Consider the following 57,671-nt stretch of genomic DNA (forward strand, 5'->3'; position numbering starts at 1 on the left):
AAAGGCAACCAGGTATCCGAGGGAAACTTCGTTATCCTTTTCCTCGTAATGCGGCGGTTCGCTAATATCGACAATGTGATGCGGATAGAGTGTGGTGAAGGCCCTGATATTCGCCTGCCGCACTTTTTCCGCCCACTCAACAAGATCAGCGAACGTTACGCTGCCTACCGGCTTTCCGAGTTTCTCGTAAAACCATGTCGGCATCTCATGTTTCTTTTGATAACCGAACACTCTCTGCGCCAACGATGCAAAGATGTTCTCCGTTAATAACAGGGTACTCATAACCCTCCTCCTTCAAAATGAAAATAAAAAAAGAACCAGTGAAAGGCTCCTTAGACTAATTCCTTTATGGCAGAATGTCTTACCGCGTCCAAAATGGTTTTCCACCAATCCGGCAACGTAGAACGTTCTGTTGGAGTAAATACTTGGTCGATCATTCGCAGTCCCTTTAGGATCTGCAAATACGTCAACTCATTGCTTGGCTCACCACGAAAAGCGAATTCCTTCTCTGCGGTGAACAAGCATCCTTTACGCTCCTCTAGCGATCTCCAAAAGGCTAAGCGTGCGGCTTGGAACACTTCCGCAACCCCTTCTCGATCCCCCATGCCCATACAGAGAACTAAGATATCAAGATCCCCTGCAAAGCAAAACTCGTTATACAACCGCTCGAAGGTTTCGTTGGTAAGAGTCGGACGAAAGCTTTTATACTCCTCCTGAGCCTCTACCAACTCGTCTTCCAGTACCACAACGATCTGCTCAAGCAAATCATGCGGCAAACTGGAGCACTGGCAAGTGCTGTAGATGAGTTGGATGCAATTGGGCAGGAGAGAAGATGTGCTCTTATCCCACTTCGCCAAATCATACGTCAGCACTTTTTGCACCGTGTTGCGGTGATATAAGTGCCGATTCCGATTGTAAAACTGAGCGAAATGCCCCTTCCGAAACCGCTCTACAAACACCTTGATGAACGCCCAGAGCTCGTGTTCAGGATCGAGCCCCTCTTGTTCAGCGCCATGACGTAGTAACTGCTTAACCTTTTCGCTGTTGTGCCAATAGAGGGAACAAGCCGTCTGTTGGAACACCTCGTCTTCAAGTAACCCCGATGCGGTGAACACGCTCATGCCTACACCCCCTGCGCAACACGTACAGGAAGCATGAAAGCTGTCTTATGCAGCTCGTCATTGCCACCGACAGGTTGAAGCGAAAGCACTTCCAGCGGAGACTTAAAACGAATCGTCGTTTTCTCGTAATCCGTGAAGCATTTCAGCGCACTTATCATCTTGGAAGCATCAAGCCCCAATCTGATTTCCCCGCTGCTGTCGCTCAGTTCTACCGCTTCTTCCGACTTTCCAATCGCAGAAGAAACGTTAACGAGCAGAACGCCGTTTTTGAGCGAAACAATAGCTGGGTTTGTGGATGCGCCTTTTGCGCTTTGGTACAACAATGTGCGAGAGAGCATCTCAATCATTTCCTTCGTATCCACGACAGCATTAGCGGCAAATTCCTCGAATGTCATCTTCGACAGGTCGGGATACTTTGCATCCAGGAAGCTGCAGATCAAAGACTTGCCATCGCCGTTAATCGTCAGAGACGATTCGCCAACCACGACCGCGATCTTCGTGTCCTTCTTGTCAAACGTGGAGCAAATACGGTTGACCGTATCCTTTACGATGGTGATGTCCACATTTTCGGCAGCACCTTGCAGCAGCTCTCTGTACCCTTGCGTTCTGTCGCACGATTCGATGAGCAAGCCCTTTGGTGTGCCCATAATATGAACACCCTGTAGAGCACCGCTATTTTTCGGATCGACGAAAGTGATCGCATTTTTGAGCGCCGCACAAAACTCCTTTGACGATATGACAAAAGGTTTTGCTTGCTCGGGTTTTGGCTGCGGGAATTGCTCTGTCGCCGTCAATACCAGCTCGTAAGAGGAACGACCAGACTGAATGTTCAATCGATCGTTGGAGAATTCCAGCTTAAGCGATTGCTTGGCCGGCAACTTTGCGACAAGATCCGCAAAAGCCTTCGGCAACATCGTCTCCAGCTCTCCGGTAGCTTCGATAACCGACGACTGACCTTCCTCGGTGGCAATACCCTGAGCAATGGTGTGGGTACCGTCATTTGCAATCAAGAACAGCGCATTCCCAGGTACTTTGACCATGCCCTCCGCAGTCCGTTTAGGCACTTCTTTCTTGATCTGAAAGAAGATGTTCTGCAACACGGGAACATTGTCAGTCTTGGCCGTAAAATCCGCTGCCGTTTCAATCATTTTCAAAAACCGGTCACGATCTACAATAGTGACCTCCACATTCTTTTGCTCTACTGCCGGCTGACTTGCAATAAGATTATCGATTTGCATACTTGTCGCTCGTATAAAACGAGCACACCTCCTTAAAATGAAATACCATCGTTTCGATGGGGCAGACTAAAAATTCGATATCGCCAGTATCGAATTGGGGTTGAAAAACACAAAAAAAGCCCCAGTCAGCCAGTAATCTTTCTAAGAGCGCACAAAAAGAATGCACTCTTGGAAAAATACCGCCAACTAGGGCTTCGTTCTTGAAGAAAATTTGTGTTAATCAACTGTAATCTACTATACCATATTTTTCATTTAGGGTTCAATCAGTAAACCCGCTCCGCTATGAAAATGCTTAAATTTTCTAGTGCATATGTTAGAATGGCAGTATACAGTAAAGGGGGATCGCAATGGGAGAAGATATAAAGGTTATTAGCTTTGAAAAGTATCAAGCGAAAAAGAAGCTGGAGCGGGAAGTCCGCTTAAATATAAAGCAATATGAGGAAAAACCAGAAGATGAACTCGTCCGGATGCACGACCACGCTAAGCGTCTGCAGATGATTTGGGAAAAAGCGTACCACATCGGACAGATCGGATTTATCGTGCTGTTAGGTACGCTTTTAGTGCTAATCGCCTTAGGCTTCACACAACTCCAACTCGTAATACCGATGCTCATCTTAAGCATCGGCTTCCTCTCCTGTGCGTTCGTGTCCATACCGAACAAAAGGAAGCATCGTCTAGCCGCAGCGCACGCTCAACTGGAATTAACTGCCCGCCGGGGAATCGTGTAACCCTTCCCGCTTCCCTAAAAGGAAAAGCCCAACCGCCAAGAGGAAGGCGTCTCCTAACAGGATACGCCTAGCCAATGACTGGTCGGGCAAGGGAAGGTTCCCCTGTTTCCCCAATGGTCCCCTCTAACCGGTAACAGATACCCCAAAGGGATGGCTTCACCGCTTGTGTTACCTGGAGCGGGAATCGCACCCCTGAAGCGGGATGCGTAACCCCTCATGGAATCTGCTTCCCATTGAAGCGGGAGCCGGAGCGGGACTCTACGCTAGAATCTGCCGCACGACTTGTGGGAATACCTCGTCGATCTCCACCCCAAAGTAATGACACACCTCCAGGGCGTTGAATAGCTGCGGCTGACTGCCTTCAAACAGCCAGCGTTCAACCGCACGTTGCGAACATCCAACGTATTCGGCTAGTTGCATCGTGGTGCACTGATGCTTCACCATCAGATCATACAACAACTTATTCGTAATTTCATTGTTCTTCAGCTTGCGAATAATCACACCTTTTGAGCAATCGGAACACTTAAATGCATGGGATATATTAATCCAATCAATGGGATGCTTTCCGCATTCCAGACATAACCCCTGCTCGAGACGCTTCTGCTCTCGTTGGACCTTCGCAAATTCCCTCTTTTCCCTGCAGTCTGCACAAACATAAGTTTCACTTTGTGCGATCCCGCAATCAGCACAATAGCCTCGTCTACGTCTGACTCGTCGTAGAACCCGCATGTGAGTGGCTGCGTAGTCACTCAAGGACGAAACCCTCCTTTCACTGATTGCCCAAAATAAACTCCCGATTATCCCATAACAGGGACAATAGATTTGATCGCGAACCTTGAATGGTGAAATGAGGCACATTGTACTTCTTGGCTTCCTCTATAGCGCCCCATGTCGCTTTATGGGAGTTTGCAGTGAGCAACAAAAATAATGCGTTGGCTTTCTTGATATCCGAAAAGACTCGTTGGGGATGATGGCCACTATTATGAATAAGCTCTGCCCCCGTCATTTCAACGGTGGAAGCAAACCACTTTTCCAAGCCGCCAACAATTACGATTTTACAGCCTGTCAGAAATTTTTCAATGACTTCCGTCGGCTTTGCAGTTTTTCGTTGGGAAGCCTCCTGTGCATGTTTCTTTTGTAAATCATCGATGCCATTAGTGGATTCATTGCGGTACATGCGAGCAATGCGTGCATACTGATACCCTTCCATCACATTAAACAGGCAGGGCTCTCCATCCCGCACGGTCAAGTAATCTACATCCTTTTGATGCAGCTTATACGAGTTGTTTGTATTCACGTCCACGCAGTAAAATTCGTGGTAATCGCCTAGACGTACAAAACCGAGCAGCTGCTGTACCGGAGAACTGGAATCATCGCCCTGCATAATCAGCGAGACATGGTGCCCTCCACCCTCTTTAGCAGCATAGGAAACAATTGCCTCATGCTCGACACCAACAGCTTGTACAACCGATTCTGTGATAAAAACGGTAGTATCGTCCCCAAACTCAATAACGCCACCATGCGGCCGGCGCACGAATTTACCGATCCTACCCTCTTCCAATGATGCCACTTCTAGCGGTTCTCCTGTAGCTGGAGAATCATTCGATTCGCTCTGGACTGTAACCTCTGATGCAGGTTCTATTTCAACTGCTGTCTCTACTGCCGACTTACTGCTATATTGCTCGATTGCCTTCATCAAACTTAAGCACTCCTGCAACTGAGCACATACGTCCGTAAACGCATCGCCAGCCGAACCCGTTCCCCTGGTCATGAGCGCTCGGGCATCGGCTCGTAACAAAGCCTCAACTTGTCGCAAGAGATAATTGCGTTCGCGAGTGGCAAGCAATTGTTTTTGCAAGTTAAGGATCTCATTATCCTTCTCACGCAGTTTATCATCGATTTCCCACTCTAAATCCCGACTTCGGGTTTCCACTTGGCGAATCTTAATCTCGGCTTCATTGGCACGAAGATATTCCTTGCGAATTTTCGCCTCGAGCTCGGCCGATTGTTGTTTCAGAACTTCATTTTGCTCACGGATTTCTTTGTTTTGTTTCTGGAACTGCGCTGAGCTTTTGGTTAACTCCTTCACTTGGGACTGCAGTTTATCATTGACTTCCTGCAGCTGGATGCGCTTGGAGCGTTCCTTTTGAACAAGGTCGCTGTTTCGCTCTTGTTTCGGAGCAATACTCTCCACTTCTGAGACGGGCATAGCCATCAATTCTTCGTAGAGATCCCTGATTCGTTCCTCGAGGATTTCGTCATAGTTAGGATGGAACTTTAGCGCGAAGTAAAAATGCCAATTCCCATAGGATGCACGAATAATGGATTCTCTCTCAATAAGCAAATTGGGATTCGTCTCATCCAGCAAAAATTCCTCTAATATTTCGTACAGAGATAACAATAGAGCGAAGTAAAACGAAAATATAGCATTTTTCGTCTTCGATCTGGCACGAATTAAAAGGACAATCTGATCGTTGCTTTTGACTTTCGTAGTAAGCCCTATTCGCTGTAAGAATGCGCTCCGTTTACTTGCCGACATTTCTGATAATAAACCCAACAAAACTGCACCCTCTGGTATTCCTTCTGATACTCTCGCCATAATAATCGTTCGAAATCGTAGCGCCATCTGGCCAGAATCAAAAGAATCAAAAAAACTCTCTACCTCCACTGCCTCTTTCAAAACAATCACTCCCTTAAAATAAAATGGAAAAAGTGAATCTCTTCTAAAGACAAAAAGCCCTAGGGACGGAATCATAAAGAAAAATGGGCAGAGCCCACCCCCTCTAAGCAATACCGCCGCTAGGGCTTCAATCTTGAAAAAAAATCCACTTCTATTTCTACTATAGCGCACAGGAATAGAGAAAAACAACCATAACGTGCTTGAGATTCTAGGAAAATTATTGTATGTCCGATGTGGGACAAGTATAATAGAATCATAGAGAATGTCCGATGTGGGACATAATCAGAAAGAAAGGGGCTAACTAACATTGAGCCAGGAACAGCATGATTACCCTGTACTAGAGTATGTGATAACCGTTTCGGAGTTTGTAAAAATGGTGGAGCAGTCCACCTCACATACGATCTCCACTCGTCACGCCCGTAGACTATGTGAGCAAAATATCCTGTTACACCGCCAAACGGACAAAGACATTATACTCATTGATAAACGATCTGCAGAGGCATATATCACCGCCAAGGTAAGAGGAGGACAAGCACTATGATACGTAAAGGCTGGATGCTCGTTATTTCCATCGCTATGCTATTAAGCGCATGCGGTAATCTCGAAGTCGCGCAACCCAACGCTTCACCATCTCAGGCTCCCCAAACGTCATCGCAAGCGCCCGTAAGCGTGCTGGAAATTGTAGAGGAAGCGATTGGCAACAAACAACCGCCCAAAACCTCTGCCCCCACCTCAGACAAGCAACCAGAGCCATCCCCTACTCCCGCTCCATCGAAAGAAAATAGCGATGCAGCAAGCGTGGATCGCAATACCGGCACACTAGAAGTACACTTCATCGATGTTGGACAAGGGGATTCGCAGCTGGTGATTTACTACCCGTCAGACCTGGCAAAGAAGAAAACCATGCTTATTGACGCAGGCGACAACGACGACGAAAAATCAGTGGTGAATTATCTCAAGAAACAAAAAATCGATACCGTAGACATTCTCATTGGCACACATCCGCATAGCGATCACATCGGGGGCCTGGATGCAGTCATTAATGCTTTTGATATCGGGAAAGTCTATATGCCGGCTGTCGCACATAACACCAAAACCTTCGAGGACGTGCTCGATGCCGTTGCCAATAAAGGTATGAAGATAACGACCGCAAAATCAGGTGTTGAACTGGATCTGCACGAACATTTAACCGCAACAATGCTTGCACCCGTCAATGATTATGAGGATTTGAACAATATGAGCGCTGTCGTACACTTGGCTTTTGGCGACACCTCCTTCCTCTTTACTGGTGATGCGGAAGAAGAAAGTGAAAGAGATATGCTGAACAATAAACTGCTTAAACATGCCGATGTTTTGGCAGCTGGACACCATGGGTCCAATACATCGAGTTCACAAAAGTTCCTCGACGTGGTAAAGCCGGAATACGTGGTTATTCAATCTGGTAAAGATAACTCCTACGGCCACCCTCACCGCGAGCCGCTACAGCGATTCGAAAAGCGTGGAGCAACCGTATACCGTAATGATCTGTCAGGTCACATCATTGCGAAGTCCGACGGCAGCACAATCGAATTCCGGACCACTACTGCTACAAATTCGAAGAATACACCAGAAGCCGCCCAGAATACTGAGCCAGCACAACAAGATAAGGGCATTACTTCCCTGGCGGTTAATGCAAGTATAGATAAGCCTGAGCCATCCCAAAACGAGACGGTCACTGTCACTGTCACCCTTATAGATCAGAACAACAACCCTGTACCGGACGCACAAATTAAGCTGGTTGCTAAATACAAATCGAAAGATACCGAGTATACGGCAACAACTGATGCAAAGGGTCTCGCCTCCATCCCCTTCCGGATAGGCAGAGCAGCTATCGGGTATGAGGTGAAGGTCAATATTACAGCCACCAAAGACAACATCACTGGAAAAACAAGCACTTCATTTACACCAAAATGATCTGCAGACCATATTAATCAACCAGAGGAGGACGTTATGAAAGGAATTGTCGATCGCATTGAAGAGAATGTAGTGGTTATTGAAGTCGGCGGCAGCACGCAGGACGTCGATCGGTCCCTCGTCTCTCAAGATGTTAGAGAGGGATCTGTTGTCCAATTTGACGGGAAACAATGGATATTGCTTGAAGAAGAAACGCATGAACGCAGCAAGCGGATACAAGAGAAAATGAGGAACCTCTTTGAATGATGAAAATTGACTCACGATCTAAGATTCAGCTGTACAGGAAAGGAAGGTGAACTGAATTGGAAACGTATGAAATTATATTTGTGACTAGTCTATCATTCCTGGTATTAAGCATAGTCGGAAAAGTTTATTGTTCATTCTCAATCAAAAGCATCGAAAATTATACAGCGAGTGAAATCTCCGTAAGTAGAACAACCACGATAAAAAGAAGCAAACACAATATGTTGTCTGGGTTGCAGCTGATCTCTGACATTGGAATCATCTTTTTCAAGGCGCTAACGCTGTTAATGTTCTTGATGTATGTCCTAATTACAAGTATTAACTCGAACGGTTCATAAGGAGGCACATGCAATGAACTTGCAGTATAAAGGGCAAAACGCTCGCGGTCGCATTGTCTGGATTGATGCGGATTATTACGATCAGTCCAGGCCGCATGAAGGATTTGAAATGGAAGAATGGCAGACCCCGAGTTATCGAGAGTTAGTTGAGACTGCCGAAAGATGTATAGGGAGGAAACTCACGAAGGAAGAAGCCCGTACAATGAACTGGTTATCTAGTGGCGATAAGTCCACATGTAGCAACATAACAAGATTCATCAAAGAAGCATTTGAAAAAGGACAAGTCGAAAAACAATCTTCCATTGACTCTGATGTTGATTCTGATGATGATTTTAATGAAACTGAACATCTATCAAGAAAGTTTGAGCGATTTAAGAAAATGGCGGAGGGACTTAAAGCCTCAAAAGATGTATGAAGTCATTTTAACAGATAAGTCGTTTTGTCCTATCTGTAACAATCCTCTTCACTTACTGCAAGGTAGGAATCATGATAAATAATAGGGGGCAATCAAATGACGCAGGAGGCTTTCCATCTTAGCTTTAACACGCATACGGTATATGTAACACTTGATGATGGAATCTATAAGATTAATAGAGATGATTTGTCGAGAGAGTCGGTTCAGCATCTTCCTGAACCTAGTAAAGAGAAACCAATTATTGTACTGCACAAATCGCAATTTGATATGGCGAAGAGCTATTTAATGTCAATCGACAACCCGTTAAGAATGGATCTTGAATCGGCTGAATTATACCGTATCATTGGCTTTCTAAATAACGAGGAATATGAAAGCTATAAAGTGGCAGTTGAGTCTCATCCATTCAATGGACGCACACAGCTTGTGTAATAAAACGGCTTGGAACAGCCCCAGAATCGTCCTAAAACATTTCAAGGTGTTTTGGTACTCATGAGACCGTTAGAAGCGCAAATTGGGGCATTTACGGCGTCTCGATGCACTATAAAAGATATACAGATTGGTCATGGTGTATATTAGCTGTGAAAAACGCCCCCTCCCGCTTCCGTCCCGCTCCCCCTCTCCTAGTCCCGCTCCAGCAGCTTAAGAAGGATACCGCTCCCTCATGGGAACAGGCTACACCCTCCCCTCGCGCGGATAGAGGGATACGATTCACCATCCAGGAAACGCGCTAGGGTGCCCAGCAGACGTTTCCCCTGAAGGAAGCGGGGAAGGATTCGAAACCCTACAAGGAAACGCCAGAGAGCCACCTAAACCATCAGCCGGCGCATTGCGTAAGCCGGAGCGGGATAGTGTGGCCCTCTTCTAATCTGCTATCCTGCAGCGGATAACTTTTTGTGTCGCTATTAGTGTTTAAGTATCCTCTTGGTATCCTTATAACGCTCTCGAAGATCTTCTACATCCAAACCAAGACCTAATGATCTAGCCACAGATATAATTAAACCCCAGCCCAACGAATGTGGTGCGCCATTGATGTAAGTTACGAATGGAGTGGCACGAATACGTTCGGCGGTGATGTCCAACCCTTCGGAAGAAAACCTGTAATTAAATATCGTCGGAAGCCCGCTGTCCAAGTCAAATCCAGCGAAAACAGGAGCGAATTGCCCTCCATCTAATGGTCGCCGGATAGCAATATCAAATGGTTTACCATCAATTTCAATCCAAGAATGATCAAAACATTGACCGTTCGGACGTCGAACCTCGCCAATACAAAGTTCCGACGTAATACCTTGTTCGTTCATCAACACGTACATAACGGACGATAATAGATGGCAAGCACCTTTTGTATCGTTGTTGGTAAAATCATCGTTAAGGAGAAAGAAAGTTTTACGAATAACCTCTTCTTTCGGGTGAGCAAAATTTATTTCTTCTGCGACTTCGATCCACTCTCTCCCCCTTGCGTTCAAGTGACACTTCTTGTACTTTAATCCACTCCCACAGGGGCAGGGGTCATTTCTTCCTGGTATAGACATTATCCTGTCTCCTCTCTATTCTTTTTTTGTAAAATCTGCACACAGCACTTCTCCCTTGCTCTAGAACGGATTACAGCTTTTGATAATACACCACTGTATAGAGACCATCGGGGATGATGACCTCTTTGAACAGTTTCTTAAGCTCTGGATCGCTTTGATACATCTTGCTGAAGTAGGCATACGTAGACTTCTCCGCAAACCAACTTATACGACGGAGCAGCTGGAGTTGAAATTGGTTCAACATCGTCAGAAGCCCTTGGTTCTTATGGATATAACCATCAACAATGACGATTCCCCCAGGCTTCAATAAATCGTAATAGGTGGACATGATCTCCTGCACATTCACTTTCTTCTTACTCGAATTGGCCTTGTGCCACAATATCCCCTTATTATCAAAGATGACATCCGCTTGAAATGGGTATGTCTTCTTCAGATCGGCTGCCTCGATCCCAGACGTGTATCGGTATTCGACGCCATCCTCGGAGTAATCTTCAATGTGACTGGGGAGTTCAGTCATATCACTTGCATACATGTGAACTTGTCTCTCAAGCGCAGACGCAGTTCGCCGCGCCAGGATATCCTCGATAACACCACTATTAGCAGATGGACCAATGATGACAATAGGATCAGTCCGGTCATCCTTACACGCTTGAATAGCCTCTATTGCACGAGTGACAAAGCGCTCTGTCCACCCTATTTCCTTGCGAAACGCATTTGTAGCTCGACTCCAATTGCGTAGCCGGCCATACTTCTCGTATTGCAAACCAATCAGATCCGGACGCTTGTTGTGTGATACAGTAAATGCCACGTAATAAAAGCTGAACAGCACGGAATAAAAAGTTGCAATACCCATTAAGACATAGGCGACTGATTCAATCGATGAAATGGGTGATCCGGAAAATAAAATCCATAATCCAGTCGGGATGAACACCAGCACTGATACTAAAAATGCCACTATGGAGATGACAGTAATAAGGGCAACCAGCGCATAAAATCCCGCTGCCACTTTCCTAAATCGCGCATTGTCCAGTGAACCTTTAAGGTAGTATACAAGCACTGGAACACCTAATAGTGCACCTACGGATGCAAGCACCACCACTGCAGCAACTGACCCAAGAGCTACCAATAAATAAATCAAACTGTGCCCCCCATTCATCTTCGTGTATTTGGCCGTATATCCGCTACAACTCCTTCTACCCTTCCCGCTCCCGCTCCGACAGGAAGAGGTTACGCGTATCCATAAAGGGATTGGGTACCCGCTTCCACCGGCGATCGAGGGTACGTTTCCCGTTCAGGAACCCGCTCCCCCAGATGGTAGACGTCTCCCTACAGGCAACCCAAAAGGGAGCGCTCCCCTATGGGAAACTTATGGCGGAGCGGGATCGGAACCCCATGCCCCAGAAACGGGATACGCCACCCATAGGAATAGCGATACCGAAGCGGGACAGCGCCACCAAATAAGTAACCCAGACGGAAACGCTCCCTCTCTGTGCTAAATCGGAGCGGGAATGCATTCAATTAGCGCATCTGCAGCTCCTTTTAACTGGAGCGGGACGTATGGCATGCAATTTCAAATCCTGAATCTGATGTGAGTACATGACCAGCTCCTAACCCACATCCTCTTCCTTAGTAAGAGACGATGGATACGCATACGCATTCAGATTTAACTTCCCTCGAACAACATTGCCGATCTCATCGATGCAAACATATTCCCTGGTCCAAACATGCTTATACGCGTACTGATTACTAGACCTATGCATGAACATATAGTTATCAATTACGTCGTCTCGATTGAACGTTGGATTTTTGATGAACTCAAGCGTGAGTGAAATCAAGAGAGGATCAAAAAACCTCTCATTAAGCTGTCTTAATTGATCATCCAACAGCATCCCTCCTGCCTTCGTGCCAAAAGTTATACTGTACCTTCATCAAGCTCTGCATCGTACTCATCATTGTCCCTGAATAAATCTTTGATTCGCTCGACAAATCCGTTGCGTTTGCGGGATCGGAGTTTCCGGAAGACCTCACTCCCTAGCAGCTCACCCAAGATGTTATCCATCTCCTCTCGCAAGCCAACCAGATCCTCTTCTTTCAAATAGCCGCTCCCCCATACGGTTTCACCATCTGCAAACGTTTCGGCTATTCCTGGCAGCAGCGGAACGTGGAACACTCGCTTATTTTCAAAGTATTGTTCCACGTGAAGCCTGTTGGCTCGTTGAGAGCGAAGCGTACTCTTGTTCATCACGATAATCGTCTTGTCGGCGTATTTTGCGAGCCACTTTTCGTAATTGTTGCGACTTCGCGAAAGGCGTAATGGGTCGTAATTGGACACCAGTAAGATGGCATCAGCGCTTTTGAGCATGATCTGCTCTACAGATTGGTCGAAGTGATGGCTCACGTCGCAAAAGAGTAGCGATACATGCTTACTGTAGGCTAAAAGCTCCGCCGTCTCTGACTCTGACCAGTCACTTAGGTCGTCGTTTGGATGACGGACGATATACTGCACGCCTTCAATGCGAAGCACTTCTGACCATGCTGGCACCGCATCGTCTTTCATCAGCGTTCTGTGCCAGCTCTCCCACTTGCCCTTGTATTTTTTCTCGATGTCGTCCGTAACATTGAGCAAATCAAGCCACACGGGGGCTGGACTGGCGGCTTCACACACTCCAACATCCACATCCAGCGTAGCAGCTACCTCCGCTAGCATGCGCGTGAACGTGGTTGAACCCGCCCCCTCGTATAACGAAACGACTGCAATCGTTCGCGGCGGGATCTTAACCTGCTCATAGACCACTTCCCGAACGGTTTTAGTTACAATTTCCTTTTCCACACGATGGCTACTTGCCTGTGGCACAAGTGGTTGTTTTAAGATTTCCTCTGGTTCGATCTTTAAGCGAGTCTTGCGTTTGCGTAAGTCCTCCGTTACTGCATCTTCCTTCGAGCGGAACCTCTCCACATTCTCCAGTTTCGGTGACTGGCGCAGCTGGCTGGCCCACCCTTGGGGGAATGAATTCCCTAGAAAAATATCAGTGACGCCGCTATAAGCAAGCTTGCTTAAGAAAATGTCATTAGGATCTCGGTCACATACGAAAACAAAGCGAAAGTACAGATCGATGCGCTGTAATTCTTCGAGTATCGACAGCCACTCATCTTCATCGTTGGCATCACCAAGCAACATATCACTAGCAATAACCATTGTCGCCTGGTGATCCATTACGCGTGGGACGATATTTCTGCGCATATGAGCGATAGAAACAACAGCGCCGATTGCTTCATCCGCCAGCTGCTTCTTAATCGCGTTATTCCATTCATCGTGACCGAGAGCCAGTATAATTCGATGTTCCATACTATCGCCTCGTATTCCGACTACTTTGATCAAGTATAGTGAATATTAATGTTTGACCAGAATCGTTTTGTGTTATATTAAAAAGCGGTGGCGAGAATAGGATCTCGCCACTTGTGGTGCAGAAGGGGTTAGAACAAGTCCATCTGCAGAGGTTTCAACCTGACTTCTCCACGTCTGCCGATCTTCTGGGCAAAGAAGAAGGCAGCGTTGGGGAAGTCCTCCATAGATTCGTCACAGACGAATGCTTGCAGGAGTGAATCCGGAAGATGGTCGATTGAGCCAACAATCTCCTCGATGGCATGGAAGCTCCCAACACTCCAAACCACCATTGCCGATCCACCCTGTTCTCTTATCAATTCACCAGACTCTCGTATCATATCTTCGTACATTGCGATTTTCGTTTGCATATAGTGAACAGGCTTGCCGGCTTGCGTTAAACGCTCCACATAAAGCGTCAACGGTCCATGAACCGTCCTCACTACAAAAGTGGCAAATGGACGAGGCTTCTCACCTTTCGGCCACTGCGGACAATAACTAGCCTTCTCGATCAAATCGCGGTCTTCAAACCATGCACGCATTTGATTGACTGCACAAACTGCGATGACCAATTTGTTGTTGTTAATAAGCAACCACGGGTCTTGCAAGTCTGCTCCATGCCCCTGAAACTGGAAATATTGAACCGCGGTTAAACCAAGCCACCACAAAGTCTCTTTTGCGCCGGTTTCAGGATCTTCTATGACGAGCGACTCGAACCATCCAATCTTTCGCAAACTGCGAAGACGACTTGCAATCTCATTTTGCTTGCTAAAGCGATCACGGGCTAAATGCCGCACTTGCCGTTCGGACATACAACGGAAATGCATAATAAGACTGGACAAGAATAGTGCACCTTCATCAATAAAACCAATATTGATTAAGCGAAGCGTATCCTCGAACCGATTAGTATTTCGTCCTTCGTAATGAAACATGTTTGAAATCAAGGTAGGGTGATCAAAAAGAGGGATTTGCCCACTTTTTGTCCGCCACACGCCTGGAGGGATTTCAATCATGGGTACCACCTCCAGTGCTGCGTTAAAACGATCCATAACGCCCAGATCCCATCGTTTGGTAGCTTGGATCGATTCGGAAGATTCTTGCCTTGCCTCGCTTATCCTCCTTGTTCAGACGCAAAATTTCAGCATGGACGAGCATCCCTTGCGGCAGACCAAAGCGGTATTCCTCTGCAAGTTGCCGTTGCATATTTGCAAAAATCACAATATTGGAGCTGACGATCTGAATTAAGTAGTTGTTACGTCCCTCGAGCTTCCCTACGACTTTAGCAACGACGTTTTCCCCGACCGTATGCACCTCATCGATTCGGCTCCACTTCTCGTCGAGCGATGCGACAAGCACTTGGCGGCGAGAGCAGTACACTTTAATAGCGAACTCCCAATCCTCATCATCTTCGACAGGCGTGATATCCGTAATCATCACATCGATTTCAGCTCCGATACGAATGACCTCGCTCAGATTACGAATAGGCTGCAGCCCCCACTCCCCAGGGCGAATCATAGCCGGCATACCATCAATGTCAACATACACGACACTTGAATTTGCAGGAGTACCAGTGACGATCGCGCGAGCAATGTCGCCAACCTTGACTTTATTCTGGAACTGGCGGAGCTTGATCGGCAGCGCACGTATACGTGATACTTGTACAATTTCGCTGTTATCGTTAATATCTGTGACCAAAAACGGTACTGGCGTATTCAAGAATCCGCCCAACGATGAAATATTACGAGTGGTAAACTCTTCTTTTCGGCAATACACCGAGACGCCTCTGAAGTTGATTTCGACAACTTCGTACTTCATGTCCTTAGTACGCACCGGTTTAATATTTGTGACATATCCAACCTGCACGTATCCTCGAATGTGAGACTCTTTAAGTAAATCGCGCACAGCATCACTCATGTGATGACCTCCTTATGGTTTTGATAATCACAGCTTGTTTTTCCTTGTGGGGCCCTTCGTTTTGGAATCACCCGCAAAGAACTTTTGAAATAAGGGGTTGTTTTCGTCAATCGAATCAGCTGGCTTTAACATATCGATCTTTCGAGTTTTTCTTCGCTGTGTTATTTCAGAAGCTTTACCCTCGGCTGTATTTTGCGGAGATCCGCTTGCGGACGACTGGCCTTTTGGCGAAGAAGGGGCAACTTTCTCCCGCTCCGTCTGTACCACTACAGGCTCCTGTGGCGCTGGCTGCACCACTACAGGCTCAGGTGTAACTTCTGGAACGGATTCACTCTCTCCCGCTCCGACACGCGATTCAACCACCTCGCTTTGCAATGCTACCTCTTGAGCAGTTTCGGATTTGCTATGTCCCGCTTCCGCTTCAGCAGTAGGTTGCACCGTCTCACTTGATGGACGGACATTGAATAATAGACTGGCGGCACTAATACCTGGAGCCGGCTGTTCCACTTGGGGAACGACTTCCTCTTGCGGCCGCGCCTCCTCGGGAACCACAGGTAACGCAGGTGGCGATTCCACCTCGGTTACACTAGCAGCTGTTTCCGATTGCTGGCTACCGGTAGGCAAGAACCGCTCCGGTTGCTCAACCTTAGGCACTTCCCTAAACTGGGGACCGCCGATATATTCGACTTCCTTGCGAACAACTGGCGATTCATGCTTGGTTTCCGCTGGAGACTCCTCGTTGTGTAGCAACTGCAGATGTTTTTCGTCTTCCTCGATCTGCGTTATACCATCTTTAATCGCCTGTGCCTCATCGATCCAGTCCATGTCAAACTGTTGCGGCGACGAGTTAGCAAAGGAACTCCAGTAATCCATGAACACCTCCAATGCTTGTGGTTTGAGCGCCTTTCTCCACTTATCCGCCTTGCCAGTATCAACAAAGTTCCCCTCCGCCTTGATAGCACGTTGCGTCGATTTCTCGACTACCATCTTGATGTAGGAGAATCGGAACTCGTTGAACATGATATTGTCCGCTGTGACATTCTCCACTTCTTTGCGCTGCATTTGTTCGGAGTAGCTACGGCCAGGCGCATTCATGGTTTCCGGAGTAATGTTCTCACGCATAACCAGCTCTTCCACGACCGTCATGCCAAACTCCTTACTGAGCAGCTCCCCATCAGCAGAGCCGACACCACCATACACAACCCAGTTACGAATCGTGCCAAGCATACTCTGGGCAAAAGCTTTGCCATACTTGACCTCGAACTGCGCTAATGTCTGACAAGCGACGAATACTGCGAACTTGTACTTCCGTCCCTGGCTCGTAAGCTTCAGGAATGGCGGGTTCATGTAATCGTAGAACTCATCAATCCAAGCGGAGACGAGCGATCTCGTTTTCTCTGAACCCTTACGGCGGAACACTGCATTTTGCACGGAGATGAGGACGAGCTTACCAAATGCGTCACTCATCGTTTGCCCTAGTTCACCGTTTGCGGTATTGCAAAGTAAGATACCACCATGACTCATCAATTTGTCCAAGTTAACGGCATTGGGCTTCGTTAGCACCCGTGCCAGATACGGATTCATGATAATGTCAGATAGCAAGTTACGCGTTTGCCGCGTAAACTCAAACTGCTTGTCCTGCACGACCTGCTTTCCTTTATGCGGTCCGTCGGGATACTTCTGAATCACACCCGTTTGACGATCCTTCATAATCATCAAGCCGTCATTCCAAAACCAGCGCACCGTTCTAGCTGCTAAATTCCAATAGATGCGTTTGTCTTGCGGCAGCTGCGCAATCTGCTCTGGCGAAGGAAGCAAAGCTTCCAACTCTTCCACCATATCCGCTACATAACGCGGGTCTTGATACATGGCATCGAGATCCAGTATGTCGCAATTGTTTTTCTTGAGAATTTTCAGCAAGTAGATGTACTGCTTCAGTACGACACGACAGCTTTGCCTAAAGAATTCGTCTGTAGTCTCGCTGATACCATCAAGGACGAGCGAGATCATTTCGGCAACTTGCTCCGTCGGACCGATAAAAGCGTTGAATCCAGGCGTATCCGGATTTGACGGATCAAGATACACAATCAACTCTTCGGGAAAGCCATGTTCCTTAGCAAGTTCATACGCTTGGTCGCATAGATCCTTCGCCGGCTCGATACAAATGATGCCTGTAAGATGTTTTGCCCAAGCTCGCTGGAACTTCTCTGTCCCGATGCCATACTTTTCTGACAATTTCGGAAAGGCGTTGATTGCCCTTTGTAAATGCCCTAAATCTTGTCGCATGCCCACTATGATCTTCATGCTCGTTTTACCCGATCCAGGCGGGCCAATCATTCCCGTACCGAGCTGTCGGCTATCGCCGGTCATAATAACTGGCGTCCGAGTATCAAAATCGGTTGCTAGCGTAATGTCAGGCGATTCGCCTGCGGTTACGTCGCCAAACCGTCCCAAGAAGCGATGCTTGAACTGGTATGTGCGAAACCACTCTTGCACCAGCTCATCAGATTTGTACTCACGATAGAGCTTCATCCAGACGGACACGCATAAAAGCGTAGGCACGATCATGATAAAACTGCCAACCAGTCTTAGATTGCCAACACGCAGCGCACTTCGATAATCCTCTCGCGTAACGAGTCCATCTAACTTCAAGACTGCATCATAGCCAATCGGTTTTAAGTAGCCAGCAGCGTACACGCAAATCATGAGCGATGCGGTACCCCAGACAAACACGAAAACCAATATCCTTCGCAAGACAGTCTTGTTGGTTGCCTTTATCCGTGTGGAGAGCAACCATGCAAACAAAGAAAATAAAAACGTGCCAACCATCAACATCGTTGGTACAGAGAGCGGTGGCTGATAAAAAACCATTAGGTCATTAAAGATATGGTAGTAAGACCGCATTTCTTCATGTGATAAATGACCGACGCCCAGAAATAATGCACCAACCATCCCCATTGCCGATATCAGCAACAAGTAGAGAACCAAAAAAGTGATATTGATGATGAACAAGGGTAAGACTTTTTTCAAGGCCCCACCTCCCAACGCTCACCACTGCGATCCATCGTTCTTTGCCAAAAACGATAGTCACCATTTACCCATTCCTCATACACGACATAACGGAGGCGATCGTGATGTATCAAATGACCATCCGATTGCATGGTTGTAACCGAAGGGTACACCAATACAACGGTAACATCCTCTGCTCCGTGTTGTATGAGATTAACAGCCTTAACCTGTGGGTTAAGCCATCCACAATAGGCGAAATAAAAGCCGTAGACTCGTCCCTCTGAACGATCAAAGACCGTTGTATTGGGCAAACCAAGTTCTAACTTGCGAGACTTCCATTCGGCAGCCCCCATGCGGATTGAATGAGTAAACCTTTGCGATATTAAGTTATCAATGAGTGGATAAAGCTTATCAGGTGTTTTGATTGTTGCGAATGCATGAATGGCATCGGTCAGTGTAGTTTGACGACCGACTAAAAAGAGGAGTTCGTCTGAGATGACTTCATGTTTGAGGTTAGCCCCGATTGTATTGCCGATATTCCTAATTCGAACCTTACTCTCTGAAAAACGGCGAACATCCTCTCCCAATCGGTTTTCCGCTACAAGCATAGCGACTACTCTTGGGATATGTTCTTTTTCTGCCAGAATGCGATCGAACTTTTCTTTCAGTCTCTTGGGAGACATCGTTCCCATATCGCACTCAATGCTTATTGCCGCTTTGTAGTGTTCCTGGAGGATCGCACGATCTGCATCAGTACGACTGAGAACCGGAACACTGAGAACATCTTCCCCAATGCGTCCCGCTTCCACCAAACTGGTGAAAAATGCGTTGGGGTAAAATAGAATCCAATCAGGACGATATAACGCTTCATTGTCGTGATTCAGGAACAGGTATCTTCTCCACTCACATGAAGGAAGATAGATCCCATCTGCCCATAACCGACCAATACACTCCGCCAGAAAGGACTGGAGCACAAAATGATGTTCGGTCTGAGTCCCGATCGCTAAATCACTGTGCGAAAACGTTTGTTTTGGCAAGTCGGGGTCTTCGTGGAGCATGTTAAGTGACATGCAGGCTAAGGCATAAATGCGCACGCCTTGAGGTGACAGATTATAGTGATATGTACGCGTCTCTGCAATGGTCTGTGCCAACGAGAAGATCCGCTTGCGCTCGAGCAATCCTAAAGATGACAGTTTACGCACACTACTTCTTATTCGGTCAACATGTTCGTTAGGTGCATACATCTGATGTATCTGGGTGACTGTCAAGCGCCGATGTACGTATAGAGAGTGTAGAACCAAGGTGTGCAATAGATTACGAGAGACAAGTTTACAAACCCGCTCCTCCCCGTAACGTAAGCGTCGCCTTCGTTTCCGTTTTCCTTTCGATGGTTCATCACCGCTAGAACCATCATCTTCGTCTAATACTTCCTCCTCATCCCCTTCGTCGTAACCCACATGATACCCATTGCCGGATTCGCTTCCCAACGGGAAGTCGTCTCCCACATAGGTCTCTGTTTCGGTGTCGTCGGCAAAGGTACCGATATCGGAATACGTTTCCCTAATGGGATACGTACCCTCGGAGTCCCCCCCCTGCTGTGGCAGCGCTTTCCGATTCGGATTCGCGTTCCCACTTGGCGTAACCTTAGGGGTACCCTGAGGCGGATTGGCGGTTCCCTTTTGGGACCGGCCCCCTTCCAAATCCTTTAGCTCTCCAGAGCCATCCGTAGGATACGAACGAGGGACTCTAGCACCCCCATCGTTCGACAATTCACATTACCCCCTTCCAAATTCCGACATATACAATTCTTAATTTAGCAAAATTTCGAACGGAACGGAATACCTATTTGGAAATTCGTTTAGAAACCAGGATGGAAATAGTGACCTTTTGGGGAACGGGGTACCCATATAAAGTCTTGGCGGCAGGAGCGGGAAAACTTGTAGATAAAAATTTCTGTAGAAATGGTTACGGATTTTATTCCAGTAGGAGCGGGAAACTCCTTATATATCAAGGGATTTAGCAACATCATCAATTGGATTAAAAAAAGCCATACGAGAAGCAATATAGAAGAACAATAAATCAAGCAATTAATATGGTCGCTATAAATGGCTTAAGTAAAATTAATAGATATTGTTGCAATAATTGCTTATCAAAATGATTCTTTTATGCGGACTTTTTCACTACCCCCCTCCCCTACCCTACATAGGCTGGATGTCGCAAGCAGGATACGTAGGTATGCTTATAAGCCCCCATCCCCCAGGAAGATGAAGTGTCAGTGATAGCGATTAATCATAGGTCTATAAAATTATTGCGATGATTCATATCTGGACCGGTGGACTCATCCCACGCAACAGATAGTTGTATCCCCCTACCATATCCTCAGATACAGTTTCTCTTGGATCGGTATACGCCTACAAACCATTATCCCTCATGACCAACAACGGTTATAGAAGCACTCATGGTAGACGTAGCCCCCTACCAACAGCTAGATAGTGCAATTGATTGGAGAGGAAGATCATTACAAGTTATCCGGACAATAGTTTAGATTGGTGGCTTTAGAAGCTCAATCAGTAGATGAATCCATCTACCAAGTATGCAGCTGCAGGAACATCGGTAGAGGTAGATACTTACTAAACCGTAAACATCGAATGTGTATGTATTGTGGTCTCCAGGGAAGATGTGATGTATAGAGCATGAAATCAATGAAGCACGAGAGACTTCGAACGCAGAGATTCCGATCGATAACATAATCATATAGACACCATAGTAGAAACCAATATAGACTCCAAATAATGATTGAATAATGCCTAGTTTCTGCGGTATAGTTATACTTAGGTTAAGAGTAGACACTACATATAGACACTATAGGAGAAACTATAAGAAAGGAGGTTATATTTATTTGGACGAAAAGATGCATCAACGATTCAAAGGCGTTCGGTTTAGCGAGGATCAAACTTCAATGTTTGCAGATATCGTAGAAACAGATACAGCTCTCAAGCGGATCTTCATGACGATTGTAAAATTAAGTGTAGACAACAAGGATGACGCAACAGGCGGGGCAGTAACGATCAAACAGTTATTAGAGCACGTGAAGTTGACACGCAAGGTGCAGACGAATGACGAAGGACAAAAGAAATACAAACTCATGGATGCGCCGATCGATCGCAAGCAAGCCGAACGGAAAATGGATGTTCTGTTCAAAATGTCGCTGTGTTATTACGTGAGTGTCGCACCTGCCAAGTTGATATACCCGACAGAACGAGGTACAGCCGTTTGCAGTGAGCTCCTAAAAAGAGTTAAGAGCAATAAGATTAATTGATAAAGGAGAGACAAAGATGGAGATCTCAAATAAACGTTCACCTTCCATCAGGTACACTGTGGTTGGGTTCGGACAAGCCGGCAGCCGCATAGCAGATAAGTTTGCTGAGTACCGCAATGCAGAGAACATGCCAATTTACCAGACCTACGCACTGAACTCAAACGATGGGGATTTGACGGAGCTGAAACATATCCCGATCGAGAACCGTGTGAGCCTTCGTTTGGGCGGGCTTGGGAAAAATCCGGAGAAGGCAACGAGAATTCTGAAGGAGAACCAGGAAGCTGGGCAACTACTTAAGCATTTCATAACAGAGCGCGTGCAAGTACAAGACGATGTTGTGCTGTTCTGTGCTGGTTTAGGCGGCGGAACAGGGACTGCGACAATTGTAAGGGCGATAGAAGAATTCCATCAGCATCACAACTTACCGATATTCAGAGCAGCTGTAGCTAAAGCAGTTGAGCAAATCGGTCGGGAAGAATTCGAAAGCAACAGAGCCAAATATCAAACACAGGTATTCAAAGCGATAGAGCCGAAATTTAAGAAGCTCGGAATCATCGTGACCCTCCCTACTCGGAGTGACGGACCAGATGTATTGCGGCAGGTGAATGATTTTGCACGCCAGATCTGGGAGCTGACAACGAAAAAAGTGAACGGCGTATACTTCACTCTCTTTGCGGACAACCAGATGTTCTATGATCGCTTTGAAGCTGCACAGGGCAGAACTACATTCACGAACTACCGTGATTTTGCCAATAGCGAAATCGTAACACACCTACATCGTATTAATATGGGTACCAACGTCGGTGGAACATCGGTCACATTCGATTCAAATGACTTCAGGAGAATTCTAACAGAAGAGCATGGTTGCTTTGTTTTGAATTACGCCGAAGCTCAACATACTGAGATTCAAAACAACAACGACTTGAAGGATCTCATCGTGAAATCTTTGGTATCCAACAAGTACCATGATGCAATTAGAATCAATTCCGAACAGGGTGGCGATAGTGAAATCGCCAAAGTTTATCACTTAGGGATACTGGCGATTCTTCCACCAGAGATGCAAAAACTCGGTAGCGCCTTTATCGACCAGGCCAAGACTGAAATTATTAAGAGTATTACGTTGGATGGAACCGTATTTTCCGGATATCTCGTGGCAAACAACAACTATAAAGTCACGGCCTACACGTTTTATAAGGTGTCTGATCTCCCAGCTCGTCTCGTTAAGGGGCTAGTGGAAGAATACAAAGAGTTCATGCAAAAACGCAATAATGTTCAGTTCAAGACAGCTGAAATCGAAAGAATTGAAGCTGAAGAAGAAGTTTACGATCTGGACTTTGATATTCTCGGGGATGACACCAAGAAGCCCAATAAAGAAAAAAACGTAGAAGATAACCTGAAAGCCATCATGGATATTGATTTCACTAATCTCGATATAAACAAGCTGTAATGAAAAATGCGGTTAAGTCCTCTCCCTCTCAGAGAGTAAACTTAACCGCATTTTTCTATTTGCCCCAAAACCACTTTCGTTTTTTATTAGCCGACATCTTCTCTATATCCTCTTTCAAGACAACCGCCCAATCATTCAACTGCTTATCGATGACTTTTGCTTGTTCCTCGGCTGCAGCTCCCCTTGCTTCGAGGTCTTTGGCCAACAACTCCGACAAGTGTTGACGCGTCACTTCTCCTTGATTTTCCGCCTTATCCGCAATATTAATCAATGTTTTCTGCAGTTCTTCTCTATGAACTTGATTCTGATCATCCAAGCTAGAGATTAACCTGGAATCCCTTGCATCTAGCGTTTCTAGGGCACGTCCAATTTCTTCGCGGATCATGTTCCTTTGGTCATCAAGATTCATCGTAAATAATGCCTGTATTTGAGATATGTAGGTCGAAAATTGCTTCTCAAGCTGATCCGTAAAGACTTGACCAATTGCAACCGTCTGCGATTTGACCTGTTCTGCTTGAACGGCCAACGCTGAAAAATCCCCCTCCCCCATCAAACCTTGCTCGAATGGGTTCATACTCCGGATTGTCTTTAGCATCGGCTTTATTTGCGAATTTGTAAGATTCTCTTCTTCTTTCCACTGTTGAATCCACCCGACCAATCTTACGTGATAGTCAGTGTAATACCTTTGATTCTGGGGATCTCTGTCCACCGGGAAGCCATCTCCAAATACTTCTTCCCAGTTGCGTAAAGTTTGTTGTGGCACCCCTACAAGCTCTGAAAACTCTTTAATTGGATAACGCCGTTGCACTTCAATGACATTACGTCGCCCTTCGTTCACGAGCATTCATCTCCTTTCTCTCAAAATCCGCATCAAATATTTAGTAGATCCCTCTCCCAAGCTAGTTTGTAGACCCCTACATATGCAAGTGTAAACAACTTCTAATGGAATTATACACAACTACAAAAAAATAATAAAGCCTTACTGTATAGTTGGTAGATATATACCGATACCATAAATTTAGCTACAAAAGATTTTGTAATGGGAGACAACTACAAAATAGACAGCTACGATAGCGCCTGTAGGGGTTGACAGCTACTACGAATTTGGTAGAGGGGGTTCCCAGGAGTCGGTTTTTCACGTTGATTATTAGGTAGGGGGCTACCATATAGTGAATATCGTTGGGAGGAGGCTACAAATCGTGTAGTAGGGAGATTCAATAGAGCTAGGTAGGGGGCTCTACCGAGCTACAGCCGAAGCGAATGGTGCGCCAGAGGGGACAATGTGCTCTTGGATCTCGCTGCAGCCACCATCTTCAAGCGTGACTCTAAGAGCGGTTTGAATGATTCAAGATAGGGCTAATAGATACAGGGGGGGGCGTAGGTGAGGTGGCAGAAAGTTATATAGAGACTAATATAGAGACTATATAAAGATAAAGAGACTATTATAGAGACTAAAACAGAGACTATAGTAGAGACTAAGTTTCATGAATCTCTGTTGGGGATGTAGTGCCCCCAATAGACTGCAAGTGAAATGTGGTTGACAAGCTGATTCGGACAAGATACATTAAAGATAAATTCATAACCTTATTGGGAGAAGCACTCCTTTGATGGGCCGAGAGGTCTATTCAGAGGCGTGCTTTTTTATTCTTTGAAGAAGAGGAGAGTGTGTTGAGAATGATGAAGTATCATGTGTTTTTAACCAGAGGCAGCGAGGGATTTCGATTGATGGATTGTATGCTGGAGGAAAAGGATGCCATGAATGGGGCAGCTGTGCGCTTCAGCGAAATAGAGATCTGGAGATTCAAGAAAGCACATCCGGAGCTGGCGGACATGTGCGGCGAATGTGTTGTGACTAACGTTATAGTCGATGAAGGAGTGGGGGGCATATTTCTCAAAGAGAAACATTAAAGTGTCCATAGTGTACATAGGTACACCTGTATATTTTATAGTGCTTTTATGGTACACTAAGTATATAAAACGGTGTACCAAAATTGGAGGGCGATACTGGTGTCAGTAGAGGATAAAATCACGAAAAAGACGTATTCGTTACCTGAGCACATTGTAGCTGAATTAGAAGAGCTTCAACAACAGCAAGGGATTACCTATTCAGATCTATTCAGAAAAGCCCTAAATGGCTTGAAGGATGAACTCAATGCTGAAAAAATAAAAGACATATCGGGCGATTTAGCGAATCACTTCCAGAGCGATATGCAGCGTCTGCAGTTATCATTGGAGACGATCCGCGGCATCTTCACCAGCATGGGAGGGTCGATCGTTGAGCGCCTTCATTTACAGGAACAGAAACATAAAGATGAGCTTGAGAAACATCAAGCCTGGTTGGAGAAAAAGCATTCAGCAGAACTTGATAGTCTGAGAAAAGAGCTTGAGCAAAGGGCAGAGATGGAGAAGGAGCAGTTAGCTCACACCATTGAGCAGCAGGAGCGCGATATAAGGGCATATGTAGAAAAAGTAGAGTTGCAGCAGAACCAGTTAACTAATCATGAAACGCTCATACTCGAGTATAGAAGCACGATCGCAAATCAATCTGCAGATTTGGATAAGTTACGGGGACAACGAGAAGAGAACGATTTGTTGAAGAACAAAATTCAAAGCTTGGAAGCTGATTTGCGCGAAACAAGGAAAGAGCTTGAAAATAAAGAGAAGATGCACGGACATGATCTGGAACTTGCTAGAGAGCGTGCGGAGCTGGCGATAAAAACCGCATCTGCAGAAAAAGTATCCGAGTACCAGGAAAAGATATCTGTAATTCAAGATAAATACGAGAAATCTACTGCTAAAGTTCAGGAACTATATGAACGCATAGAGAGCATGAAGGATGAAAGCGAACAACAAGTCCAGCAACTTCAGGAACAAATTGAGAAATTAAAGAAACAGTAACTTATAGACTAAGCTAGCCAGCCGGCCAAGATAGGGGAGAGGGAGAGGAATAAAAAGGAGTGGTAACAGCGGTGGTGGAAAGAATTCGCGGCGGTTGGGCCAACGTGCCAGATCACTTGAAGTGCTTGACAGAGCTAAAGAGGATGAACTTAAAACCAGTAGGCGAACCGAAAGCGGAAGTATGGAACAACTATACGTGGGTAAAGCTCTATGATATACAGGAAACCGTTTCGCGAAGACCGGCTACTGATAAGCAATTGCTGGCGCTTGAAAAGGCGCGTCAAGCAGCCGTTGAACTCCGGACGTGCACACGATGCGGAGGCGTTGTAAGCAGCAGGTCGCAATTAATAGAGGGAATATGTCAGCACTGCAAAAAGGCGCTATGGCTGGAATCAGTTGAAATCGCAGCTATAGCAACCATGGCAAGTTGGTGTGAACATAAATTAGATTATGTAATCCTCGATGTAGAGACTACCGGGATCGAGGATGATGATGAGATAGTAGAGATAGCCATAGTCGATCTGGATGAAACCGTGATATTTGAGACATTAATAAAACCGAATCGACTGATTCCGGAAGGAGCGACTGCGATCCACGGAATAAATGATGAGATGGTGACAGATGCACCACAATGGGTCGTAGTGTGGCCAGAGATTTTAAGCCATATCGCCGGCAAAACTCTTTTGACATACAACGCTGCGTTTGAAATGCGAATGATCGAAGCTACATGCCGTCAGTATGATATACAGGTTCCAACGATACCGGCTTTGTGCGTTATGGAGACATACGCAAGGGGATTTGGGACCGACCTACTCAACACACCATAACGACTTTAAGTGGATTGGATTGAGAGATGCGGCATTTGATCAAGGGGTTTCGGTTTCTGGATTGCAGAATCATCGATCAAAATCGGATTGCATAGTATGTGCCAGGCTAATTCGGCGTGTGGCCGCTAACTACCGGACACCGCAAGTAGAGAAGGGAGGAGAGGAAAGGGGAGGGGAGCATTTACGAGTCTTATAACCAATTGGATCAATGGAAAACAGAAGGGGTATTAATCCGGATAAAAATCATTAGACCACGAGGAGTATCAATAAGCATTGCTGCACGCATACTCGCAATTGATTACGCATCTTCAACACTAACCTTATATGATGTAGATCGCAAGGTGGTTGAGCTGGCAGCATTTAATGAGATCGATGATATTACCGCGATAAGGCTTCCAAGTTAAGAGGGAGGGGGAAGCCTTATTTTCGGTTAATGGGTGCGTACTCATCGAAGCAACCAGGTTATAAGTATTTATCAACTGTTGTATCTGATACGCTGAGGTAATGCTTTGATATTGTCTCCAGAGATTTGTGGCCAGTTTGTTTAGCGATCGTGGGCAAGTCAGCTCCGGAGTCATGCATCGCTGAAACCTGAGTTTTACGAAAATTGTAACCGGTAAGCCCAACCCATTGATCCAGCATAAACCTGTAACCAGATTCGCTGCATTGCACGCTCTTAAACCGCCCATTTTTATAGACCCTGCCAACAAAGTAGTCATCAGGCTTAAGTTTATATTCTCTAATGTAATCTCTAACCGCTTTGACGGTCTCCTGGGTCAACCTCTTGTTATGCCACTTTTTCTGTTTCTTCATATATATAGATACGTAATTTCCCTCTAGGTTGAAGTCCTTAATCTTGATCCGAACCATTTCATTTGGTCTGCAAGCTGTGATGAGGTTGATAATACAAATCGCTTTCCCTCTGGTCGGCAAGGAGCGAATCATCTTTAGCAACTCTTCTTTATTGACGGCCGACTTACCTCTAAAGTGATTCAGTTCTTTATAATGCTCATCGTCATACATTCGTCTCAACGTGGAAAGTTCTTTTTTAGCTTCAACCTCGGCTAAAAAGTTTACTTGATGCGCCACTGACAAATATTTCTTGATTGCAGCAAGCCTGCGCTCCCAAGTCGTCTTCTTTACTTCTTGGACAGTAAGAGAAACAAAAAGGTAGTCCAGCATCGAATTTACATCCTCAAGCTGATTTGTCTCTTTACAATATAATATGTAGTGATGGATGTCGTACTTGTACCTGTCAGAAATTTCATTGTCTTTTTCGGCCAAGATAGCTTTGCGAGTCTGATGACGTTTTTTAGTCTCGAAAGCAGCAGTTGAGATTACATTCGTATACGTTTCCATGAATTCCCACCTCCGTTAATTACTGTTGACAACTCTATAATGTCAACAGTAATTTTAAGCCACAAAAAATGGGGTGTCAATAGCATGAATCCCTTACAATTGACAACCACCAATCAGAAACAAAGATTCTTACTAATAGAAAGTTACTCAATCTTTATAATGTACCAATACGCAACATTCGTACTGTGTTCATGATCCGCGTACTCACGTAAGCTGAAGGTGAAAGTGTCTTGTCCTTTTGCATACTTAACGTATGCCTTGACGCTATGATAATAGCCATCCCAAGTGCGCTCACCAATAGTAATCTTTGCAGCAGCACCAGGATCAAATAACTTCACGAATTGTGTAACAGCTTGATTTACGGGGATATCTTTATTTTCAGATGTGTAGTCGATCAATGTATTCGGCTCCACCAGCCCAGCCGCATCGCCGTAGCTTCCTTGATTAACGTGCTGCAGGAATCTTGCAACCGTCTGCTCGGCATTTTCTACATTCTCCAATTCAACATCCGTTTCAGGTCCCGCCGAATCACTTTCCCAATTTAACGTTCTATCTGCATTGACAATTTCATCTGGAGGCAGCACAGGTACGTCTTTGCCTTTATAGATTGTCTCGCCTAAGATGAAAAATGTAACCATGATGATAACCCAAGCAGATGAAGAAAGAATAATGATCCATTTTAATTTTTTGCTCACTGCCCCCACCCCCCTCACAGATAAACTGCAGATTATTCATTTATATTATTGCAAATTGCAAATCGAAAAAATCATCTGCAGGCAATTCCGGAACTGCATTAAACTGCTCGTTTAATACAATCAATAACAATAGCGTAATAATGGAGATAAATCCAAAATACATTATGAAGCGTTTTATATCTATCTCCCCCACCTATTTCCGAATGTACATAAGCGGATTAACAGGACCGTTATCTATCCTCACTTCAAAATGAAGATGAATACCGGTTGACCTACCTGTTGTCCCCATTATGCCAAGGGCTTGTCCAGGAACAACTGTATCGCCGGTTTTTACTTGCAAAGACCCAGCTTTCATATGACCGTATAATGTGCTTACACCATCGCCATGATCAATCGTAACGTAGTAACCATATCCATTGTCACGATAACCAGCCCAAGTAACTTCTCCTTCTGAAACTGCATAAATTGGATAGTCCATTGAACTATTAGATCTGGCCAAATCAACTCCATTATGCATTTTAGATTTACTGTTGAATGGGTCACTCCGAAGGCCGAAGCCGCTCGTAATAACCGCGTCAAGAGAAGTAGGATATGCCCATTCTCCAGAACCAATAATTTGCGGGGAATGTCCAATAGTGCCACCATACCAGTACAATCCACCGTCATCCGGAAGTAGCAAAGAAGGATCATATTCATCAATGAATTTGCTATAAGGGTCGTTTTCCAGTATTGCTTCTTTGATAAAATCATAATCGGACACGGTATAACCAAGCTCGAGTAGCCGGCTAGTAAGTTTGCCATAATCAACGACTTCTGTGACTTTTGATAAGGTCCAGGTAGTGTTTTCCTTATAGCTGCTCGAGGATGAAGAACTACTGCTACTAAATGTTCTGAGCTCCACCTGATATGATCCTGAATTATTAGAAGTGCGGTCTGTGTATCTGTTTGTGGTCGTTGTTTTTACCTCTTTTTCACTTATTTGCTCGGTGCTATTCGATGTTCCAGCGAAGGTGGCATACCGGCTATAACTAGAAGTAGAAGCCGAACCATGTGTAGATTCGTCGTCTTTCCCTTTAAGCGGTATCGACGTTGAATTATGTTCGTAGTCATTGAGAAGCGAATAGTTATATGAAGTGGTTACTCCACCAGAATAAGAAATGGCTTCTGTACTGGTAAGCTCCCAATGATTATATGATCGACTGTAGGATGAATAGTCTGTCCCACCACTTTCTTTGTCACCGGACACCTCTGAATAGTTACTGATAGTCTCGAGGTTTGTGAGTTGAACATACTCATAGGTGATCAACCGATTCCATGTGCGCACTTCCATGACCACAGTAACGTCAGTATTTTTAGTTGTTCTCCTAGAAGAAGAGTCAGACCAGGTACTTTCACTATTTTTTCTTTCTTCTTCCTCAATCTCAGCCTCCAATCCTTTGTATATTCGTTCGGGTTCTATTTCTTCAGGCTCTCGCCCCTCTTTGAGAATTGATACATTATCAATGGCCTGTATAAGCCAAACAGGAGCACGATAATCAGGATTCTCAGCAGTTAGTTCAGAAGCAGTTTGATACCTTTTCATAAAGTCGTCTTTGTCAACACCGCTGTCATCAGAGAGCCAACCAAATGAAAAAGCAAGATAGATCACCGAACCGGCGACAACCGCTATAAGTAAACCTATTAGAACAGGAACTCCTAAAGCGGCGACAAGGACAGCGACAATTTTTAATATACCTGCAATAAGGGGCTTTATAATAAACGCAATTGCTTTTTTGGCCAATGCTTTCATAGCCTTTTTAGCAAACTGTTTGCCCATTTTCCCAACTGCTTTTAGGGCGGCATTGCCGCCCTGCCTTACTGCAGCTCCAACAGCGCCCCCTCCCTGTTGCTGCTGTTCCTCTTCCATACCACCACCACCTATCTATAGCACGAAGCGCAGCTGATTTAATCTCAAATCGAACATCTGACCTTATTTAGTTTTAATAGGAGGAATGCCACGACGCAAATCAACTTCTGCTTGCTTTTTAGATGATTTCATAAAGGCGTAAGGATCTGCTGTCGGTTTATCATAAGACCTAGTACCCGTACCTGTAACAATCTGCTTGCGATGTACCTCTTTCATACTTGGACCTTGACCGCCACGGTTTTCTAACTTGATAGTTTCCATAACAGGGGACATTTGAACATGATCGCCAGATCCCTTGAGTGAATATTCTGCAACAACAGTCTCTCCTGTCGCGAGTGAACTATTACCTCGACCATAATTCGATATTGGCTTAAAGTTGCCCGTTTTAGTGTCTTTAACAGCCAAGACACTGGAACCGTTCGTTTCGATTGTATAAACCTTCTTATGACCTGCAGCCTTGTAATCACTGAGCGTCTGTGAGGTTAATTGACGACCTGTGAGGCGATTTCGCGCATGCGCATCACCTCTCTCGTAACCACCGCGTCCAAACGCAACTTCTCCCGCAACACCCCATCGACCGGCTGATTTTTCGAGACTAGCTGCTTGCATTTCTCCCATTTGTTGAGGTGACATGTTTCCGGATTTATAGTTATACTTGTCTGCACCACCGCCCATAGCAATCCCAGCAGCGAATATAGCTTTAGTAGGTTCGTCTACACGATGGTTAGCAACGGCAGCTCTAGCTTTCCGATATTCTTTAGGGAAGTTTTTGGCTTTCTTTGCAGCTGCTGCACCAGCCGAACCAACCGCAAAGGTAGCAGCGCCTGCACGGTAGCCGACTTGATCCCCAGCTTGCGCCCCTGCATTTCCGCCTAAATAGGCTCCGATACCCCCGCCAACACCTGCTCCAACTGCCATTCCGCCCATCCGAAGAGCAGCTGAGCCAATTCCAGATCCTAATTCAGACATGGCGCGCAATGCTCTTGTTCTTTTTGTATTCATTGGAATCGCAGTGTTGTGAGAAGCAGAAGTAGACTGTTTCCTTGCTGAACTATTATCGAATCCGCCAGGTTGCGCAAGGGATTGACCGGATGCACCACCAGTGGAAGCACCTCCAGCTTTTGGATTGATTCCCCGAGCAGCTTGAATAGCTCTTGTCCCACCTTTTGCAACAGAACCCATCGCGCCTACTAGGTTCATTAAACCCGCAGCTCCCACCATTGTACCGGCCATAGCAAGTTTCGATCCGGTTTGGGAGGTTGCCCCAAATATAAACCGTACTGATTCAGATATGGGGATAAATATGCACATGGCAACTAATATGTGTAGCCATGTCATCGTGTCATCAAACAACAGGAAGAACAGCCAGAACAACGCAGCATGGATCGTTTGAGCTATGATTTGAGACCATAACTCTTTCATTGCCGTTGTGGTAATGCCGGTTAGTGTCGGGAAAAATAAGCATGATATCCAAATCGGAGCTAGTATCATTAAGATTGAAATCATGATTTTTCGCTGTAGATAAAAGAATTCCCACCAAATAGAAACGCCGCGGCTTACTAAGGCGATAATGGCGTCACCCAGACCGTTCGTACCTGAGGTTGTTTGCGCCAAATCATCCATTGCAATTCGTTCTGTCGTGATGATAGCAGAAGCGCGAGGAACTGCTCTGCCATCGTCGTCATAAACGACAATCCCACCCTTCAAATCTCGTTCAAATAAATCAACAAACACATTGTTGGCTTTGAACACTGCCCCTACAACCGTGAAAAACTGTGTAAGTAGAACAAAAGCCAGGAATGCCTTCACTAAAGCATCTCCCATTTCGAACTTCATCGATGGGGACAGATGCTTTAGTGAGAGCATAATGCCAGATTTCACAATTGCGGATGTAATTAAAGGAACTGCGACGATAAAGAGCAACCAGAATCCCCGATAAATGGCCACATCAAATTGCTCTTGTGTCCACATCCCCCAAACTGCATAATCAGGGCAACTATTCGTTAAATACGCGGAGGTAATGCAACCGTTATTAAAAACATGGTCCATAGGGTCTTTAATGCCGCCCAAGAGATCGAGAAACAAATCAATAATCCATACAAATGGGCGAGCGTACCAGGGAACATCTTTATATCGACCATCGGCAGCATATGCGACCATAGGGACTAAAAAGGCTGATATGGCATAGAGCGATACTATGGATATTCTCAAACGCTTTTTCATCCAAGTACCTCCTCCGGAACTGCAGCTTCTTCATCTTCACTTGATTCAGGCAACAACCCATTTTTCGCCAACCATTCAGGGTCAGTATCGATGAAATTCCGCATTTCAGGGCTGACATGCACCTTGATATATGCAGAACTACCACCTACCCTTAAAATACACTCGCCCTTTGTATCATCTTGTTCATTTTCCGATGGCTTTTGGCAGATGATGTCAAGCTCACCTTCCGAAAGGTTAAAAATGCTTTTCAGTTTTAGTTTTTCTTCTGCATCCACCTGCCCCAGACGCAAAAAGATCTGAGATGTGGCAATTTTGATTAGAGCTCGTCCGTCTGGATCATCCATAAAAGGCGTTAAGTCTTGCGTAATCACATCGACGCCAGCATAGTATTTCCGTGCACGCCGGACTAGCTCCTCAACGAATGCCATACCACCTTCAATTCGTTTCATTCGCCATGCCTCTTCAATTTTGAGACGCTTTGGAAAACGACGAAGGGAATTCCGTTTCACGAAATACTCCCAACCAAGATTCGTGAGAACGTGCATGACAGTATCGAATATATCAGATGATTCGATAGGTTTAATATTAAAATTGATCCAGGAGACATTATCAAGCAGATTGTCAACGGATTCGCCATCGCCAAAATTGGTATGTCCATCAAGAAGTCTTCCATCCGGATAATCCCTTAAGTATCCACGAAGAACACGAACTAGGCGCTCTCCAAAAGGATCTATGATTTGCTCATACTCTAGGGTCGTGAGATTGTAGCCGGATGTCGTCAATTTTAGTATCCAACAATAGATATCCATCAAGGTGAATTCAGGCTTACGAACCTTTTGTAAAGTAACTTGACCATTGATTCCGACCACAGGCTCGGGGTTTTCCTTATACAAAGACTTTGGATCTTCATTGATTTGAAAGTCACTCAGAACGTTTTTGATGGCCATCTTAATGATAGCTTTTTCCTCAGACTTCAAATCACCAACTAACTTTTCATAGAACTTAAGGATTTGCCCCGTTTTTGAACCTATTGGAACAATAACCTTGCTCACGCGTCTTCCATTTGGAAGCGTAATGTCTATCTCTTCCTCAGTCATCGCGCAAATATTCAAACAAACGTCTGAGTTTTCTCGAACCTCCACCTCACGACCACCCATGAGACGGCAGATAGGTCCATTCTCGCCATCGGGGTCGATTGAAAAGATGCGATAACCCAACAATATTTGTGAACTGGAGATATACTTATTCGCAAATGATTTACCAGATCCGGATGTACCGACAATGATAGAACTGTAATTGGTTAAATATGAAGCAAATACATTCAGAAATTCCATCGATCCGACGTTCTGGTTTATCCCTAGTGGCACACCGCCGCTGAAAGGTATCTCCGAAGAATAGAACGGAGATGCCGCAACAATGGCGGTACGGTCAAGGAATCTCCTATCATTTCTATCCGCTATTTTTTGATTCGCAATTGGCAGCGAAGAGATCCAACCACTGCGCTGACGATTATAAAGAACTCGTAGGTGATGATCACCTGCAAGTAAGTGGTCTTGAACCATTAACCCATTAGAATCTAGCGCTTCAACATTTCTGGCAAATAGAGTAGCAACCATAGTCCCTACAAAACCATCATTATAACCATCAGTAATTTCATCAAGCAGACGTTCAGCTTGAGCTAGAGCTTTTTGTGCCTCCCTTGCTTCTAAATCGTTTCCAGACTCGATCATGTTTCTTAGACGAGTGCCCTCATCAGTTGCGGCATTTTTATACATCTTAACGGCTTGATTTTTCGTGAATTTCCGGATGAAGAAATTAAGATTTAGCGCACCGGCACGGTATAGGACATCCAATGAACCAGTGGTCAACGTAGCATTACCCAACTCCAATAAATAGGAGCGAAACAGGTATTCACCGGTCGGGCCATCTATCTGGTACCCATGTGTTCTTGTATCAGAGGGAACAGCGAATCCATCGACAGCAACATGTTCGAAAAATGAGATATCTGCAGCAACCGGTGATTGAATCGGTGTATCAATCTCTTGATTTGGCTTCTTCTTGTTGGATTTCATGAGCAGCCTTTTTAGGAATTTCATTGTCTCCCTCCTCTTCCTTATTGAAGTCATCTTGCTCTGTTTCATCAAAATAGAATCCAGGTCTATCCGATCGCTCAAAATCAGGCTCGACAATGTAGGAAAGAAGCCCTTCCTTCTGCATTATCCTCCTAAAATCCTCAATAGAAGCATTGCTTTTGTGAGTGGCAAAATACATCGCCTCAAGTAGATCTGGTATCCCACACGTTTGTGCGAGCCCCCCCATACGCCCATAGGAGCTGATTGCTGTATTGGCCAGCCGGGTAAATTCATTTAACGCTTTAGCAATTATCGTTTTTTCTCCCAACCCTTCTAACATTCTTGGAGTATATTCAAGGGTGAAAAAGATATATCGGGAGTATGCATACTCATCAACAGAGTTTTGCCATTGTTCCATAAATGGGTAAAACATGGACTGCGCATAACGTTGCGCAATCTCAGAAAGATTGGGGAAATTATCATGATATTGTCTTAATTGATCCACCAATTCAATCGGCCGGCTTTGAATATGTATGACCATAGGAACTTCTCTTCCCGGTCCGAGACTTAGGCGAGCCAACATATCTTCAAATGCATTATCAGTTTGCACTTGTTCATCATAAGAACGCAGCAAGTAATTGATCGGACGCACCTTAATGGCACCAGTAAACCGTCGAAGTTGGTTTTCCGACTTGAGTTCAATCATGTTGCCATGTATGGCATGTAAACCGATGAGATCTCGAAAGTTTCCGCGTATTTCTTGTGTATGAACAGTTGAAGCATTGCCTTTGGAGGAAGACTTCTTTTTCTTCTTATCGCCTCCGAGTCCAGGAATAATCGGCTTGTTATTAATTCCCCTATATATAACAAAACCGACTAGTAGGAGACCGAGAATCATCAATAAATCATCCATGAGTTACCTCCTCCATACGCCACTTTCGTTTTTTTTGAAGCGAAAATAATAAAGAAGATAACGGTCCAGGAACAACCCCGTTGCTTCATTTTTTACAAACCCCAATACAATTGCCGGCACAAATACCAATAAACACAGAACAAAGAGGACGATCTTGATCGTAAACGGAAAGGCACTCTTGAACACGACATATTCGCCTAGTTGAATCAGTGCAACGAGAGTAATGGCGATATATAGAGTCTGCCGCCACGAAAACGCAAACTCCCACACTTTTAGAGGCTTTCGCTCGGACTCTGTATTAAAAGGCATATAAGTCTTCAAGTTATTCCCCCCCTTAGAATGAGCCCCTATTACGTTCGTAATAGGGGCAACCAACGAATGAAATTACGAATTCAGGAGGTACCCAGCAACAACAGGGGCTTTTGCAACAACGACAATACCTCCGGCCGCACACAACATAGCAGCTATTGCAATACCACGACGTTGGGAGTTACCTAGCGAGATTGAGAAGAAAATACCGCCAATTACAAGCCCGAGGACAGCAACCAATACACCGACAACCCGTATGTTCGTAATCCATTTATCCATGACATCGGTGACTTCTTTAACGTCACCCGAGCCAGTATTAATGTTGGTACTGTTAACGTTGATTCCCGAGCTCGGCCTTGGAGTTTGACTCGAACCGGCAGCTGCAGAACTCGCGAAAACAAACAGACTCATAAGTAAAGATAAGCACAACAATAAGTTCACTTTTTTCTTCATTGAATACAACTCCTCTTTTCAATAGTTTTAAGAGTAATAAAAACGATCCTGAGCAACCCCGATAAAAACCACCCCCAAAAAGAAATCAATTAGAGAGAAAATCTTAGGCACTTGTAGTTACAAGCAACGTCGATTATTTATTTTGTCATTGCTTGTGCAAAATCAATCTGATAGAATAAACATACATCAGTTTGATTTTGCACAAGAAACGACTTTGATTAATATATAAAACAAGGAGGGACATTTCATGCTCGACCAAATACTTCATGACGTAGTGGTTTATATTTTTACCAATCCCGATCGCCTAGTTGGACACCTCTTTTTAGCGATTATTATAGTCCTCGCTATAATGGGGTTAAGCTTTTGGTCTGTTCATGTTTTTAGAGCTGGCATACTGTTCGCTGGACTGTGCTTTATCTTCTTCTTTCCTGCCTTTGCCTTTCCGCATCTTCTGGACAATCTTTATTACTCGCTAGGATTAATTGACGAATTCCGGAATACACCGATTGAAATGAAGACGATTACGTTACTCCTACTTACAAACAGCGTAATTGCAATTACCTACTTTGTTGTGAAGTTCGCGTATGATGTATTGAACGGCAATCGACTCACCTGGAAGAAGGCAGATCTAGAAGCAGAAGCGGTCGATGAAGCATTACGTGCGGATCTTCGAAAACAAGCTGAGGCATTAAAGAACTCAACATCAGCGGTGGCCAAGGAGTGAGGGAAATCCCCTCACTCTTTTTTCTTACCACCACAAGCTGTGCTTCTCCTCGTAATGCGGAACCTCAACTTCAATGACCGTCTTGTAATCACTCGTTGGAATCCAGACCACTCCGGAATACTCCGAATTGAAGCGTTCGTAAAACTCAAGCAATTGCTCAGATGAGACAGTGATCATTTTAGAAGGAAGCGGGCCGTCAAAGTCGCTAACCTTCTGGTTAACTTCACCATTGGCGAGAAGTGAAAGATGGTTGATTCTTGGCATTGGCCGCGTCCGCAATTCTTCAACTGCATAGGAGCGCCCGCTTTCTTCGCGCCAACAGCGAACAATAGCCTTCACCTCATCGTCATCAATCAGCTCAAGCCCCGATTGCTCCTGGATGTAGAGAAGCGTCTCAAGCAGCAGTTTACGTGCATAAATCGTGATTGATCCAGGCACATACGCTACCTCAGATTCCTCAGGTTCAAGGAATGAAAATGTGATGAGATGGTCATTTGGCAAATTCCCTTGCTGCCTACGACGAATGGGCAAACGGAATCGAACGTCATTTCGCATGTAGTACAGTGTTCGTTTCCAGTAATACAGAGGTCGTATAGCCTCGTCACCGCTCTCAATCAAATTGCCTAGCATTTTATCCTCTGACCCTACATAACAGCATGTCCAGCATCCGAAACGGCTGCCACCGCATGTTTTGGCTTGCTTGCCATCAGGTTGCGTTAGAGGGCATTCACCTGAAGCATCGCTGTACAGCGCATGCAATTCATATGATTCAACCCCCCACGGCATCACACCCGAATTGTAATTGAGCAAGAATGCCCAAACGTCATCGGAGCTCCAGTCTCGGATCGGATGATAAACCAGAATTCGTGGGAACGTGGCATGCTTGGCAAAATAATCTTCATCCAAGCTATGCTTTCGAATAGAGTTCGCACGAGTTGCAGACTCCTGTGTACGAACTCCAAGAAGCATCACCGCGTCAAACTCGTCTAACACAGTAAAATGGGAAGACAGATCCCGAACCAACGATTCAGTCGGTTGGATTTTCATCTTGTCCGAACACCAACGAAAACGAGTCTTTTCGTTTGGAGGAGGATTCCCTTTCCCCAAAACCTGATAGAAAAATCTTTGTTCCATATCAGGCTCGGCCAGATGAACTTTGATAGGTAGACCTTGCTCCCTGGCTGCATCGCGCATCATTCGGACGTTTTTGCGCACATACTGGAGCATGGCCGGCACTTCACATCGAGTATCAGATGTGATGAAATGCACATCTTTCCTCCGCTGTGCCGGTTCCAGATTACGCAGCATGTCCCAGACTAAGCTCGCCATACAAGAGCTGTCCTTACCCATCGACAACATTACAACCCAAACCCGATCGTCTCTTAAGTAAAGGTCACGAAGTCGCTGCTTTGTATCGACACCCACCGAAAGCAAACTATCAATAATCCGGAATAGCATCGCATTTCCCCCCTAGAAATTAAAAGCGAGCTGATTGTCCTCTTCTTGGACAACGAACAAATCGTCTGGATACTGCGCTTCCATGCGCTCCTGGGACACATCCTGTGTCGCACCAGATGATTCGTGAGGCTCACTCTGATCCGTTTGGATCGTAAGTGGGAGAATCTGCTCATAATACTCCTTGATAGCTTTGAGCAATTGCTCATCCTTCGGATAAACAGGGTTATCATATGATTCGTCTAACAAAGAAGTACGAACACCCATAACCTCGTGCAAGTAAAGCTCTCCACAACGAGCGAACACTTCTGTTTCCTGCAGATAGTAATCCTCGTTGTACTTCGTCTTGCCATACCAGCGAGAACGGAAAGGGTCGTCTTTTGGCAAAACATTAACCGCAAGACATACGGAACGCTCGTACAAGTCGTATACACGCCGGAATTCAAGCGTCTCGCTCAAGCGTCCATCGGGCAGGTAAGTGTAATCAATTTGATGCAGCAATTCATGGCCATAAGAGCTGGCGCCATCAATATCAACACAAGTCGCTTGGTGGAACGGGAAGTACAAGCCAGAAGCACGATAGTTCCCTAACTTCCGGACACGGAAGCTTCCAGTGCTCTTAGGAACAGGAAAAGTCGAGCAAAAGCGCTCAAACTCCTTTTCGATGCTTCTGATTTTCTGAAGATCCACGTCTGCGTCATACTCAACAGCGCTGTACTTCTCCAAAAATACACTCGTCTTCATCGCTTCCTGAGTCTTCAGAGGGATGTTCTTCTTCAACTGCCACACTCGAGCGTGTGTAGCAAAGGACTCTTCCCTGGCATCTGACTCATACTGCAGCATCTTGAGTTCTCGAAGAAATGGCACTAGAGCAGTCCGGTAAAGAAACTGCCTGAGAAGAAAACTCTCATGACGGTCAATTGCGTCCCAACCGTCCGAATTGCCATACAACGCACTGCAGACCTCTTTAGGAACCAGTTCATAGACGCTGCATTCTGCAACGGTAGAACCATTTTTTCTGGAGATCCCGCTAACGAGGTCATCCATTTCCTTGAGAAGCCGGATTCCGCTCTCATCATCCGCTACAAGTACAGAACAGAAATTATTCTGCAGTCTTGCATCGACGATCGAGCGAATCAGATGGCGTCGGATATGATCCGGATTATGGATTGCAAATTCCCAAACAGCGTTTCGCAGAAAGACATCAGCTGCGAGAGTCGGAAAATCCAGCACCATGTAGAACACATTCTTAGGGCCTCTCGATAACCGCCACTTCCGCTTATGTTTGGTCGGCGGAATCGTACCCTGCAGCAAGCTATAACCGCTCTCGGGCAAATCACCGCCAGAAATCAGCAAATGAGACACTTCGTTATAACTGACCGGCTTCTTTGCAAAATCGCGCAAAATCACGATTACATCGTCCTCAATTTCAAGGTTATCGATCGTGATTTTATTGCGGCCAAACGAGATGCTTTCAATGAAGGACTCGTCGATCTGGAGCTTTGCGATATTCCGCTTAATGGCTCCGATAGTTTTCTTCCAAACATCCTTAAAGGACTCGTTGCGCTCGACATTGACCTTCAGATTGAGCAGCATGTCATTGGCATCCTTAAAACCCTTCTTCAACAATCTTCCTTTGAGAAAGTTCTCCCTGCGTAGGGATTCAATTCTGCCTTCTTCGTGAATAATCATTACCTTCGCCTCCTGAGAAAATAGTTTCTTTGCGCATCAAAGTTTTTTTGAACGCAAAAAGCCCTCAGAAGTGAAGAGGTCCTTATTCAAATCGAGATGGCACATGTGGACACACGTATCCCGATCTGAATGAACTCTACACCCTGAGGGCTGTATCTTGTAAAAATGTCGTAAAGTCAAAGACAATCTGACTTTAGACGTAACTGGATGAATTAGCCTTATTATACCATAGCCTTAAACATACGTGAATAGAAAAGCCAATCACCCAACTATTAGGTTAACAAAGAATGGTCCTTGTCATAATAAGCATACTTATCATGACAGATGACACGTTGCGCTGACGAAACGACATCATTCGTAACTAAATCAACAAAGTTTGACGTTCGGTAAGGATTGTAATACGCAATCTTCATATCTGGATCTGGAAGCGTTGTACCTGAAAAGCACCCCACAACCCATGCATGCACATTGCGCCTTTTATCCTTTAATACCCGCTGTCGAGCCTTCTCGCTCACATGAAACTTCTCAATACCAGATAGTACGACCGATTTCGCATAGGCAACAACAATGCCAGTCTTAAGATCACAAATGCTAAAGTATTCAGGCTTATTCAAGTTGCGATAAACCTTCACTCTTTGCCCTTCAACAAGGGATTTCCCCTCTCTCACCATTAACATTACAAATCAGCTCCTTTTATAAAGAAAGACAGCGCTGTGGGCGCTGTCTTATCTTCTTGGCATATAACCATCGTACCGAGATGTGCGTCGATCTCCGCTGGAACGCCCTGCGGTTGTGCGACCAGGTGCAGGCGAATTCGAATATCTTGATTCGCGCTGCTGCGGCCGCTCGACCGGAGGTTCATGCTGCGGTTGTGTTCTCGTATACTGTTGTCCCCTTTGGCGGTTACGGTTATCGTATTGGCGCTGAGGTTGCTGCTGATGATTCGACGAAGCCTGACCAGGCTGATCAAGCATGCGGATAAAATCAGCTTCAACTTCTATTCGCCATTCGCCCTCGTAATTCTTGAGCCGAAGACCGCCCTCCACATAAATAAAACGTCCTCTTTTGAGATATTGCAACACCTGGTTAGCAACATCTCCAGAACACATAACAGGAATAAAATCTGCTTTTACACCATCGTCGCTCATAAAAGGTCTATCACAAGCGATTTTGAAGTAAGCCCACTGTGACCCCGAGTCCATATTTCCACCATAAGGGTCATCAACAGCATTGCCGATACCTGTCCATCGATTCAAAAATGCGGTCACACTAACAACTCCTTCACAAATAAAATTAAGAAGCTTTAGCAATGTGCTTGGCAAATAAAAATTTACCAAGCCTTTCATTGCGGTAGAACTCGGTTTCAATCTCAAAGAGATCCATTTCTTTGATAGGTTGGTCGAAGAACTCGCTGTATTCTGGACCTACAACGATTTCAACAGGCCTACCTCTCCGCGTAGCGTGCATTAAGAAATGGAACCTCCCAGATGCCTCATCATCGACAACCACCTCAAGATCAACAAAACGATATAGATTGTTCGTATCGCTGCTCGGAGGGGGCGTCTCTGGCGGTAGAGGCAACGGAGGTTCATTCTCTTTGGTAGCTTTAACTGGAGCTTGATCTTGCACCGAATCAATGCTCGTGGGCGCTTGTTCGTGTGAGGAAGGGATCAACTGGGAAGTGAACTCCATTTGGCGCTCGCTGGACAGCTGGCCATGTTCACTCTCATTTGCTTGTCCCTTGCTTCGCTCAACATTTCGGTGCGGGTCAAGTCCATGCAAAGCAACACAAACAAGAAAGCAATTCTCGATCGCAATTTGCACCTCTAACGAGGTCACTCCTTCCAAAATCACTTCCCCGTTCTCGTCAAGGACGGGAAGCATCTGGCTCCTTCTGGTTTCATTGACCGTAACCGCTACTTCTACGAAATAACCGGCTTCCGTCTTTAGAAAGGGAAGCGTCAGGCGTCCGCGATGATCGGGAAATCGTGTAATCTCCCAAGTGGCACCAGGACAACTCTGAACAAGAAATTTCAAAGCATTACGGTATTCTTCTCCTTCCAGTCGCGACAAATAAGCATCCAACTGTTCCACAATACATCTCCTCCTTAGTGAAAATAAAAAAGGAAGCCAAAGAGTATTGGATGGAGACCATCGCAATAAGTTCTTTGACTTCCTCATAAACGGAACAAAATTGAATGTCCCGTGCTTTCGTAAATAGACCACTCAATAAGAGGGTTAAAACCTTGAAAAAAGGCCAAAAGGCAAATGTGTATATAATTATGGTACTTGATTATCGATTCTTTATCAAGTGTTCAGGGATACAGTTTCTATGATATGGAATATTGCTTTTCGTATGGGTTTTCAGAAATTCCGCATCAGCTTCAGTTAATGGCAGCGTGCATTTCGTACATTTCTGATTCAAGTTTGCCACAGGTATACGATTGTTCCCATACTTATTTAGATTATGCCAGCCAAAACCGAACATATCAAAGGCATTACGCTCCGCTTCTTCGCGGGCTAAATCAACGCAAGTTGTGAGATTAGTCGAACCCTCAACTAGCTTGAACCCGACTCCATCATGATGGGTATCACCAATAAAAACCCGTACAACGAACTTCACATAACGGTCCGTAACATCAAACATAAGGACTTCGCTCGAGAAGAGAGAGCCAGCATGTTTACGCGCCCACCATTCATATACATCATTCTTGAAATACAGGCTATTGGGATTTTGCTGTTGCCTGGAAACGGTGCTGTCTGGTAGCGGCTGCTGCAGCTTCTCAAGAATTGTATCAACGTTCGACTTATTATCGTCACTCATAAGTGGATCACCTACCTACTTCGTTAAATTCAGGTGCCCGAACTTAGCAACGTATTTTTCCATATCACGATAAAATTTAGACGCAATCCCAATCTTATGAGAGAGATCCGCAAGCATACGCAAGAAGTATTGCTCCCCTTGTTCTGTGATGCGTACAAAATGGATGTTGCGCTTAATCGGGTCATCCCAATACGTCTCTACATAGCCGCTTTCACGCAAAAAACTAATCCTGCGACTCATGTAGGAGAGATTAACGCCCACGCCGTCAAAATCTTTGACCATGCGCTCGTCGAGCTCTAATAAGTAACTAACGCCGCCCCGAATCTCCGCCAGCACATAGAAATCAATGACCTCTTGCACCTGCAGGATGCGGCTCAACTTAAAATCTTTTCCGGATGCTTCTTTAATTTTGGACATCTGTAACCCCCCTCATTTACACATCATCGAAGAGCTGACTCTTCCAGCACGACTGATACATCTCTTCAAAGAATGCCGGCTCCAACCTTTCAACTTTGGAAATCAATAATGACCACATTGCTTGGTCAAGGGGATTCAATTCATCCCAGGGGACGCACAATTCCGGTTGTTTCAACTTCTCATTTGTTTGAACATGGTGGAACCAGATCTGATAGCGATGTTGATTAAATTCGACGCTGCAGCCTAATCGATAGTTCCAGTCCTCACTCAAGGGAATAACGAAGAACATTTCCTGAGCATCACTGTCGGCCGACTTTTCAATGACATCAACTTTTCCGCCACCAATAAACGTACAAGATTGTTGCAGCTCCTCGGCCTGCAGATCCTTAGAAATGAGCAAGGCGTCAATCGCTTGTACGGCAACCACCTCGTCATATTCACGCTGTACGACTTCAAACAGGCGCTCGTGATCCTTTCGCTTTACACAGTCTAGCAAATCAATAAACACTGCCTTATTCATCCTATTACCTCCTCGATGATGCTGGAATCTATCAACGGAACGCAGCCCTACCTTTTCATTAGCGAGAAATCAATATGAACAAGAAACTCTAGTAGCCGGCAACACCGCACCATGAAAAATTCCAATTATATAAACATATTATATCTTATGAACGTATATCTTTCCACAACCTTTTATAGAAGTGCTGTGCGCCTCCCCCTCATCTGTGCGTTTGTCCGCTCTTTCGCCCGTTCGTTTTCCTCCCTTGTTCCTTTTCTGCAGTCCGCTCATGCTCTCCACCTTAAATACTCCCAGCAGTCCCATTGGAACCCGCGTATCTTGCTCATATAGACTACCCCGTTACTACTCATGTATTTATATCCTTTTAACCCCTTACTACCCCCCCGAGGCCAAAAAATCGCCCACGCGACCACACGCCCTAACCTACTCTCGTACCTTGATACGGATGCGGTAACAGAACTTTTCGCTGTATCTAGGTACAGGATAAATAAAAGGGAGAACTGGGGAGTCGCAAAATATAGTAATAAGGATGATCGAAGTGCGAACAACGAAAGAAGCAATCATTGCGAGAGTAGCAGGAAATGAACCGAAAGTAGGGCAGCTGCGTGCGAGCGCCGAAGCGGTTGTGATAAGATATACGTTGATAAGAGAATATGTGTAATGATATTCGATTTTCTTCGTTGCACCGCCACGATCCGCGCCGTCAGCGCCATGTTCATTACTCGGCCGAGCAGCGTTCACTCTTCATTATGCTCGTCTCCTTCGCTTTTTGTACGAAGAAAAAAAAGTATTAGACTCGAGGTGCTGAATTGACGCGGTTTTTGAATTGAAACATCGTCAGCTATTGAAAAATAAGTTATAGACTGCCCAGTGATTATGAAAGTATTAAGTAGCAAAATCAGAAAATAAAGTATTAGATTACTCGAGCCGGCCGTCGTCAATGTCGCGCCGATCGCAAATCCCGGCTTCATCCGCAAGCGCCTGGTGCGCGGGCTACAGCTGCTCGGCAACGCCAGCCATCGCCGTTAGACATATCGAGAAGCCGGATTTCATCTGGAGGTATTAGGAGCGCGAGCTACAGTTAATTGCGACCGGAAGCTGTCATCAATGCTCTTGCTTCGTAATGTCGTGTCCCTTCGGAATCAGGAAGAACACGGCTGTCGCCGCCAACATCATGATGATCGCGCCGACAAGGCCGGTGCCCACAAGCGAGTCGGTGAAGGCGCTTCGGGCATGCTCGACCAGATCGTTCGCGCCGAGCTCCTGGGCAATGGCGAGCGCTCCGCCGAGAGAGTCCTCGACAGTGGCGACCAGCGAACTCGGCAAACCTTGATCGACCAGGGTCTCGGCTTTGAGATGATCGCGGTAAATCCATGAGGCGATGCTCCCGAGCATTGCAATACCGAAAACATTCCCAAGATCATAGGCGGATTCCTCGATCGCCGCCGCGTTGCCGGCTTTTTCCGGCGGCGTCCCCGACATGATGATCGCCGAAGCGATTGCGAGCGAGCCGGCGCCGGCACCGGCCAGCATGAGGGTGACCAACACCGCGCCGTAAGTCAGCTCGGGAAAGACGTACATCACAAGAAATCCAGCGCCGGCGAAGAACAATCCGCCGGCCAGCGTAGCCCGCGCGCCGATCCGTGCGGCGAGAGCGGGTGCCAGCAGCGATGCGATCATGGCTCCCGCCGCAAGCGGAAGCAGATGAATGCCGGCCTGCAGCGGGCTGTGCCCTTCGACGAGCTGCAGCCATTGCGCGACGAGCAGTAGCAGCGCGGCCATGGCAAACATCGAGAGGAAGGCGGCCAATACACCTCCGGTGAACGGAGCGCGCGAGAACAGCCGGACGTCGAGTAAAGGGTTGCTTCGCCGCAGGCAGCGAACGACAAACCAGGCCAGCAAAGCGGCGGCTCCGATCAGCGAGATCCAGACCAAGGGATCGGTCCAGCCTTCCTTGGCGAATCTTTTAATCCCCCATACGAGCCCGATCATGCCGGCCACCGACATCACCGACCCGGGCATATCCCATAACGGCGGATTCGCAGAGCGGGACTCGGGAAGCAGCAGTAGTCCGGCGATGATGGCGAGGACCATCAAAGGGACATTGATCAAGAACGCGGCCTGCCAGGAGAAATGATCCAGCAACAGTCCTCCGACGATTGGCCCGAAGGCTATGCCGAGTGAAGATACGGCAGCCCATACGCCAAGCGCTTTGGCACGTTCGGCGGGATCGGTGAAAATAATCCGGATCAACGACAGCGTCGTCGGCATGATCATCGCGCCGCCGACCCCGAGCAGCGCCCGGACGGCGATGACCGACATGGAGTCGCCGGCCAACAGGATCAGAAGGGAAGCGCCGCCGAAGACTCCTAAGCCGAGCAACAGCATCAGCCGGCGTCCCCACCGATCGGCGAGCGCGCTCATTGGGACGAGCAAGCCGGCCAGTATGAGCGAATATATGTCGATGATCCACAGCTGTTGATTGGCGGTCGGCTTCAAGTCGGCCGCTAGATCGGGCAAGGCCACATTAAGAATCGACAAGTCCATCATGATGACTAGCAAGCTTGCCGACAGCACCATGGTCGCGGCCCAGCGGCGGACCTTGGACAGCTCCAGTGGACGTTCCTTGTTTTGCGTGCTCATGACCGGCCTCCATGATCTTGGCCGCGGCCGATCATCGCCGCCAGCGTGCTCCGCAGCATAGCGGCTTCGAGCGGCTGCTCGTGAAGCATCGCATGAACGAAAGCGCCGTCACTGAATACGGCAATTGCGAGCGCTGTATTGCGGTCGGTGTAGCCGGACAGAAGCCCGACCAGCCCGTCGAACCAACGCAGGGCAAGCGGATGCAGCTCCGCGCGGTGGGCGCCCGCCGTATAGAGGGCGGCATCGGCTTGAACTTGTGCACGGTTGTGCAGGTAGTCATGAAAGATGTCGACAAGAATCATCAAATCGCCGTCCGACTCCGCGAGCGCCAGCTTGACGTTGGACAGCTCCTGGTCGATCTCGTCGGCCAGGCGGCCGAGCGCTTCTTCAATCAGTTGTTCCAGAGAAGCGAAATAATAAGTGGTGGAACCTAGCGGTACTTCGGCCCTCGCGGCGACTTTGCGGTGAGTGATAGCCGAGGGACCGTGCTTGACGAGCAGCTCGACCGCCGCCTTGACGATCGTATCGCGGCGGCCTTGCGGGTCCCGTTTGGTTTTGTCTTGATCGGATGAAGGAGTAGTCATAGATTCATTTCCTTTCGTGTACAAATGTACATGTACTAATGTACACATATTTTACGATGTTATACTTCATTTTGCAAGTAGTTTTTCATTTTCAAAAAGTTCGAGCGCCGGCTCGACGCCTAACCTCACCGATAGCTTCTCCCGCAATCCGGGCACTTCACCCCACCAACATTTTTGCCGCCGCGGCTCCTTTCGCCGATCTTGGGCGGCCGGCAATAAGCGCCGCCGCGCAGTATGACCACTTGGACACCGGGCATGTTGATCGCGCTGAGCAACCGCATCCATAAATATGAGAGCTCAGTACAGGTTGTAGTGTTCTGAAACTGCGCCGCCAGGCCGTGTTAGGAGTGGGGAAGGGACCGGAAAGCTGTAATTATTTTGTCCATTAGGGGTACTACCAACAAAAAGCGGAAAACATACGCTAAGCAAAATTCGACATAAAGAAAGCCGATTTTTCCTACGCTAAGGATTTTGAAAGATAAAAAAGCCTAATCCCTGCTAAATTGAAGGGGAAATTAGGCTTTTGGTCTTCCACAATCGCGCCCGTTAGCTTAATAACAGGTTACATTCCATAAGATTATTTTTCACTCAATTTTTCGTAAACATTGCGAATAAAGCGTGTCATTTTTTGATCGTATTCAGGATACTTGTAACCTAATGAGGAAGCGACCTTTTTAGAATATGTTCTGAACATTTGACAACACAACTCAAAGGATTCCCAAGATTCTCTATAACCTGATAGTGAGAAGGTTTTAGTTAGTTTGTCAAATTCCTTTTCGGGTAGATACTGATCAATAAATTTGTAGTTTTTGCCAACACTAAAATTAAACCCTTTACGTAGACCAACTTCCCAAGATATCATTCTTAAAAGTTCAGGACGGAGAATTTGATTAAAATGATCCAATGCGAAAAGAAGTTCTTTTCTAAACAATCCTTTTGCTACATAAGCTGATACATTCCAAAATTCATTACAGCAATCATCAAACTCTTGTTCATTGGGCTTTTTTGTCCAGTATTTAATATCACTTGGAATAATCGCTTTACTGATTCGATCGTCTTTGTCAACCAATATTTCTACTAAGCCATCTGAGTTGGAAAAGTATTTGTTTACCTCATCTAAAGGAATTAAACTCAGATCAATCTTTATACCATCGTTAAAATACATAATGTAGGTGAACCAGTGCTCAAACTCTGCCGGAAATAATTCCATATCCTCTGGTTTTTGCATGAAAACCATATTGCCGAAAATATTTAGCCAATCATCATCTTTCTTATAGGGTGCGATATCTGTGACAAAAAAGGAAATATCATAATCTTGAAAATCATCTTTTGGAATGTTTTGGTTTGTTCTAGAACCTTCAAGGACTGATAATCTGATGCCGTCATCATTCATAACAATATTTTTAAAAAGGTTTATCATCTCTTTTTCTTTGCGCATTTAAATCTCCCTATTCTCACAATAAGTTATTCCACAATATAGCCCAATTCTGTAATTCATGGCGCAGATCCTTGCTCCAGAACAGCGCCCTTTAATGGAACAAAAAGATTTGAATTCCTGTTATAAAAAAAGGATCAATTTTGAACTCTCTCCCAAAGTTGATCCCTTAACGATTTAGAAATCCCTTTGAGAATGTTTATATACATTCAAGGTAACCAGCCAACTAATGACAATGATTCCTGAAAAAAGTAATAACAAATTACTATACAGATAAGTTGACTGATCAACTTCCATAGGTAACAACCTTTGATCAAGTAAGGGTATGGATAATAAACCACCTACAATTGCAATACCTGTTCCCTCTGATAAAAAGCTGGTAAAGTTAAGCAAACTCATTCCAGCACCAGCTTCCTGCTGTTTCAAGCTACTTGAAACAATTGTTGATATAACTGTTTTGGTGAACGAAAGCCCACCTAAAACAAATACGATTATAATTGTCATGAACCATGATGTTGTTTCTAAAAGAAAGGAAGCAGTTAAAAAGCTAACAGAAAGAAATGTAACTCCGATGTTTAACACGTATAAAGGACCTCTTCTATCAACAAGTATCCCACCAATGTAGCCGAAAATAATGACACTCATTGTTCCAGGGAAAATAATTACACTTCCGATTTCGGCAGTACTTAGCTGGTGAACATCTTTCATCATATAAGGAACCATAGAGACAAACCCTGCTACTGTTCCAAATATAATTCCCCCACAAAGAACTCCAATCATAAAAGGTATATTTTTCCCTAATCCGGGATCAACAAAAGGATCTGTTACTTTCCTGATATGTTTTACAAATATCAGGAATGACAGCACGCTAACGATAAGAAAAGAAATGCTATATGATGTTGTAAACAACATAAAAAATACAATGCCTACAGACATTAGTATAATTCCTTTGATATCAAAATGACCTTTTATCCTTACTTCTTTCTTTAATAATTTCATAAGAAACGGAACAGTGATAATTGTTATCATAGGAATGAGTAGAAGATAGGACCAATGAATATAATGGGCTATCATTCCACCAATCGCTGGACCGACTCCTTCTCCCATGGCTACTATCGATCCAATAAGACCAAATGCTTTACCCCTATTTTCCTTTGGAATATAGCGCGCAACTACAACCATTACGAGTGCTGGAAATGCAGCTGCACCAGCCCCTTGAATAAAACGAGCCATAATAAGTAAGGAAAAGAAAGAATGGCCAACAAACCCAATTACCGACCCGAAACAATTTATTATAATTCCAAATAGGAGTAACCTTTTGATGCCTAATTGATCAGATAGCTTTCCATATACAGCTGTTCCAATGGAAAAGGTTAACATAAAGGCTGTGTTCACCCAGTTTGTACTCGCAGGTGGTTTATTAAAATCATTTGCAATATCAGGTAATGAGACGTTCAAAACCATTTCATTTAATACGCTAAAAAAAGATAAAATGCAAAGCCAAATTAAAATTTGGTTGTGTCGTAAATTCGATTGTGAATAGGATGTATTCACATTTCACCCTCCAATAATGAGGGCAGACGTAGTTTATAGGGTTAATGATACGCTTCCCTCTTTTAATTGAACCCTGTTACATTCATTACACTTCATAATTAATTCCTCCTAAACTTGATTAAAACATTTTACCACATATAAACTAAGTTTTAAATTCAGTATTTCATCACTTATACAACAATATGGCCCGATTGCTGAATAAAGTTGAAAGAACGATCATTGGCTATTTATTATTTCAATCCATGGATCAGATTCCGCAATTCAGCATTTACACTTTATCATATAATAACCTTTGACAATCGTGGGTGCTACTGTTTGTTCCAAAACTCTCCCTTTTCTGTACATACAACTTTTTCCCTTTTAGGAAGTGTCTTTTAACGCTTTAAATATAACATATCTCTGTACATTAATCTATGTCTACTAACCTATTATTATTTAACTTATGTTACAATGAAGCAAAAGGAATAATAGAGAAAGAGTGATTTTTGTGTTTATTGGATACGCACGTGTATCAACGGGATTACAAAACTTGGATTTACAAACAGATGCGTTAGCCCAACATGGTTGTACGAAAATTTTCCACGATAAAATGAGCGGGGCGAAGAAAAAACGTCCCGGTTTAGAAGAGGCGCTCCAGTATGTACGCGAGGGGGATACAATTGTCGTTTGGCGATTAGATCGTCTCGGTCGAAACATGCAGGACTTAATACAAATCGTAAATACTTTGAATGAACGAGGAATAGGATTCCACAGTCTACAGGAAAACTTGACTATGGACAAAAGCAACGCAACGGGGCAATTGATGTTTCACTTATTTGCGGCTTTTGCAGAATTTGAGCGTAATCTAATTGAGGAACGCTCGGCTGCTGGACGAGCAGCTGCAAGAGCGCGTGGACGACTAGGTGGTCGCCCAGAGAAATATGGATCAAAAGATATTGAAATGATGAGAGCTCTAATTGAAAATGGCACTCCGATTAAAGATGTTGCTGAAAAATGGGGTGTATCCCGCACAACAATTTATCGCTATTTGGAAAAAAAATAAATACTTTTTACGAAGGTGGGGTAATATGGCATCTAGAGGAAAAGAATTACTCACAGCAGATCAAAGGGAAGAATTTGTACGAATACCATTGGATATGACCGAACGTGAATTAGAAATCTATTATACTTTTTCGCAATATGATCTCGAAATTATTAATCGACACAGAAGGGATCATAACCGTTTAGGATTTGCCGTCCAATTATGCGTTTTACGATACCCTGGATGGTCACTCTCATATGTTGAACCTATACCGGATTTGGTAATTCAATATATAGCGAAGCAAATAAATGCTGACCCCGATTCTTTTTCTTTATATGCTAAACGTGATCCAACCAAACATGAACATTTGGAAGAAATTCGACAAGTATTTGGTTATCAGAATTTCTCTCCAAGTAAGTATCGTAAGACTGCACAGTTTTTAATGCAACATGCCTTGCAAAATGGAAATTCAATGTACCTACTTCATACAGTTCAAGAACAATTACGGAATCAAAAAATAATACTTCCTGGAATAACCACCATAGAAAGACTTGTTTGGGAAACCCGTCGGAGAGCAGAGGAAAAAATATTCAAATCCTTAATGAAACCCCTTTCAAATTGGCAAAAACAAAAACTGGAGACACTTATCGACCCCTTTGTTGAAAACAGGAAAACTCCATTAGCATGGTTAAGGGAACTTCCTGGCCAATCGTCACCCGATGCCTTTTTAAAAGTAATTAAGCGTTTGGAATATATCAGGGACTTGAAACTTCCAATGATTACACAAGAAGTGCATCCCAATCGATTGCTTCAATTATCACGTATTGGAGCACGTTATGAACCTCATTCATTTCGCAGATTTAAAGAAAATAAGAAATACGCCATTCTGGTAGCATACCTTGTGACACTCAGCCAAGACTTAATTGACCAAGCAATTGAAATTCATGATAGGCAAATGATGATTTTACAATCAAAAGGTCGAAAAACACAAGAAGAAATGCAAAGGGAAAATGGAAAAGCAGTTAATGAAAAAGTTATTCATTTTGCAGACATTGGAGCCGCGCTTATTCAAGCGCGTGATGAAGGACTCGATCCATTTAGCACCATTGAAAAAGTAATGCCATGGGATAAAATCATTACCTCCGTTGAAGAAGCGAAAAAATTAGCTCGACCAATGGACTATGATTATCTTGATTTGCTTGGAAATCGATTCACTTATCTGAGAAAGTATACTCCTGCCCTTCTTAAGTCTTTAGAGTTTCGTTCCACAATAGCATCAGAGCCATTAATACGTGCTTTAGAAACATTGAAAGAAATGAATGAATCTGGAAAAAGAAAAGTACCAGATGAGGCTCCGATAGATTTTGTTCCAAAACGTTGGCAGAAACATGTTTATGATGAAGAAGGAACAATAAATCGACATTATTATGAAATGGCTGCCCTAACAGAATTGAAAAATCATATTCGCTCTGGAGACGTATATGTTGTTGGTAGCAGACTACATAAGGACTTTGAAGAGTACCTTGTTGCTAAAGAGGACTGGAAAGCAACAAATCTTGAAGAAACTAAGTTAGCAGTTCGCTCCTCAGCTGAGGTATATCTTGAAGAACAAAGGAAGGCACTAATTCAACGACTCACATGGATTTCAAATAATCTTGATGATCTTGAAGGAGTAAACATCGAAAAATCTAAACTTAGACTAGATCGTTTAGAAAAAGATACTCCAGAAGAAGCACGAAACTTCAGTCTATCCTTGTATAATATGCTGCCAAAGGTAAAGCTCACTGATCTTTTAATGGAGGTAGCCCACTGGACAGGATTTGATAAAATGTTGGTACACGCTTCCACTAATAGACCTCCAAAGGGAGAGGAAAATCCTATTCTGATGGCTGCACTTATGGCAATGGGAACTAACATCGGTTTGACTAAAATGGCAGATGCTACACCTGGAATTACTTATCACCAAATGGCTAATGCTGCTCAATGGCGTTTGTACGATGATGCTATTAGTCGGGCGCAATCCACATTGGTAAATTTTCAGAAAAAATTAACCCTTGCTTCATATTGGGGTGATGGTACCACTTCTTCATCTGACGGAATGCGAGTACAGGTTGGTGTATCATCTTTGCACGCTGAAGCAAATCCTCATTATGGTACAGGTAAAGGTGCAACCATTTATCGGTTTACAAGTGATCAATTCTCTTCTTTTTATACGAAAGTCATTAATACAAACGCAAGAGATGCTGTACATGTCATCGATGGATTACTTCATCATGAAACGGAGTTAAATATTGAGGAGCATTATACTGATACAGCAGGTTATACCGATCAGGTTTTCGGTTTAAGTCATTTGTTGGGGTTTCGATTTGCACCAAGACTTCGTGATTTAGCTGACGCTAAACTTTACACAATTCAAAAACCAAATGATTTTCCTAAATTGGAAAACTTACTTCGTGGACGGATTAACACAAAGGTTATTCAGGAAAACTTTGATGACGTGCTCCGATTAGCCCATTCTATTAGAGAGGGAAAAGTATCCGGTTCGCTTATTATGGGGAAGTTAGGTTCGTATGCAAGACAAAACAAATTAGCCACCGCTTTACGGGAAATGGGAAGAATCGAAAAAACTATTTTTATCCTAGATTATATATCTAGTGAGACATTACGTAGACGTATCCAGCGAGGACTAAATAAAGGGGAAGCCATGAATGGTTTGGCAAGAGCATTATTTTTCGGAAAACGAGGCGAGTTACGGGAAAGAGGTTTACAGGATCAGTTGCAGCGCGCAAGTGCATTAAACATTATAATTAACGCAATTAGCGTATGGAATACCGTATATCTAACTGAAGCAACGAAATTGTTAAAGGAAAAAGGAAATTTACGGGAGGACCTATTAAAACACATTTCACCTCTGGGATGGGAACATATCAATTTTCTTGGTGAATATACCTTTGATATGACGAAAATAACAAGCTTAGATTCACTGCGCCCTCTTAATCAATAAAATGAAATCCGAAAATTCCTTAGCGTAGGAAAAATCGGCATTCTTTATGTCGAATTTTGCTTAGCGTATGTTTTCCGCTTTTTGTTGGTAGTACCCCTATATAATGAAATTTGATAATTTTTCATCCAACTCTTTAAGAGTAAGCAGGGAAGGGCTGTTCTGATTGCCAATATATCCAGGCAAATCTTGTAGAAACAATTGATTAATGGTTGAGAAGAATCTTTCTATTTTCCCCCGTCCTCTTGGAACACCGACTGCGGAGAAAACCAAGTTGATTTTTAAATCAATGGCGACTTGTTCTAAATGATTGGAAGTAAAGTCGCTCCCGTGATCTGTATAAAACTTTTCAGGTATACCACATATTTGCCAATCAAAGTTCCTTTTTCTCCATATTGCTTGGTGTAGAACAAGTGCTGTATGAATGGCAGTCGGGTCTTGGAAAGTTAAAAAATACCCAGCAATTGCCCGACTATAGTCATCTAAAATAATTGTTAACCAAGGTCTTTCTGGATTTCCTTTTTCGTTCAAAACAATGATATCTAATGGAGTATGATCAGCTTGCCATATCTCGTTGGGATAGTTGGCTTCTCGTCGGTGAATTAAATCATGAGTGTTTTGATACTCTTTTTTTCCTTCATAGGCGAGTTTTTTAAGTCCAGGGGATAAAAATCTGGAAATCGCATACACCTGATAATAACTGGGCTGCTTCCAGTTATTCTTTTTGCATGTCTCACAAATTTTTCTATGAATTGAAGTTACTGAATTTCTTTTATGATTCAGTATTAAATTCTTAATCTCTTCTTGTACCTCTTTTTCCACTTTAAAAATGCCGGAGTCTCTGCGACGCTTTCGGATCAAACCCACTAATCCAAACTGTTCATACTGACTCACCCAATATTGAAGCGTCCGTTTTGAAACATCAGAGTCTTCAGCAACTGCTCTCAAACTTTTCTCGCGGTTAAGATATGGGGCAATTAATCTATATTTATCCATGGCCTTTTGTCTTTGTTCTTCTGAATAAGCAGTCAAATGCGGGACTTTATCACTCATAATCCCCACTCCTCATTGAAATTATCGAACGATTAGGCATCTGCAAGATCGTTTTCCACTTGCTTAACCAGTTTATAGAACGTTGTTTTTTTAACATTCGCTTGCTGCATCGCTTGTGTCGCTGTAATCTCACCTTTTTTCCATTCATGATAGGCAGCCATGAATGTATCTGTAATCTGTGCTTTCGGACGGCCAAAAACCTTTCCTTGATTCTTTGCTGCATCAATCCCTTCACGTTGCCGTTTGCGTATGCGTTCCCGTTCATCTTGTGCAATCCAAGAAAGTATCTGTAAAACAAGGTCGGCGATAAAAGTGCCCATACTGTCTTTATATTGGGTGGTATCCAATAATGGCATGTCCATCACAACAATATCAGCTTGAAGTTCTTTCGTAATGGCATTCCATTCTTCAACAATTTCTTCTTTATTTCGTCCAAAGCGATCTAGTGAATGGATATACAACACATCGCCCGGTCGAAGAATCCGTTTGAGCAGTTGGTATTGTGCACGTTGAAAATCCTTGCCACTGCCTTTATCCATGAAAATATCGCGTTCATGTATGCCTTTTTCTTTCATTGCCACAACTTGGCGATGCTCATTTTGATCTTTACTGCTGACACGGATGTATCCATATTTTCGATTTTCCATAGAAATGTATCTTCTGCCTTTCCCTTCAAATGTCTTTCTTCATTTTATCAAGAAACGTTCGTAAAAGTATATGTAAATTAGAGAACGTTCACAATTTATTTTCATATGTTTATGAACGGTACTTTCTCTTTATATAGGGTCACTTAAATAGTGTTCGTAAAAGTGTACTTTTACGAACGCTAATAAAGTGAGAAATCAAATGATATTAAAAGGTTTTCAAAAAGTTGAAGAAGAACTTAGCAAGAGGGTTTCAGATTATATAATTGAGGAGGGTTTTATGAAGCTGAACGCATTCCCGAATACTTTCAAGTTGTTCTCTAGAGAGACTACATAAATTAACTGCCAAAGACTACATTTTTAGAATGCCATAAACATCTTCAAGTATATATTTCATTAACTTACATTTGTATTTAGGGAGAATAAAAAATCCTCCCAATTATTATTGGAAGGATTATCTATTCATTTATACTAAATAAGAGTTTTTTGTCATTCGACAAACAAAACATCTAGTTAAACTGATTTAAAAAAAATGGATGACTAATCCTATATCTTAGTACTTTGAAACTTATTCATTTCAAATTAGAAGAATACAGATTAGTTAATTATCTTCCACCCAGTAGTCCATTCATATTTGAAGAAAATACTAGCATAATTGAGTTATCAAAATAATATTAATTGCATTAATATTATTTAAAAATTCACCTTATTATATCAGCTATATACCTTGTTCAATACTATTGGCTATTTTGATAATTACCATATAATTGACCACAAGCAGCGTCAATATCAATCCCAAATTGACTTCTAATTGTGACATGGATACCAGCAGACTTCAAAACTTTGTAAAAGGCTTCTACCTGCCCTTCGTTTGCTTCTCCATACATCTCAGGTGCACTTATTGTAGGATTGTATCGTATCAAATTTACATGATATAACTTCCCTGATTTATAGCGACTTTTAAGAAGGCTAACAACTTCGTTTGCATGCTCAAGAGAATCATTTACACCAGGCAACATGATATAAGCTATATATACTTTCCTTGAAGTTAATCTTATATGTTCATCGAGTATATTCATTACCTCATCTATTGGGTATCTATCATTTATTGGCATCAATTTGCTGCGTTCCTC

At 44.5% G+C, this 57,671-nt stretch carries 53 protein-coding genes (2 of these 53 cut by a window edge); 15 read left to right on the forward strand and 38 right to left on the reverse strand.

Translation table 11 applies throughout. From position 1 onward, the window contains the following. The 3 genes in view from ACRRU2_RS15185 to ACRRU2_RS15195 are tightly spaced (at most 50 nt apart) and all read right to left on the reverse strand, a layout consistent with a single transcriptional unit that may run on beyond the window. Positions 1 to 282 carry the start of a hypothetical protein gene (locus ACRRU2_RS15185; RefSeq protein WP_432502899.1) on the reverse strand. The gene continues 486 nt to the left of window position 1, outside the view, so 282 of the gene's 768 nt are visible here — the first part of the coding sequence; the start codon lies at positions 280 to 282; the stop codon falls past the left edge of the window. 50 nt (positions 283 to 332) lie between these two features. Next, on the reverse strand, positions 333 to 1,121 hold the full coding sequence (locus ACRRU2_RS15190) for a hypothetical protein (RefSeq protein ID WP_432502902.1): 789 nt from the start codon (positions 1,119 to 1,121) through the stop codon (positions 333 to 335). A 2-nt stretch (positions 1,122 to 1,123) separates the two neighbouring features. Beyond that, on the reverse strand, positions 1,124 to 2,359 hold the full coding sequence (locus ACRRU2_RS15195; RefSeq protein WP_432502905.1) for a hypothetical protein: 1,236 nt from the start codon (positions 2,357 to 2,359) through the stop codon (positions 1,124 to 1,126). A gap of 347 nt (positions 2,360 to 2,706) precedes the next feature. Here ACRRU2_RS15195 and ACRRU2_RS15200 point away from each other — a divergent pair, with 347 nt between their 5' ends. Beyond that, a complete protein-coding gene (locus ACRRU2_RS15200) occupies positions 2,707 to 3,087 on the forward strand; it encodes a hypothetical protein (protein WP_432502907.1) in 381 nt (126 codons plus the stop codon). A gap of 258 nt (positions 3,088 to 3,345) precedes the next feature. On the opposite strand, the gene ACRRU2_RS15205 is transcribed toward ACRRU2_RS15200, so the two are convergent. Together ACRRU2_RS15205 and ACRRU2_RS15210 are read right to left on the reverse strand one after the other, a co-directional pair. Then, positions 3,346 to 3,840, reverse strand: coding sequence for a hypothetical protein (locus tag ACRRU2_RS15205; protein ID WP_432502909.1), 495 nt, complete (start codon positions 3,838 to 3,840; stop codon positions 3,346 to 3,348). A 16-nt stretch (positions 3,841 to 3,856) separates the two neighbouring features. Then, positions 3,857 to 5,767, reverse strand: a complete 1,911-nt coding sequence (locus ACRRU2_RS15210; RefSeq protein WP_432502911.1) for a hypothetical protein — start codon at positions 5,765 to 5,767, stop codon at positions 3,857 to 3,859. Positions 5,768 to 6,304: 537 nt separating this feature from the next. Between ACRRU2_RS15210 and ACRRU2_RS15215 the strand changes: the two genes are divergently transcribed. From ACRRU2_RS15215 to ACRRU2_RS15230, 4 genes are all read left to right on the forward strand, one after another. Then, positions 6,305 to 7,720 (forward strand): MBL fold metallo-hydrolase, encoded by a 1,416-nt coding sequence (locus ACRRU2_RS15215; protein ID WP_432502913.1) that lies wholly within the window; start codon positions 6,305 to 6,307, stop codon positions 7,718 to 7,720. A 36-nt stretch (positions 7,721 to 7,756) separates the two neighbouring features. Then, on the forward strand, positions 7,757 to 7,966 hold the full coding sequence (locus ACRRU2_RS15220; RefSeq protein WP_432502915.1) for a DUF3006 domain-containing protein: 210 nt from the start codon (positions 7,757 to 7,759) through the stop codon (positions 7,964 to 7,966). 348 nt (positions 7,967 to 8,314) lie between these two features. Next, entirely contained in the window at positions 8,315 to 8,716 is a 402-nt protein-coding gene (locus ACRRU2_RS15225; RefSeq protein ID WP_432502918.1) for a hypothetical protein, read from the forward strand. Between the two features lie 96 nt (positions 8,717 to 8,812). Further along, positions 8,813 to 9,145: a hypothetical protein gene (locus tag ACRRU2_RS15230; RefSeq protein ID WP_432502920.1), complete on the forward strand. Its 333-nt coding sequence runs from the start codon at positions 8,813 to 8,815 to the stop codon at positions 9,143 to 9,145. A gap of 473 nt (positions 9,146 to 9,618) precedes the next feature. Here the strand turns inward: ACRRU2_RS15230 and ACRRU2_RS15235 are convergent, their stop codons facing one another. The 8 genes from ACRRU2_RS15235 to ACRRU2_RS15270 all read right to left on the reverse strand — a co-directional run bounded on the left by ACRRU2_RS15235 (position 9,619) and on the right by ACRRU2_RS15270 (position 20,037). Then, entirely contained in the window at positions 9,619 to 10,245 is a 627-nt protein-coding gene (locus ACRRU2_RS15235; RefSeq protein ID WP_432502922.1) for an SEC-C metal-binding domain-containing protein, read from the reverse strand. A gap of 70 nt (positions 10,246 to 10,315) precedes the next feature. Further along, positions 10,316 to 11,383, reverse strand: a complete 1,068-nt coding sequence (locus ACRRU2_RS15240) for a hypothetical protein (protein WP_432502924.1) — start codon at positions 11,381 to 11,383, stop codon at positions 10,316 to 10,318. A gap of 469 nt (positions 11,384 to 11,852) precedes the next feature. Continuing rightward, positions 11,853 to 12,128, reverse strand: coding sequence for a hypothetical protein (locus ACRRU2_RS15245; RefSeq protein WP_432502926.1), 276 nt, complete (start codon positions 12,126 to 12,128; stop codon positions 11,853 to 11,855). Between the two features lie 29 nt (positions 12,129 to 12,157). Then, positions 12,158 to 13,591 (reverse strand): hypothetical protein, encoded by a 1,434-nt coding sequence (locus ACRRU2_RS15250; RefSeq protein WP_432502929.1) that lies wholly within the window; start codon positions 13,589 to 13,591, stop codon positions 12,158 to 12,160. 128 nt (positions 13,592 to 13,719) lie between these two features. Continuing rightward, entirely contained in the window at positions 13,720 to 14,676 is a 957-nt protein-coding gene (locus ACRRU2_RS15255; protein WP_432502931.1) for a hypothetical protein, read from the reverse strand. Further along, positions 14,663 to 15,541: a hypothetical protein gene (locus tag ACRRU2_RS15260; protein ID WP_432502934.1), complete on the reverse strand. Its 879-nt coding sequence runs from the start codon at positions 15,539 to 15,541 to the stop codon at positions 14,663 to 14,665. Before ACRRU2_RS15260 ends, ACRRU2_RS15255 begins: the two co-directional genes overlap by 14 nt. Positions 15,542 to 15,568: 27 nt before the next feature. Continuing rightward, positions 15,569 to 18,571 carry a TraM recognition domain-containing protein gene (locus ACRRU2_RS15265; RefSeq protein WP_432502937.1) on the reverse strand — a complete coding sequence of 1,001 codons (3,003 nt, stop codon included), beginning with the start codon at positions 18,569 to 18,571 and terminating at the stop codon, positions 15,569 to 15,571. Beyond that, positions 18,568 to 20,037 (reverse strand): replication-relaxation family protein, encoded by a 1,470-nt coding sequence (locus ACRRU2_RS15270; protein WP_432502939.1) that lies wholly within the window; start codon positions 20,035 to 20,037, stop codon positions 18,568 to 18,570. Before ACRRU2_RS15270 ends, ACRRU2_RS15265 begins: the two co-directional genes overlap by 4 nt. Positions 20,038 to 21,449: 1,412 nt before the next feature. On the opposite strand from ACRRU2_RS15270, the gene ACRRU2_RS15275 reads away from it, so the two are divergent. Both ACRRU2_RS15275 and ACRRU2_RS15280 read left to right on the forward strand, forming a co-directional pair. Beyond that, positions 21,450 to 21,869 (forward strand): hypothetical protein, encoded by a 420-nt coding sequence (locus ACRRU2_RS15275; protein ID WP_432502941.1) that lies wholly within the window; start codon positions 21,450 to 21,452, stop codon positions 21,867 to 21,869. A 16-nt stretch (positions 21,870 to 21,885) separates the two neighbouring features. Beyond that, on the forward strand, positions 21,886 to 23,316 hold the full coding sequence (locus tag ACRRU2_RS15280; RefSeq protein WP_432502943.1) for a cell division protein FtsZ: 1,431 nt from the start codon (positions 21,886 to 21,888) through the stop codon (positions 23,314 to 23,316). Positions 23,317 to 23,371: 55 nt separating this feature from the next. On the opposite strand, the gene ACRRU2_RS15285 is transcribed toward ACRRU2_RS15280, so the two are convergent. Continuing rightward, complete coding sequence (locus ACRRU2_RS15285; RefSeq protein WP_432502945.1) at positions 23,372 to 24,154, reverse strand: MerR family transcriptional regulator; 783 nt, start codon at positions 24,152 to 24,154, stop codon at positions 23,372 to 23,374. Positions 24,155 to 24,990: 836 nt separating this feature from the next. Here ACRRU2_RS15285 and ACRRU2_RS15290 point away from each other — a divergent pair. The 4 genes from ACRRU2_RS15290 to ACRRU2_RS15305 all read left to right on the forward strand — a co-directional run bounded on the left by ACRRU2_RS15290 (position 24,991) and on the right by ACRRU2_RS15305 (position 27,445). After that, entirely contained in the window at positions 24,991 to 25,224 is a 234-nt protein-coding gene (locus ACRRU2_RS15290; protein ID WP_432502947.1) for a hypothetical protein, read from the forward strand. Positions 25,225 to 25,323: 99 nt separating this feature from the next. Then, positions 25,324 to 26,214, forward strand: coding sequence for a hypothetical protein (locus tag ACRRU2_RS15295; RefSeq protein ID WP_432502949.1), 891 nt, complete (start codon positions 25,324 to 25,326; stop codon positions 26,212 to 26,214). A gap of 59 nt (positions 26,215 to 26,273) precedes the next feature. Continuing rightward, the gene (locus ACRRU2_RS15300) at positions 26,274 to 27,041 is read left to right on the forward strand and encodes a 3'-5' exonuclease (RefSeq protein WP_432502951.1); all 768 of its coding nucleotides are present in this window, start codon (positions 26,274 to 26,276) and stop codon (positions 27,039 to 27,041) included. A 200-nt stretch (positions 27,042 to 27,241) separates the two neighbouring features. Beyond that, on the forward strand, positions 27,242 to 27,445 hold the full coding sequence (locus ACRRU2_RS15305) for a hypothetical protein (RefSeq protein ID WP_432502953.1): 204 nt from the start codon (positions 27,242 to 27,244) through the stop codon (positions 27,443 to 27,445). Between the two features lie 58 nt (positions 27,446 to 27,503). Here ACRRU2_RS15305 and ACRRU2_RS15310 read toward each other — a convergent pair whose 3' ends face one another. The 8 genes from ACRRU2_RS15310 to ACRRU2_RS15345 all read right to left on the reverse strand — a co-directional run bounded on the left by ACRRU2_RS15310 (position 27,504) and on the right by ACRRU2_RS15345 (position 36,971). Beyond that, a complete protein-coding gene (locus tag ACRRU2_RS15310; protein ID WP_432502955.1) occupies positions 27,504 to 28,400 on the reverse strand; it encodes a tyrosine-type recombinase/integrase in 897 nt (298 codons plus the stop codon). Between the two features lie 143 nt (positions 28,401 to 28,543). Next, positions 28,544 to 29,095 (reverse strand): hypothetical protein, encoded by a 552-nt coding sequence (locus tag ACRRU2_RS15315; protein ID WP_432502958.1) that lies wholly within the window; start codon positions 29,093 to 29,095, stop codon positions 28,544 to 28,546. A gap of 193 nt (positions 29,096 to 29,288) precedes the next feature. Next, positions 29,289 to 31,001 carry a M23 family metallopeptidase gene (locus tag ACRRU2_RS15320; RefSeq protein ID WP_432502960.1) on the reverse strand — a complete coding sequence of 571 codons (1,713 nt, stop codon included), beginning with the start codon at positions 30,999 to 31,001 and terminating at the stop codon, positions 29,289 to 29,291. A gap of 63 nt (positions 31,002 to 31,064) precedes the next feature. Beyond that, positions 31,065 to 33,224, reverse strand: coding sequence for a hypothetical protein (locus ACRRU2_RS15325; protein ID WP_432502962.1), 2,160 nt, complete (start codon positions 33,222 to 33,224; stop codon positions 31,065 to 31,067). Further along, the gene (locus ACRRU2_RS15330; protein WP_432502964.1) at positions 33,221 to 35,320 is read right to left on the reverse strand and encodes a VirB4 family type IV secretion system protein; all 2,100 of its coding nucleotides are present in this window, start codon (positions 35,318 to 35,320) and stop codon (positions 33,221 to 33,223) included. The genes ACRRU2_RS15325 and ACRRU2_RS15330 overlap by 4 nt, the downstream gene beginning before the upstream one ends. Further along, positions 35,259 to 36,209, reverse strand: coding sequence for a hypothetical protein (locus ACRRU2_RS15335; protein ID WP_432502966.1), 951 nt, complete (start codon positions 36,207 to 36,209; stop codon positions 35,259 to 35,261). Before ACRRU2_RS15335 ends, ACRRU2_RS15330 begins: the two co-directional genes overlap by 62 nt. 3 nt (positions 36,210 to 36,212) lie before the next feature. Then, on the reverse strand, positions 36,213 to 36,530 hold the full coding sequence (locus ACRRU2_RS15340) for a PrgI family protein (protein WP_432502968.1): 318 nt from the start codon (positions 36,528 to 36,530) through the stop codon (positions 36,213 to 36,215). A gap of 63 nt (positions 36,531 to 36,593) precedes the next feature. Beyond that, complete coding sequence (locus ACRRU2_RS15345; protein ID WP_432502970.1) at positions 36,594 to 36,971, reverse strand: hypothetical protein; 378 nt, start codon at positions 36,969 to 36,971, stop codon at positions 36,594 to 36,596. Between the two features lie 247 nt (positions 36,972 to 37,218). Between ACRRU2_RS15345 and ACRRU2_RS15350 the strand changes: the two genes are divergently transcribed. Next, positions 37,219 to 37,695 (forward strand): hypothetical protein, encoded by a 477-nt coding sequence (locus ACRRU2_RS15350; protein WP_432502972.1) that lies wholly within the window; start codon positions 37,219 to 37,221, stop codon positions 37,693 to 37,695. A 24-nt stretch (positions 37,696 to 37,719) separates the two neighbouring features. On the opposite strand, the gene dndC is transcribed toward ACRRU2_RS15350, so the two are convergent. The 8 genes from dndC to ACRRU2_RS15390 form a co-directional block, all read right to left on the reverse strand. Continuing rightward, positions 37,720 to 39,153 carry a DNA phosphorothioation system sulfurtransferase DndC gene (dndC, locus tag ACRRU2_RS15355; RefSeq protein WP_432502974.1) on the reverse strand — a complete coding sequence of 478 codons (1,434 nt, stop codon included), beginning with the start codon at positions 39,151 to 39,153 and terminating at the stop codon, positions 37,720 to 37,722. Between the two features lie 12 nt (positions 39,154 to 39,165). Next, on the reverse strand, positions 39,166 to 40,842 hold the full coding sequence (locus tag ACRRU2_RS15360) for a hypothetical protein (RefSeq protein ID WP_432502976.1): 1,677 nt from the start codon (positions 40,840 to 40,842) through the stop codon (positions 39,166 to 39,168). Positions 40,843 to 41,114: 272 nt separating this feature from the next. Continuing rightward, positions 41,115 to 41,519, reverse strand: coding sequence for a hypothetical protein (locus ACRRU2_RS15365; protein ID WP_432502978.1), 405 nt, complete (start codon positions 41,517 to 41,519; stop codon positions 41,115 to 41,117). Between the two features lie 48 nt (positions 41,520 to 41,567). Next, positions 41,568 to 42,110 carry a single-stranded DNA-binding protein gene (locus tag ACRRU2_RS15370; protein ID WP_432502980.1) on the reverse strand — a complete coding sequence of 181 codons (543 nt, stop codon included), beginning with the start codon at positions 42,108 to 42,110 and terminating at the stop codon, positions 41,568 to 41,570. Positions 42,111 to 42,135: 25 nt separating this feature from the next. Beyond that, entirely contained in the window at positions 42,136 to 42,936 is an 801-nt protein-coding gene (locus tag ACRRU2_RS15375) for a DUF1071 domain-containing protein (RefSeq protein ID WP_432502982.1), read from the reverse strand. Between the two features lie 199 nt (positions 42,937 to 43,135). Further along, positions 43,136 to 43,666, reverse strand: coding sequence for a hypothetical protein (locus tag ACRRU2_RS15380; protein WP_432502984.1), 531 nt, complete (start codon positions 43,664 to 43,666; stop codon positions 43,136 to 43,138). Between the two features lie 15 nt (positions 43,667 to 43,681). After that, positions 43,682 to 44,083 (reverse strand): hypothetical protein, encoded by a 402-nt coding sequence (locus ACRRU2_RS15385; protein ID WP_432502986.1) that lies wholly within the window; start codon positions 44,081 to 44,083, stop codon positions 43,682 to 43,684. A 16-nt stretch (positions 44,084 to 44,099) separates the two neighbouring features. Continuing rightward, on the reverse strand, positions 44,100 to 44,603 hold the full coding sequence (locus ACRRU2_RS15390; RefSeq protein WP_432502988.1) for a hypothetical protein: 504 nt from the start codon (positions 44,601 to 44,603) through the stop codon (positions 44,100 to 44,102). Between the two features lie 538 nt (positions 44,604 to 45,141). On the opposite strand from ACRRU2_RS15390, the gene ACRRU2_RS15395 reads away from it, so the two are divergent. After that, positions 45,142 to 45,264, forward strand: coding sequence for a hypothetical protein (locus ACRRU2_RS15395; protein ID WP_432502990.1), 123 nt, complete (start codon positions 45,142 to 45,144; stop codon positions 45,262 to 45,264). 443 nt (positions 45,265 to 45,707) lie between these two features. On the opposite strand, the gene ACRRU2_RS15400 is transcribed toward ACRRU2_RS15395, so the two are convergent. From ACRRU2_RS15400 to ACRRU2_RS15420, 5 genes are all read right to left on the reverse strand, one after another. Then, positions 45,708 to 47,246 carry an MFS transporter gene (locus ACRRU2_RS15400; RefSeq protein WP_432502992.1) on the reverse strand — a complete coding sequence of 513 codons (1,539 nt, stop codon included), beginning with the start codon at positions 47,244 to 47,246 and terminating at the stop codon, positions 45,708 to 45,710. Continuing rightward, the gene (locus ACRRU2_RS15405; protein WP_432502994.1) at positions 47,243 to 47,830 is read right to left on the reverse strand and encodes a TetR/AcrR family transcriptional regulator; all 588 of its coding nucleotides are present in this window, start codon (positions 47,828 to 47,830) and stop codon (positions 47,243 to 47,245) included. The genes ACRRU2_RS15400 and ACRRU2_RS15405 overlap by 4 nt, the downstream gene beginning before the upstream one ends. A 577-nt stretch (positions 47,831 to 48,407) precedes the next feature. Next, entirely contained in the window at positions 48,408 to 49,268 is an 861-nt protein-coding gene (gene ant(6) / locus ACRRU2_RS15410; RefSeq protein WP_205177999.1) for an aminoglycoside 6-adenylyltransferase, read from the reverse strand. Positions 49,269 to 49,442: 174 nt separating this feature from the next. Next, positions 49,443 to 50,819 carry a tetracycline efflux MFS transporter Tet(L) gene (gene tet(L) / locus ACRRU2_RS15415; RefSeq protein WP_001574277.1) on the reverse strand — a complete coding sequence of 459 codons (1,377 nt, stop codon included), beginning with the start codon at positions 50,817 to 50,819 and terminating at the stop codon, positions 49,443 to 49,445. A 33-nt stretch (positions 50,820 to 50,852) separates the two neighbouring features. After that, positions 50,853 to 50,915 (reverse strand): tetracycline resistance efflux system leader peptide, encoded by a 63-nt coding sequence (locus ACRRU2_RS15420; RefSeq protein ID WP_012779615.1) that lies wholly within the window; start codon positions 50,913 to 50,915, stop codon positions 50,853 to 50,855. A 391-nt stretch (positions 50,916 to 51,306) separates the two neighbouring features. Here ACRRU2_RS15420 and ACRRU2_RS15425 point away from each other — a divergent pair, with 391 nt between their 5' ends. Next, on the forward strand, positions 51,307 to 51,861 hold the full coding sequence (locus ACRRU2_RS15425; RefSeq protein WP_018659525.1) for a recombinase family protein: 555 nt from the start codon (positions 51,307 to 51,309) through the stop codon (positions 51,859 to 51,861). A 25-nt stretch (positions 51,862 to 51,886) separates the two neighbouring features. Next, positions 51,887 to 54,844: a Tn3 family transposase gene (locus ACRRU2_RS15430; RefSeq protein WP_018659524.1), complete on the forward strand. Its 2,958-nt coding sequence runs from the start codon at positions 51,887 to 51,889 to the stop codon at positions 54,842 to 54,844. A 96-nt stretch (positions 54,845 to 54,940) separates the two neighbouring features. Here the strand turns inward: ACRRU2_RS15430 and ACRRU2_RS15435 are convergent, their stop codons facing one another. The 3 genes from ACRRU2_RS15435 to cfr all read right to left on the reverse strand — a co-directional run. Next, on the reverse strand, positions 54,941 to 55,894 hold the full coding sequence (locus ACRRU2_RS15435; protein ID WP_432502999.1) for a DDE-type integrase/transposase/recombinase: 954 nt from the start codon (positions 55,892 to 55,894) through the stop codon (positions 54,941 to 54,943). Between the two features lie 32 nt (positions 55,895 to 55,926). Next, positions 55,927 to 56,541 carry a recombinase family protein gene (locus tag ACRRU2_RS15440; protein ID WP_032495683.1) on the reverse strand — a complete coding sequence of 205 codons (615 nt, stop codon included), beginning with the start codon at positions 56,539 to 56,541 and terminating at the stop codon, positions 55,927 to 55,929. Between the two features lie 734 nt (positions 56,542 to 57,275). Then, positions 57,276 to 57,671, reverse strand: partial view of a 23S rRNA (adenine(2503)-C(8))-methyltransferase Cfr gene (cfr, locus tag ACRRU2_RS15445; RefSeq protein WP_001010505.1) — the end only. It continues 654 nt past the right edge of the window; only the last 396 of its 1,050 coding nucleotides appear in the window; the start codon falls outside the window, past its right edge; the stop codon is at positions 57,276 to 57,278.

It is taken from the genome of Paenibacillus sp. GXUN7292 (assembly GCF_050864975.1).
Lineage (GTDB): Bacteria > Bacillota > Bacilli > Paenibacillales > Paenibacillaceae > Pristimantibacillus.

Coding starts and splice junctions, on each gene's coding strand:
- dndC (WP_432502974.1), bottom strand. CDS start 39,153: ATGCTATTCCGGATTATTGATAGTTTGCTTTCGGTGGGTGTCGATACA.
- ACRRU2_RS15215 (WP_432502913.1), top strand. CDS start 6,305: ATGATACGTAAAGGCTGGATGCTCGTTATTTCCATCGCTATGCTATTA.
- ACRRU2_RS15190 (WP_432502902.1), bottom strand. CDS start 1,121: ATGAGCGTGTTCACCGCATCGGGGTTACTTGAAGACGAGGTGTTCCAA.
- ACRRU2_RS15330 (WP_432502964.1), bottom strand. CDS start 35,320: ATGAAATTCCTAAAAAGGCTGCTCATGAAATCCAACAAGAAGAAGCCA.
- ACRRU2_RS15430 (WP_018659524.1), top strand. CDS start 51,887: ATGGCATCTAGAGGAAAAGAATTACTCACAGCAGATCAAAGGGAAGAA.
- ACRRU2_RS15260 (WP_432502934.1), bottom strand. CDS start 15,541: ATGAGTGATGCTGTGCGCGATTTACTTAAAGAGTCTCACATTCGAGGA.
- ACRRU2_RS15230 (WP_432502920.1), top strand. CDS start 8,813: ATGACGCAGGAGGCTTTCCATCTTAGCTTTAACACGCATACGGTATAT.
- ACRRU2_RS15200 (WP_432502907.1), top strand. CDS start 2,707: ATGGGAGAAGATATAAAGGTTATTAGCTTTGAAAAGTATCAAGCGAAA.
- ACRRU2_RS15390 (WP_432502988.1), bottom strand. CDS start 44,603: ATGAATAAGGCAGTGTTTATTGATTTGCTAGACTGTGTAAAGCGAAAG.
- ACRRU2_RS15440 (WP_032495683.1), bottom strand. CDS start 56,541: ATGGAAAATCGAAAATATGGATACATCCGTGTCAGCAGTAAAGATCAA.
- ACRRU2_RS15385 (WP_432502986.1), bottom strand. CDS start 44,083: ATGTCCAAAATTAAAGAAGCATCCGGAAAAGATTTTAAGTTGAGCCGC.
- ACRRU2_RS15195 (WP_432502905.1), bottom strand. CDS start 2,359: ATGCAAATCGATAATCTTATTGCAAGTCAGCCGGCAGTAGAGCAAAAG.
- ACRRU2_RS15360 (WP_432502976.1), bottom strand. CDS start 40,842: ATGATTATTCACGAAGAAGGCAGAATTGAATCCCTACGCAGGGAGAAC.
- ACRRU2_RS15225 (WP_432502918.1), top strand. CDS start 8,315: ATGAACTTGCAGTATAAAGGGCAAAACGCTCGCGGTCGCATTGTCTGG.
- ACRRU2_RS15400 (WP_432502992.1), bottom strand. CDS start 47,246: ATGAGCACGCAAAACAAGGAACGTCCACTGGAGCTGTCCAAGGTCCGC.
- ACRRU2_RS15365 (WP_432502978.1), bottom strand. CDS start 41,519: ATGTTAATGGTGAGAGAGGGGAAATCCCTTGTTGAAGGGCAAAGAGTG.
- ACRRU2_RS15280 (WP_432502943.1), top strand. CDS start 21,886: ATGGAGATCTCAAATAAACGTTCACCTTCCATCAGGTACACTGTGGTT.
- ACRRU2_RS15380 (WP_432502984.1), bottom strand. CDS start 43,666: ATGAGTGACGATAATAAGTCGAACGTTGATACAATTCTTGAGAAGCTG.
- ACRRU2_RS15255 (WP_432502931.1), bottom strand. CDS start 14,676: ATGGATCGTTTTAACGCAGCACTGGAGGTGGTACCCATGATTGAAATC.
- ACRRU2_RS15435 (WP_432502999.1), bottom strand. CDS start 55,894: ATGAGTGATAAAGTCCCGCATTTGACTGCTTATTCAGAAGAACAAAGA.
- ACRRU2_RS15290 (WP_432502947.1), top strand. CDS start 24,991: ATGATGAAGTATCATGTGTTTTTAACCAGAGGCAGCGAGGGATTTCGA.
- ACRRU2_RS15310 (WP_432502955.1), bottom strand. CDS start 28,400: ATGGAAACGTATACGAATGTAATCTCAACTGCTGCTTTCGAGACTAAA.
- ACRRU2_RS15405 (WP_432502994.1), bottom strand. CDS start 47,830: ATGACTACTCCTTCATCCGATCAAGACAAAACCAAACGGGACCCGCAA.
- ACRRU2_RS15220 (WP_432502915.1), top strand. CDS start 7,757: ATGAAAGGAATTGTCGATCGCATTGAAGAGAATGTAGTGGTTATTGAA.
- ACRRU2_RS15345 (WP_432502970.1), bottom strand. CDS start 36,971: ATGAAGAAAAAAGTGAACTTATTGTTGTGCTTATCTTTACTTATGAGT.
- ACRRU2_RS15320 (WP_432502960.1), bottom strand. CDS start 31,001: ATGGAAGAGGAACAGCAGCAACAGGGAGGGGGCGCTGTTGGAGCTGCA.
- ACRRU2_RS15250 (WP_432502929.1), bottom strand. CDS start 13,591: ATGGAACATCGAATTATACTGGCTCTCGGTCACGATGAATGGAATAAC.
- ACRRU2_RS15335 (WP_432502966.1), bottom strand. CDS start 36,209: ATGGATGATTTATTGATGATTCTCGGTCTCCTACTAGTCGGTTTTGTT.
- ACRRU2_RS15235 (WP_432502922.1), bottom strand. CDS start 10,245: ATGTCTATACCAGGAAGAAATGACCCCTGCCCCTGTGGGAGTGGATTA.
- ACRRU2_RS15325 (WP_432502962.1), bottom strand. CDS start 33,224: ATGAAAAAGCGTTTGAGAATATCCATAGTATCGCTCTATGCCATATCA.
- ACRRU2_RS15350 (WP_432502972.1), top strand. CDS start 37,219: ATGCTCGACCAAATACTTCATGACGTAGTGGTTTATATTTTTACCAAT.